Annotated in this window: 55 protein-coding genes and 2 pseudogenes (2 of these 57 cut by a window edge); 27 read left to right on the top strand and 30 right to left on the bottom strand. The window is 70.1% G+C overall.

The window, feature by feature from the left end; genetic code table 11:
- Together ACZ3H8_RS18010 and ACZ3H8_RS18005 are read right to left on the bottom strand one after the other, a co-directional pair.
- Positions 1-678: the 5' end (the start) of a SpoIIE family protein phosphatase gene (locus tag ACZ3H8_RS18010; RefSeq protein WP_467402803.1), read on the bottom strand. It extends 1,824 nt beyond the left edge of the window; 678 of the gene's 2,502 nt are visible here — the first part of the coding sequence; the start codon lies at positions 676-678; its stop codon lies beyond the left edge, outside the window.
- A gap of 214 nt (positions 679-892) precedes the next feature.
- Positions 893-1,140 (bottom strand): annotated as a pseudogene (locus ACZ3H8_RS18005) (gamma-glutamyl-gamma-aminobutyrate hydrolase family protein); the annotation flags it as partial.
- 157 nt (positions 1,141-1,297) lie between these two features.
- On the opposite strand from ACZ3H8_RS18005, the gene ACZ3H8_RS18000 reads away from it, so the two are divergent.
- A complete protein-coding gene (locus tag ACZ3H8_RS18000) occupies positions 1,298-2,749 on the top strand; it encodes an APC family permease (RefSeq protein ID WP_467402801.1) in 1,452 nt (483 codons plus the stop codon).
- 43 nt (positions 2,750-2,792) lie between these two features.
- Here ACZ3H8_RS18000 and ACZ3H8_RS17995 read toward each other — a convergent pair whose 3' ends face one another.
- Together ACZ3H8_RS17995 and ACZ3H8_RS17990 are read right to left on the bottom strand one after the other, a co-directional pair.
- Entirely contained in the window at positions 2,793-3,473 is a 681-nt protein-coding gene (locus ACZ3H8_RS17995; protein ID WP_467402799.1) for an HAD family hydrolase, read from the bottom strand.
- Between the two features lie 25 nt (positions 3,474-3,498).
- Positions 3,499-3,981 carry an Lrp/AsnC family transcriptional regulator gene (locus tag ACZ3H8_RS17990; RefSeq protein ID WP_467402797.1) on the bottom strand — a complete coding sequence of 161 codons (483 nt, stop codon included), beginning with the start codon at positions 3,979-3,981 and terminating at the stop codon, positions 3,499-3,501.
- Positions 3,982-4,167: 186 nt separating this feature from the next.
- Here ACZ3H8_RS17990 and ACZ3H8_RS17985 point away from each other — a divergent pair, with 186 nt between their 5' ends.
- The 5 genes from ACZ3H8_RS17985 to ACZ3H8_RS17965 all read left to right on the top strand — a co-directional run bounded on the left by ACZ3H8_RS17985 (position 4,168) and on the right by ACZ3H8_RS17965 (position 11,723).
- Positions 4,168-5,853 (top strand): helix-turn-helix transcriptional regulator, encoded by a 1,686-nt coding sequence (locus ACZ3H8_RS17985; RefSeq protein ID WP_467402796.1) that lies wholly within the window; start codon positions 4,168-4,170, stop codon positions 5,851-5,853.
- 143 nt (positions 5,854-5,996) lie between these two features.
- Positions 5,997-7,382, top strand: a complete 1,386-nt coding sequence (locus ACZ3H8_RS17980; RefSeq protein WP_467402793.1) for an FAD-binding oxidoreductase — start codon at positions 5,997-5,999, stop codon at positions 7,380-7,382.
- Positions 7,383-7,812: 430 nt separating this feature from the next.
- Complete coding sequence (locus tag ACZ3H8_RS17975; protein WP_467403242.1) at positions 7,813-9,315, top strand: FUSC family protein; 1,503 nt, start codon at positions 7,813-7,815, stop codon at positions 9,313-9,315.
- 131 nt (positions 9,316-9,446) lie between these two features.
- A complete protein-coding gene (locus ACZ3H8_RS17970) occupies positions 9,447-10,598 on the top strand; it encodes a nitric oxide synthase oxygenase (protein WP_467402792.1) in 1,152 nt (383 codons plus the stop codon).
- Between the two features lie 75 nt (positions 10,599-10,673).
- Entirely contained in the window at positions 10,674-11,723 is a 1,050-nt protein-coding gene (locus ACZ3H8_RS17965; protein ID WP_467402789.1) for a lactonase family protein, read from the top strand.
- 86 nt (positions 11,724-11,809) lie between these two features.
- Here the strand turns inward: ACZ3H8_RS17965 and ACZ3H8_RS17960 are convergent, their stop codons facing one another.
- From ACZ3H8_RS17960 to ACZ3H8_RS17925, 8 genes and pseudogenes are all read right to left on the bottom strand, one after another.
- On the bottom strand, positions 11,810-12,730 hold the full coding sequence (locus ACZ3H8_RS17960; protein ID WP_467402787.1) for a sirohydrochlorin chelatase: 921 nt from the start codon (positions 12,728-12,730) through the stop codon (positions 11,810-11,812).
- A gap of 95 nt (positions 12,731-12,825) precedes the next feature.
- Complete coding sequence (locus tag ACZ3H8_RS17955) at positions 12,826-13,818, bottom strand: N-acetylglucosamine kinase (RefSeq protein WP_467402785.1); 993 nt, start codon at positions 13,816-13,818, stop codon at positions 12,826-12,828.
- Positions 13,815-14,492, bottom strand: a complete 678-nt coding sequence (locus ACZ3H8_RS17950; RefSeq protein WP_467402782.1) for a uracil-DNA glycosylase — start codon at positions 14,490-14,492, stop codon at positions 13,815-13,817. Before ACZ3H8_RS17950 ends, ACZ3H8_RS17955 begins: the two co-directional genes overlap by 4 nt.
- 35 nt (positions 14,493-14,527) lie before the next feature.
- Positions 14,528-15,613, bottom strand: a complete 1,086-nt coding sequence (locus ACZ3H8_RS17945) for a WD40/YVTN/BNR-like repeat-containing protein (protein WP_467402781.1) — start codon at positions 15,611-15,613, stop codon at positions 14,528-14,530.
- 163 nt (positions 15,614-15,776) lie between these two features.
- Complete coding sequence (locus ACZ3H8_RS17940) at positions 15,777-16,532, bottom strand: SDR family NAD(P)-dependent oxidoreductase (protein WP_467402779.1); 756 nt, start codon at positions 16,530-16,532, stop codon at positions 15,777-15,779.
- Positions 16,533-16,635: 103 nt separating this feature from the next.
- A pseudogene (locus tag ACZ3H8_RS17935) lies at positions 16,636-17,551 on the bottom strand (NADH:flavin oxidoreductase/NADH oxidase).
- Positions 17,552-17,657: 106 nt separating this feature from the next.
- Positions 17,658-18,470 carry a dimethylargininase gene (gene ddaH, locus ACZ3H8_RS17930; RefSeq protein ID WP_467402777.1) on the bottom strand — a complete coding sequence of 271 codons (813 nt, stop codon included), beginning with the start codon at positions 18,468-18,470 and terminating at the stop codon, positions 17,658-17,660.
- Between the two features lie 127 nt (positions 18,471-18,597).
- Entirely contained in the window at positions 18,598-19,089 is a 492-nt protein-coding gene (locus ACZ3H8_RS17925) for an Lrp/AsnC family transcriptional regulator (protein ID WP_467402775.1), read from the bottom strand.
- A 197-nt stretch (positions 19,090-19,286) separates the two neighbouring features.
- On the opposite strand from ACZ3H8_RS17925, the gene ACZ3H8_RS17920 reads away from it, so the two are divergent.
- Complete coding sequence (locus tag ACZ3H8_RS17920; protein WP_467402772.1) at positions 19,287-19,637, top strand: ArsR/SmtB family transcription factor; 351 nt, start codon at positions 19,287-19,289, stop codon at positions 19,635-19,637.
- 56 nt (positions 19,638-19,693) lie between these two features.
- Here ACZ3H8_RS17920 and ACZ3H8_RS17915 read toward each other — a convergent pair whose 3' ends face one another.
- Positions 19,694-21,049, bottom strand: a complete 1,356-nt coding sequence (locus ACZ3H8_RS17915) for an FAD-dependent oxidoreductase (RefSeq protein WP_467402770.1) — start codon at positions 21,047-21,049, stop codon at positions 19,694-19,696.
- Positions 21,050-21,189: 140 nt separating this feature from the next.
- Here ACZ3H8_RS17915 and ACZ3H8_RS17910 point away from each other — a divergent pair, with 140 nt between their 5' ends.
- On the top strand, positions 21,190-21,864 hold the full coding sequence (locus tag ACZ3H8_RS17910; RefSeq protein ID WP_467402768.1) for a DUF6214 family protein: 675 nt from the start codon (positions 21,190-21,192) through the stop codon (positions 21,862-21,864).
- Here the strand turns inward: ACZ3H8_RS17910 and ACZ3H8_RS17905 are convergent.
- Positions 21,842-22,507 carry a DUF305 domain-containing protein gene (locus tag ACZ3H8_RS17905; RefSeq protein ID WP_467402767.1) on the bottom strand — a complete coding sequence of 222 codons (666 nt, stop codon included), beginning with the start codon at positions 22,505-22,507 and terminating at the stop codon, positions 21,842-21,844. The genes ACZ3H8_RS17910 and ACZ3H8_RS17905 overlap by 23 nt on opposite strands.
- 176 nt (positions 22,508-22,683) lie before the next feature.
- Between ACZ3H8_RS17905 and ACZ3H8_RS17900 the strand changes: the two genes are divergently transcribed.
- The gene (locus tag ACZ3H8_RS17900) at positions 22,684-24,189 is read left to right on the top strand and encodes an LVIVD repeat-containing protein (RefSeq protein ID WP_467402764.1); all 1,506 of its coding nucleotides are present in this window, start codon (positions 22,684-22,686) and stop codon (positions 24,187-24,189) included.
- On the opposite strand, the gene ACZ3H8_RS17895 is transcribed toward ACZ3H8_RS17900, so the two are convergent.
- The 6 genes from ACZ3H8_RS17895 to ACZ3H8_RS17870 all read right to left on the bottom strand — a co-directional run bounded on the left by ACZ3H8_RS17895 (position 24,171) and on the right by ACZ3H8_RS17870 (position 28,526).
- The gene (locus ACZ3H8_RS17895) at positions 24,171-24,818 is read right to left on the bottom strand and encodes a TetR/AcrR family transcriptional regulator (RefSeq protein WP_398985929.1); all 648 of its coding nucleotides are present in this window, start codon (positions 24,816-24,818) and stop codon (positions 24,171-24,173) included. The two genes, ACZ3H8_RS17900 and ACZ3H8_RS17895, sit on opposite strands and share 19 nt — an antisense overlap.
- Positions 24,819-24,990: 172 nt before the next feature.
- Positions 24,991-25,686 (bottom strand): HAD family hydrolase, encoded by a 696-nt coding sequence (locus ACZ3H8_RS17890; RefSeq protein WP_467402761.1) that lies wholly within the window; start codon positions 25,684-25,686, stop codon positions 24,991-24,993.
- 19 nt (positions 25,687-25,705) lie between these two features.
- Positions 25,706-26,392 carry a phosphatase PAP2 family protein gene (locus ACZ3H8_RS17885; RefSeq protein ID WP_467402758.1) on the bottom strand — a complete coding sequence of 229 codons (687 nt, stop codon included), beginning with the start codon at positions 26,390-26,392 and terminating at the stop codon, positions 25,706-25,708.
- Between the two features lie 33 nt (positions 26,393-26,425).
- Positions 26,426-27,361, bottom strand: a complete 936-nt coding sequence (locus tag ACZ3H8_RS17880; protein ID WP_467402757.1) for a M56 family metallopeptidase — start codon at positions 27,359-27,361, stop codon at positions 26,426-26,428.
- 95 nt (positions 27,362-27,456) lie between these two features.
- Positions 27,457-28,002: a DUF5134 domain-containing protein gene (locus ACZ3H8_RS17875; RefSeq protein ID WP_467402755.1), complete on the bottom strand. Its 546-nt coding sequence runs from the start codon at positions 28,000-28,002 to the stop codon at positions 27,457-27,459.
- A gap of 137 nt (positions 28,003-28,139) precedes the next feature.
- A complete protein-coding gene (locus ACZ3H8_RS17870; RefSeq protein WP_467402754.1) occupies positions 28,140-28,526 on the bottom strand; it encodes a VOC family protein in 387 nt (128 codons plus the stop codon).
- Between the two features lie 74 nt (positions 28,527-28,600).
- Between ACZ3H8_RS17870 and ACZ3H8_RS17865 the strand changes: the two genes are divergently transcribed.
- Entirely contained in the window at positions 28,601-29,152 is a 552-nt protein-coding gene (locus ACZ3H8_RS17865) for a GNAT family N-acetyltransferase (protein WP_467402752.1), read from the top strand.
- Positions 29,153-29,214: 62 nt separating this feature from the next.
- Here the strand turns inward: ACZ3H8_RS17865 and ACZ3H8_RS17860 are convergent, their stop codons facing one another.
- Complete coding sequence (locus tag ACZ3H8_RS17860) at positions 29,215-29,865, bottom strand: glycerophosphodiester phosphodiesterase (RefSeq protein WP_467403239.1); 651 nt, start codon at positions 29,863-29,865, stop codon at positions 29,215-29,217.
- Positions 29,866-29,968: 103 nt separating this feature from the next.
- Positions 29,969-30,094 carry a hypothetical protein gene (locus ACZ3H8_RS17855; RefSeq protein WP_307664934.1) on the bottom strand — a complete coding sequence of 42 codons (126 nt, stop codon included), beginning with the start codon at positions 30,092-30,094 and terminating at the stop codon, positions 29,969-29,971.
- 291 nt (positions 30,095-30,385) lie between these two features.
- Between ACZ3H8_RS17855 and ACZ3H8_RS17850 the strand changes: the two genes are divergently transcribed.
- The 5 genes from ACZ3H8_RS17850 to ACZ3H8_RS17830 all read left to right on the top strand — a co-directional run bounded on the left by ACZ3H8_RS17850 (position 30,386) and on the right by ACZ3H8_RS17830 (position 34,995).
- Entirely contained in the window at positions 30,386-31,783 is a 1,398-nt protein-coding gene (locus tag ACZ3H8_RS17850; RefSeq protein WP_467402750.1) for a DUF6421 family protein, read from the top strand.
- A gap of 26 nt (positions 31,784-31,809) precedes the next feature.
- A complete protein-coding gene (locus ACZ3H8_RS17845) occupies positions 31,810-32,565 on the top strand; it encodes an SDR family NAD(P)-dependent oxidoreductase (RefSeq protein WP_467402747.1) in 756 nt (251 codons plus the stop codon).
- Entirely contained in the window at positions 32,544-33,623 is a 1,080-nt protein-coding gene (locus ACZ3H8_RS17840; RefSeq protein ID WP_467402745.1) for a threonine aldolase family protein, read from the top strand. The genes ACZ3H8_RS17845 and ACZ3H8_RS17840 overlap by 22 nt, the downstream gene beginning before the upstream one ends.
- A 78-nt stretch (positions 33,624-33,701) precedes the next feature.
- Positions 33,702-34,280, top strand: a complete 579-nt coding sequence (locus ACZ3H8_RS17835) for a transglutaminase-like domain-containing protein (protein ID WP_467402743.1) — start codon at positions 33,702-33,704, stop codon at positions 34,278-34,280.
- A 13-nt stretch (positions 34,281-34,293) separates the two neighbouring features.
- Positions 34,294-34,995: a B3/B4 domain-containing protein gene (locus tag ACZ3H8_RS17830; RefSeq protein WP_467402740.1), complete on the top strand. Its 702-nt coding sequence runs from the start codon at positions 34,294-34,296 to the stop codon at positions 34,993-34,995.
- Positions 34,996-34,999: 4 nt separating this feature from the next.
- On the opposite strand, the gene ACZ3H8_RS17825 is transcribed toward ACZ3H8_RS17830, so the two are convergent.
- Together ACZ3H8_RS17825 and ACZ3H8_RS17820 are read right to left on the bottom strand one after the other, a co-directional pair.
- Complete coding sequence (locus ACZ3H8_RS17825; protein ID WP_307664939.1) at positions 35,000-35,722, bottom strand: lysophospholipid acyltransferase family protein; 723 nt, start codon at positions 35,720-35,722, stop codon at positions 35,000-35,002.
- A gap of 160 nt (positions 35,723-35,882) precedes the next feature.
- On the bottom strand, positions 35,883-36,299 hold the full coding sequence (locus ACZ3H8_RS17820; protein ID WP_467402737.1) for a DUF4395 domain-containing protein: 417 nt from the start codon (positions 36,297-36,299) through the stop codon (positions 35,883-35,885).
- A gap of 75 nt (positions 36,300-36,374) precedes the next feature.
- Here ACZ3H8_RS17820 and ACZ3H8_RS17815 point away from each other — a divergent pair, with 75 nt between their 5' ends.
- The 6 genes from ACZ3H8_RS17815 (at position 36,375) to ACZ3H8_RS17790 (ending at position 42,769) form a co-directional block, all read left to right on the top strand.
- Entirely contained in the window at positions 36,375-36,788 is a 414-nt protein-coding gene (locus ACZ3H8_RS17815; protein WP_467402736.1) for a TlpA family protein disulfide reductase, read from the top strand.
- Between the two features lie 199 nt (positions 36,789-36,987).
- Complete coding sequence (locus ACZ3H8_RS17810; RefSeq protein ID WP_467402734.1) at positions 36,988-37,494, top strand: flavin reductase family protein; 507 nt, start codon at positions 36,988-36,990, stop codon at positions 37,492-37,494.
- A gap of 206 nt (positions 37,495-37,700) precedes the next feature.
- Positions 37,701-38,486, top strand: coding sequence for an electron transfer flavoprotein subunit beta/FixA family protein (locus ACZ3H8_RS17805; protein ID WP_467402732.1), 786 nt, complete (start codon positions 37,701-37,703; stop codon positions 38,484-38,486).
- A 57-nt stretch (positions 38,487-38,543) separates the two neighbouring features.
- Positions 38,544-39,506: an electron transfer flavoprotein subunit alpha/FixB family protein gene (locus ACZ3H8_RS17800; protein WP_467402729.1), complete on the top strand. Its 963-nt coding sequence runs from the start codon at positions 38,544-38,546 to the stop codon at positions 39,504-39,506.
- A gap of 152 nt (positions 39,507-39,658) precedes the next feature.
- Entirely contained in the window at positions 39,659-40,957 is a 1,299-nt protein-coding gene (locus tag ACZ3H8_RS17795; protein WP_467402727.1) for a DUF6986 family protein, read from the top strand.
- Positions 40,958-41,029: 72 nt separating this feature from the next.
- Complete coding sequence (locus ACZ3H8_RS17790; RefSeq protein ID WP_467402724.1) at positions 41,030-42,769, top strand: serine/threonine-protein kinase; 1,740 nt, start codon at positions 41,030-41,032, stop codon at positions 42,767-42,769.
- On the opposite strand, the gene ACZ3H8_RS17785 is transcribed toward ACZ3H8_RS17790, so the two are convergent.
- Positions 42,755-43,741, bottom strand: a complete 987-nt coding sequence (locus tag ACZ3H8_RS17785; RefSeq protein ID WP_467402723.1) for a LacI family DNA-binding transcriptional regulator — start codon at positions 43,739-43,741, stop codon at positions 42,755-42,757. The genes ACZ3H8_RS17790 and ACZ3H8_RS17785 overlap by 15 nt on opposite strands.
- Positions 43,742-43,953: 212 nt before the next feature.
- Between ACZ3H8_RS17785 and ACZ3H8_RS17780 the strand changes: the two genes are divergently transcribed.
- Positions 43,954-44,919, top strand: a complete 966-nt coding sequence (locus tag ACZ3H8_RS17780) for an ROK family protein (protein WP_467402721.1) — start codon at positions 43,954-43,956, stop codon at positions 44,917-44,919.
- Here the strand turns inward: ACZ3H8_RS17780 and ACZ3H8_RS17775 are convergent.
- Positions 44,903-46,954, bottom strand: a complete 2,052-nt coding sequence (locus tag ACZ3H8_RS17775; RefSeq protein WP_467402718.1) for an NPCBM/NEW2 domain-containing protein — start codon at positions 46,952-46,954, stop codon at positions 44,903-44,905. The two genes, ACZ3H8_RS17780 and ACZ3H8_RS17775, sit on opposite strands and share 17 nt — an antisense overlap.
- Positions 46,955-47,221: 267 nt before the next feature.
- Here ACZ3H8_RS17775 and ACZ3H8_RS17770 point away from each other — a divergent pair, with 267 nt between their 5' ends.
- The 3 genes from ACZ3H8_RS17770 to ACZ3H8_RS17760 are packed head-to-tail and all read left to right on the top strand — an operon-like array spanning position 47,222 to position 50,511.
- A complete protein-coding gene (locus tag ACZ3H8_RS17770; RefSeq protein ID WP_467402716.1) occupies positions 47,222-48,517 on the top strand; it encodes an ABC transporter substrate-binding protein in 1,296 nt (431 codons plus the stop codon).
- A 45-nt stretch (positions 48,518-48,562) separates the two neighbouring features.
- Positions 48,563-49,594, top strand: coding sequence for a carbohydrate ABC transporter permease (locus tag ACZ3H8_RS17765; protein ID WP_467403237.1), 1,032 nt, complete (start codon positions 48,563-48,565; stop codon positions 49,592-49,594).
- A complete protein-coding gene (locus ACZ3H8_RS17760) occupies positions 49,591-50,511 on the top strand; it encodes a carbohydrate ABC transporter permease (protein ID WP_398985883.1) in 921 nt (306 codons plus the stop codon). The genes ACZ3H8_RS17765 and ACZ3H8_RS17760 overlap by 4 nt, the downstream gene beginning before the upstream one ends.
- Positions 50,512-50,557: 46 nt before the next feature.
- Here ACZ3H8_RS17760 and ACZ3H8_RS17755 read toward each other — a convergent pair whose 3' ends face one another.
- Entirely contained in the window at positions 50,558-50,734 is a 177-nt protein-coding gene (locus ACZ3H8_RS17755) for a hypothetical protein (RefSeq protein ID WP_467402713.1), read from the bottom strand.
- Positions 50,735-50,977: 243 nt separating this feature from the next.
- Between ACZ3H8_RS17755 and ACZ3H8_RS17750 the strand changes: the two genes are divergently transcribed.
- Positions 50,978-52,012 (top strand): NUDIX hydrolase, encoded by a 1,035-nt coding sequence (locus ACZ3H8_RS17750; RefSeq protein ID WP_467402711.1) that lies wholly within the window; start codon positions 50,978-50,980, stop codon positions 52,010-52,012.
- Here the strand turns inward: ACZ3H8_RS17750 and ACZ3H8_RS17745 are convergent.
- Both ACZ3H8_RS17745 and ACZ3H8_RS17740 read right to left on the bottom strand, forming a co-directional pair.
- A complete protein-coding gene (locus tag ACZ3H8_RS17745; RefSeq protein WP_467402709.1) occupies positions 51,986-52,681 on the bottom strand; it encodes an MBL fold metallo-hydrolase in 696 nt (231 codons plus the stop codon). The two genes, ACZ3H8_RS17750 and ACZ3H8_RS17745, sit on opposite strands and share 27 nt — an antisense overlap.
- A gap of 105 nt (positions 52,682-52,786) precedes the next feature.
- The gene (locus tag ACZ3H8_RS17740) at positions 52,787-54,151 is read right to left on the bottom strand and encodes a M20/M25/M40 family metallo-hydrolase (RefSeq protein WP_467402706.1); all 1,365 of its coding nucleotides are present in this window, start codon (positions 54,149-54,151) and stop codon (positions 52,787-52,789) included.
- Between the two features lie 142 nt (positions 54,152-54,293).
- Between ACZ3H8_RS17740 and ACZ3H8_RS17735 the strand changes: the two genes are divergently transcribed.
- Positions 54,294-55,511, top strand: coding sequence for a geranylgeranyl reductase family protein (locus ACZ3H8_RS17735; RefSeq protein ID WP_467402704.1), 1,218 nt, complete (start codon positions 54,294-54,296; stop codon positions 55,509-55,511).
- Between the two features lie 30 nt (positions 55,512-55,541).
- On the opposite strand, the gene ACZ3H8_RS17730 is transcribed toward ACZ3H8_RS17735, so the two are convergent.
- Positions 55,542-55,731, bottom strand: the end of a protein-coding gene (locus ACZ3H8_RS17730) for a nitroreductase family deazaflavin-dependent oxidoreductase (RefSeq protein WP_467402701.1). It continues 260 nt past the right edge of the window; 190 of the gene's 450 nt are visible here — the last part of the coding sequence; its start codon lies beyond the right edge, outside the window; it ends in the stop codon at positions 55,542-55,544.

The raw sequence follows: 55,731 nt of genomic DNA, 5'->3' as shown, positions 1-55,731 counted from the left end.
GAGCGGAAGGATGGACTCGGACCAGACGTGCTCACGGTCGGGGTCGTCGGGTGTGCGGCCACGCACCTCCGTCTGGATCTGAGCCTCACCGCTCTCCAGAACCTGCCGCTGCCGTGCCTCGAGAGCCGCCATGTCCAACAGCCCGGGAGGCGCCACCTCGGACATCGTGTGTCCGGTGAACTCCGTGGCCACGAATCCCCCGGCGCGACGCTGCGCATCGTTCTGCGCCACGAAGCGCAACTGCCTGTCGAAGACATCGATGAGGAAGGGCGATTCGGTGAACAGTCCCCTCAGGAGCGCGTCGCCGAGTTCGTGCCGTCTCGTTGCCTCGGCATCCGTCACCCTGATCAGCCACTGCCGGTCACCGGGTGTGGACTCCAGGGGACGTGCCTGCAACGCGACCTCGACTCCGTGCCCGCTCCGGTGCCGCAGGACCGCCTGCCCCAGCTGAATGACTTCATCCATCCCACACCGCGTTACGAGTCCGGCAGCGTCCGAGCGGTTGTGCAGCAGATCAGTCCCACGCCACCCCTGGACCTCCTGGGCCGTGTAGCCGAGCAGGCGCTCCGCCCCCGGGCTCCAGCTCATCAGCACACCATGCACATCCAGGACGGCATAGGCCTCGTCGTCTGGTTCCGACAGCACGCCGGAAGCGTCGTGGAATACGGGGTCGTGCATTGCTCCGCCCCACTTCTTGATCTGTGGCAGGCGCTCACTGCTCCGGGTCCTCACGTAATTATCTCTTTGGTCAACTTCTGGTGCAGCCTGCTCGAAACGGGCGGGCCCGTAGCTAGCGGCGGCGTGCTTCCCCGATGAGGGCCTCGAAGCGCGCTCAGCTCGTCGCGTCGGTGGCGGCGGTGTCGTCGGGATGCCACTGGACGGCGACGAGCCAGCCGGGCCGCTCCACCGCCTCGACGGTGCCACCCGGCAGCAGAAGCGCGTCGCAGCGCTCCAGGCCTCCGGCGATCTCGGCGGGGTCGGCCCGGCCGCCAGGGGCGTGGGGGTCCATGGTGAAGGGCTCGCCGCCGGCCTGGTAAACGGCCTCGACCAGGGCGCGGGCGTTGACCTCGGCGGCGTAGCGCAGGCGCCGGCGGACGACGAGAAACGGGCCGGGAGGGCGATCAGCGGGCGGCGCGTCACACGTCTACATCGCCGAAGGCCGACGAACCCGCCACGCGGGAGGCTTGACCCGCCATATTCCGGTTGTCCTGCTGGTAAGGGTGTGACCAGGTCACTCCCTCTGTCATCGCAGTTCCGTCACCGCCCGGCCGCGGGGCCACTCCCCATGGAGCGATTGATGTCGCGCCGCATCGCACGATCATCACCCGGTACCGAAGCCCAGCCCGGCAGACCGCCCGGCTCGCTGTCGCTCGTCGACGTGGTCGCTCAGTCCATCGGCTTCATGGGCCCCGCCTTCGCGGTGTCCTTTCTGCTGCCGATGCTCGTCGGCATCACCACCGCCACCGGCAAGGGCGCCGGCGGTGCGGCGCCGCTCGCCGTACTCCTGGGCACCGTCGGGATGCTCGGCGTCGGCTGGATCGTCTCCGCCTACGCGCGCCGGACCCGGACAGCCGGCTCGCTGTACGACTACGTCACCTCAGGCCTCGACACCCGCATCGGCGCCGCCGCGGGCTATGTCTACTACCTGGGCGTCCTCGTCCTGGGGGCGGCCATCGCCGTCCTCATCGGCGGCACGCTGCACGATGTCCTCAAGGCCGAGTTCGGCGTCGCCGCCCTGCCCGTCTGGGCATGGCAGCTGCTCCTGCTCGCCGTTCTCCTCACCATCGTGCACGTCGGCATCCAGGTCTCGGTCAGGGCCCAGCTGGTGCTCGCACTCGTCTCCATCGGCGTGCTCGCCATCTTCTTCATCTACGTGATCGTCAAGGTCGGTGGCGACAACAGCCTGTCCGCGTTCAAACCCTCCAGCTCGGCGCAGGGCTGGGGCGGCATCGCCTTCTCCGTCATCTACGGTGTGCTGCTCTTCACCGGCTTCGAGGCCGCGGCCAACCTCGCAGAGGAGACCGCCGAGCCCGAGCGGTTCATCCCCAAAGCCGTGCTGATCTCCCTGCTCGCCGCCGCGGTCTTCTTCCTGCTCGGCTGCTACGCGCAGATCGCCGGCTTCCACTTCAGCGTCGACGCCGTGGCCGACAACGCCGGTGCCCCGATCGTCGCCCTGGCCTCGCCCGGAGCGTTCGGCGCCCCATGGGTCGCACGGCTTGTCGAACTCGTCATCGTGCTCGACATGCTCGCCGTGTACATCGGCGTCTCGGTCTCGGTCACCCGCGGTGTGCTGACGATGTCCCGCGACGGCTGGCTGCCGCAGCGGCTCGGCAAGCTGAGTGCACGCCGGGGCACCCCGGCCGGCGGCACGGTCGTGGTCGGCGTCGCCTATCTCGCCACCATCCTGGTCAGCCAGGTCTTCGGGGGTGCGGTCGCCGTACCGGGACTCCCGGACCATGTCAGCTGGTTCGCCTGGCTGTCCGCCTTCGGCGTCTTCAGCCTGGCCGCCATCTACTTCGCCATGTGCCTCGGCGCACCGCGCGGGCTGCGCGACCATGTGAACAGGCCTCTGGTGTGGGTGAGTTCCCTCGTCGGCATGGCGATCACCGGCGGTGCGCTGTTCGGCGCCGTCTACGAGGTTCCAGCGCCCACCATCTGGGCCGCGTGGACCGCGATCTGCGCCATCGTGGTGGCGTTGTCGGCAGGCTTCCTGAGGGCACCGCGGGCGCCGGCGAGCCCCGAGCCGTAGCCCGCTCCCGCCAAGGTCCGCAGGTGTGGGCACCGGCCGCCCGCTACGCGACGAGCCAGTCGTACGCGGCCCGCGCCGTGAACGCGCCCTGCCCGCCCGCGAAGAGCAGCCCCGCCGCCCGGAACGCCGGGTCGTCGGCCGTCGCGGGCACGTAGGGAATGGCGATGCAGCGCATGCCGGCCGCGTGTGCGGCCGCCGCGCCCGGAGGCGCGTCCTCCAGCACCACGCAGTCGCCGGGAGAGGCCCCCAGCCGGCGCGCGGCCTCAAGGAAGATGTCGGGCTCCGGCTTGCCCTGCGCGACCTCCTCGGCGGAGACGACCTTCGGAATGAACGCGTCAAGGCCGGTGCCCGCCAGCACCGCCTCGATGGCGGCGCGGGACGAGCCGGATGCCACCGCCATCGGCACTCCTTCCGTGTGCAGCAGTTCCACGAACTTCCGCATCTCGGGGAAGACCTCCGTCGAGGCGCGGGCCAGCTCCAGGTAGTTCCGGTTCTTCCCGGCCAGCAACTCGTCGATCGGCGTCTCGATCCCGTACTCCCCGCGCAGAATCTCCAGCGTCTCCCGCGTGCTGATGCCGATGAAGCGCGTGTGGTGCTCCCAGGTGAAGTCCGGCACGCCGTGCTGGGCCAGGAGCCTGCGCCCCGCCTCGTAGTAGTTCGGCTCGCTGTCCACGAGTGTGCCGTCGAGATCGAAGATGACCGAAGGGGTGCGCGAATTGCTCATGCGGTCCAGCATGCCAAGGCGCGGCTCAGCGTGCGGTGCCGGCCGTCCGGCCCACCGATTCGACCAGCGGCAGCAGCCGGTGCGGCACCCGCTCGCGGAGCGCCATCTCGGTGCGCGTGCGCACCACGCCCGGCAGTTGGATAAGCCGCTGGATGACGTCTTCGAGATGTCCGTTGTCGCGCGCGGCGACCCGGGTCAGCAGATCCCCGCCGCCGGTGATCGAGAACGCCTCGATGATTTCCGGTACGGCCGCGAGCGCGTCGCCGACCTCGTCCAGATGCCCCTGGGTGACCTCGATATGGACGAAGGCGAGGACCGGGTGTCCGAGGGCCGCGGGGGAGAGGTGCGGTCCCATGCCCGTGATCACGCCGTCCCGCTCAAGCCGGTCGATCCTGGCCTGCAGGGTGCCGCGGGCGATGCCCAGGATCCGGGCGTACTCGCGCACGCTGGTGCGCGGCTGCTCGATCATCAGCCGCAGGATGCGGGTGTCGAGCGCGTCCACCGCCATGATCCGTTGGCCTCCGTCTGGTCCGGTACTCCAGTGCATGACTGTACCAATGGCAAGCCTGCGTCGATCGAGTTGAGCCATTGTGCAGAAGGATGCGCGAAGAGGACGTCCGTCGCCCGTCGGAGCTGCCCGCTCCTATCCTGGTGAGGGGTGGTCCGGCTCGCGGAGAGCGGGAAGGGAGCCGCGGTGGCTGAGCAGATCACCGGCACCGAACGGGCGATCGAGCAGGCGAGGGACGCTGTCGCCCGCGAGGCATGGGCCGATGCCTACGCCGCCCTGCACGACCTCGACCTCGACCGGATGACCTCCGACGACCTTGCCGCACTCGCCGATGCCGCCTGGTGGACCAGCCGCGTCGAGGAATCGATCGCAGCGCGGACAAAGGCCTACTCCGGCTACGTGGCGGCGGGCGCCGCCCGGCAGGCCGGATTCAGCGCCTGGATGCTCTTCTACGAATATCAGCTGGCGGGACGTACGGCCGCGGCCGCCGGCTGGCTGCGCCGGTCCCGGCAGCACCTCAGCAGCGAGCCCGAGTGTGTCGAGCAGTGCTATCTCGCCTGGGTCGAAGCAGAAGAGGCACAGCAGCGTGGCGCGTTCGACGAGGCCATGAGCTGCGCCCACCGCATGGCCGGCATCGCGCGGCGCTGCGGCAGCCCGGATCTCCTCGCCATGAGCACCCAGGCGCAGGCGAGCGTGCTGCTGGCCCAGGGGCGGGTCGCCGGCGGGCTCGCACTGCTCGACGACGCCATGTGCTCGGCCATGGCGGGCGAGCTCAGCTCGTTCTTCACCGGGTGGATCTATTGCCTGGGACTCCAGCAGTGCATGGCCTCCGCCGACCTGGAACGAGCCGTCGAGTGGACCGACGCCGCCATGACCTGGTGCGCGTCGATGCCCGAGGAGAACAACTTCCGGGGTCTGTGCCGGGTACACCGGGTGGAGGTGCTGGAACTGTGCGGTGACTGGCCCCGGGCCGAGACGGAAGCCGCCCTCACCTGCAGGGAGCTGCTGCCGTACGAGGCGAGGATCGCCGCGGAGGCGTTCTATCTGACCGGGGGTATCCAGCGGCGGCGCGGCGAGTTGGCCGAGGCCGAGGCATCGTACGGCCGCGCGCACGAACTCGGCCGCGACCCGCAGCCGGGCCTCGCGCTGCTGTGCCTGGCTCAGGGCAAGGCCGACTCATCCGCTGCCGCCCTGCGGGTCGCACTGGCGGCCGAGGGCAGTGGGGACGGTGGCGGTGGTCCTGGCCGCCTCGGGCGCTGCCGGCTGCTGGCGGCCCAGGTCGAGGTCTCGCTCGCCCTCCGACAGCTCGACCAGGCACGTACGGCAGTGGACGAACTGGAGTCGACCGCTCGCGAGTGGCAGCAGCGGCGCGAGTCCGAGAGCACGGTGCTGCATGCGACCGCCGCGGCGGCGGGCGGCGCCGTGGCATTCGCCGACCGTGACCTCGAACGTGCGCTGCCCCTGCTGCACCGTGCGCTGTCGCTGTGGCTGGAACTGGGAGTCCCGTACGAGGCGGCGCAGGTCCGTATGACCCTTGCCGCTGCCGACCGCGCCGCGGGGGACGACGAAGGCGCACGGCTGGAACTCCAGGCCGCGCAGGCGGTCTTCGAGCGGCTGGGCGCAGTGCCCGACGCGCGGCGGGCGGCGGCCCTGCTCAGCGCCGTGCACCATCGGCTCCCCGGCGAACTCACCGAGCGCGAGGTCCAAGTGCTCCGTCTCGTGGCCGCAGGCAGGACCAACCGGTCCATCGCCTCCGAGCTGGTGATCAGCGAGCACACCGTCGCCCGGCACCTCAACAACATCTTCGCGAAGCTCGATGTGTCATCGAGGGCTGCTGCCACGGCGTACGCGTACACGCACGGCCTTGCGTGATCCCGCACGCGATGCGGAGCATGGGCTGTTCTGCCCATGCCCGCTTCGGCGATATGGGCGGTTCCGGCGATGAGCGTCGGCCGGCCCCGCGCCTACAACAGTGCTGTGCCCATGTCCGAAGACGCGGAAAGCCGGTGGCGGCCATGACCACCTACACACCAGCCCTCGACGACACGCTGCTGGAGCGGCTGCAGGGGTCCGTACGCGGCGACATCATCCAGCCCGGCGACCCCGACTACGACGAGGCCCGCAAGGTCTACAACGCGATGCACGACAAGCGGCCGGCGATCATCGTCCGGGCCGTCGACGTGGGCGACATCGTCGCCACCGTGGACTTCGCCCGGGAGCAGAATCTGCTGCTGGCGGTGCGCGGCGGCAGCCACAGCGTCCCCGGTCACGGCACCTGCGACGGCGGCGTCGTGCTCGACCTCGGGCGCATGCGCGGGATTCGGGTCGACCCCGAGGCGCGTACGGCCAGGGCCGAGGGCGGCTGCACCTGGGCCGATGTCAACCACGCCACGCACGCCTTCGGCCTGGCCACCACGGGCGGGGTCGTGTCCAGTACCGGTATCGGCGGGCTCACCACGGGAGGCGGCATGGGCTATCTGGCCCGTCGCTGCGGGCTGGCCTGCGACAACCTGATCTCGGCCGACCTGGTCACGGCCGACGGGTCCTTCCTGACCTGTACCCAGGAGCACAACGCCGACCTGCTGTGGGCACTGCGCGGCGGGGGCGGGAACTTCGGGGTCGTCGCGTCCTTCGAGTACCGGCTGCACCCCGTGGCCGACATTCTCGGCGGGCCGACGTTCTACCCGCTCGACGGGGACGTGATGCGGAGATACCGGGAGCTGATCGCCGACTCGGACGAGAAGTTCAGCGCCCTGCTCGTCGTCGCGCTCGGCCCGCCTCTCCCGTTCCTGCCCGAGCGGTGGCACGGACGGCCGCTCTGCGGAGTGGTCACCTGCTGGACCGGTCCCGAGGCCCAGGACGACCAGGTCCGTGCCCGTCTCGACGAGCTCGGCCCGGTCGTGGGGCAGCACGTCGGGCGCATGCCGTATCCGGTGATCAACACCCTCTTCGACGAACTGCTGCCCGCGGGCCTCTTCCACTACTGGAAGGGCACCTTCAGCCAGGGCCTGCCGGATGGGGTCATCGACGCGTACGTCGAGTACGGCGCCACGACGCCCAGCATCCAGAGCGCGACGGTGGTGTTCCCCATCGACGGCGCCTGCCACAGGGTGGGGCCCGAGGAGACCGCATTCACCTACCGGGAGGCCGACTTCGCGACCGCACTCAGCCCGACACTCCCTACCCGCGCCGACTGTGAGGCCAACGTCGGCTGGGTGCGCGCCTTCGCCGCGGCACTCGAGCCCTCCTCCCTGGAGGGCGGCTACGTGAACTTCATGGACCACGACGACCAGGACCGGGTCCGGGCCAACTACCGTCAGAACTACGAACGACTGACGGCGATCAAGCGACGCCACGACCCCGGCAACTTGTTCCGCCTGAACCACAACATCGCGCCCTGAGGAACATCCCGGGCCTGGTCCGGCCGTACAAGCGGCTCCGGGGCCGGACAAGGACTCCGGATGACCGGGGCCGGACGGAGCTGCCGGGACACGTGCCGGTGCCGCCACGGCCTACCGCGGCGTTCAGGCTCCCCCGGGTGGCCTCCGGCGCTGGACCTTGCCCTCCTGGTCCGTTGGCCCCCTCGTGGCTGAAGTTCTTGCTTTGTGGTGCGCCAATGGCACAGCCCATCGAGCATGTGTTGAGCCGCTGCCCCTACAGATGCTTATCTGTGTCGCATCCATGCACAATCGGCGCCGCGCAGCGCCGGACGGCAACGAGGCCGGATCCGGACCGCGGCGCCTTCGCCGTGCCTGCGGACGCCCCACTCCCGGCGGCCCGCGGCCGGCGGTGAGGCAAGACAAAGAGGGGCGGCCGACCGCCGTGAAGAGGATGTTCGTGGCTCCCGATCCGGGGCGTCTACGTCTGAGGAACTCGCTGCGCGCCGTCATCGGCGTGAGCCTCGCCGTCGCGGCGGCCGAACTGGCCGGGCTCTCGCTGACCGCCTCCATCACCGGGGGCCTGGCGGCTCTGCTGGCCCTCTTCACCGTCACTGACGTGTCCGTGCGTGCCCAGGCGCTGACCACCGCCCTGCTCCCGGCTGCCGGATTCCCGGTCCTGGCCCTGGCAACCACCCTGCACAGCGAACCGCTGCCGCGCGCCGCCGCCTGGCTCGTCGTGGTCTTCAGCGGCGTCTACGCCCGGCGCTGGGGCCCGCGCGGACACGCGCTGGGGATCTTCGCCTTCATGATGTTCTTCGTCACCCAGTTCCTGCACGCGGTCCCGGCCCAGCTGCCGGAGCTGTACGCGTCGGTGGCGCTGGCCCTCGCCGCCTGTTCGGCGGTCCGCTTCGGTCTGTGGTGCATCGAACGGCGCACGCCGACGCCCGCGGCTCCCACGCCGCTCCCCGGACGCGGACTCGCCCGCCCCACCACGCGGCAGGCCTTCCAGGCGACCTTCGCCTGCGGCCTCGCGCTCGCGGCCGGGCAGCTGATCTCGCCGGACCGCTGGTACTGGGCCGTCGGCACCGCCTGGTGGATCTTCGTCAATACTGCATCGCGCGGCGAGGCCCTCGTGCGCGGCTTCCGCCGCGTCGTCGGCACCGTCACCGGCATCGCCGCCGGTCTGCTGATCGCCATCCCGATCGCGGGCGCGCCCGTGCCTACCGCAGCCCTGGTCGCCGTCTGCGTCTTCGGCATCTTCTACACGGCCGCCCCCTCGTACAGCTGGATGATGTTCTTCGTCACCGTCATGGCCGGCCTGCTGTACGGGCTGCTTGGCGTGCTGCACCCCGGGCTGCTGCTGCTCCGGTTCGAGGAGACGGCGGTCGGCGCGCTCGGTGCGGCGCTCGGCGTGGCCCTGATCCTGCCCGTCACCACGCATGCGGCGACCGACGCCTGGATCCGGCGCGCCCTGCACTGCGTTCACGGCTGCACCACCGCTGCGGCGCGCAGGCTTGCCGGGGACGAGCAGGCCGACCCGGCGCCGCTCGCCGCCGAACTGGAGCTGCTGCTCGGCCGGGTGCGGCTCTCCCTCGCCCCGCTCGTCCACCCGCTCAGCCCGCTGCGGGCCCGCAAGGCGCGCGCCCGCCAGGTGATCGTGCTGCTGGACGAATGCGCACGCGAGGTCCGTGGCCTCGCCGCCGTCGCCGCCGACCCGGATGCTTCGCACGACGCGCGGCTCGCCGCCGCCTGCCACCGTGTCGAAGCCGCGGTGCACGCCCTGGTGCCGCCCGCCACCCGGCAGGCGAAGGCTCACAGCGACTCCGTACCGGTGCCTCAGCACCACCCCGGTGCCGAGGTGGCCCTCACGCATCTCCAGGCACTGGAGCGGGCGCTAGCGGAGCTGGACGCGCCCCTGCGTACCTCTCCGCGCGCTCCTCTCGTGCCTGCCTGACCTGGGGAATGACCGCAAAGCCCTTGAATGAGGCAAATTCCCCCGGCACACACAGGGTGGATCAGGGTGTTCAAGGGGTAACCACAGCGGCATCCATGCACGTCCCTCCACGAGCCCGGGGGTTGCGCACCATGCCCAAGTCTCTGTTCAGACCGTTGTGCCTGACCGGCGCACAGGTGGACCGCCAGGAGGCCGAGGACTTCATACGCCTCCACCACCTGGAGGAGCGAGCGGCGGGCGACCCGGCAGCCCGGATCGCCGCCGTCCTCGCGGAGATCGACGAGACCGGCACATACCGCCACACCCGCGCGGAACTCGTCTACGGCGCACGCGTCGCCTGGCGCAACAGCAACCGCTGCATCGGCCGCCTCTACTGGCGCTCCCTGCGGATACGCGACCGAAGACACATCGACGACGCCGACTCCGTGGCACGCGAGTCGGCGGAACACCTGCGCCAGGCCACCAACGGCGGCCGCATCCGCCCGATGATCACCGTCTTCGCCCCGGACGCGCCCGGCCGCCCCGGCCCGCGCATCTGGAACGAGCAGCTCGTACGGTACGCGGGCTACGGCTCCGCCCACGGGCCCACCGTGGGCGACCCCCGCAACGCCGCACTCACCGACGTCGCCTTGGGGCTCGGCTGGCAGGGCGGCCCCGGCACACCCTTCGACCTGCTGCCGCTCGTCATCGAGGACGGCGACGGCAAGCCTCGATGGTTCGAGCTGCCGCGCGAAGCCGTGCTCGAAGTGGAGCTGCACCATCCGGAGGAGAGCTGGTACGCGGAGCTGGGCCTGCGCTGGCACGCCGTACCCGCCGTCGCGAACATGTGCCTGGAGATCGGCGGTATCTGCTACCCCGCAGCACCCTTCAACGGCTGGTACATGGGCACCGAGATCGGCGCCCGCAACCTCGCCGACACCGACCGCTACGCCCTGCTGCCGCGCATCGCCGAACGGCTGGGCCTCGACACGACGAACGACCGCTCGCTGTGGAAGGACCGCGCGCTGGTCGAGCTGAACCGCGCCGTGCTGCACTCCTTCGACCGCGCGGGCGTCACCGTCACCGACCACCACACCGAATCCCGCCGCTTCCTCACGCATCTGGACCGGGAGGCGAGCCGGGGCCGCTGCGTCGGCGCCGACTGGTCGTGGATCGTGCCGCCGATCTCGGGCTCCGCGACGCCGGTCTTCCACCGTACGTACGACCCCACCCAGCGGCGGCCCGCCTATGTCCACCACCCCGAGGCGCAGGCGCGCGCTCTCGGTGAACGGGGCGGGGAGTAGATGGACTTGGTCTAGACCGCGCCTGGTACCGTCGGCCGGGCAACAAGCGATCAGTCGGCGGAGAGGGGAAACGCTGTGGGTGACAAGGGCGCCGGGCGAGCATTCATCGGGTCGTTCACCTCGGCCGGAGGCCGCGGGATCATCGCCGCCGCCGTGGACGGGGAGACCGGTGCGCTCGCCGAGACGGGGGCGAGTGACGCAATCGCCGACCCGTCGTATCTCGCCATCGCGATCGGATCCGGCGGCCCGGTCCTCTACGCCGTCTCGGAGACCGCCGAGGGTGCGGTGGCGGCCTTCGACGTCAATGGGCCATCGCCGAAGCCGATCGGCGCCCGGATCCCGGTGTGCGGCGAAGGCCCCACCCATCTCGCGCTCGCGGCAGGCCATCTGGTGACCGCCAACTACGGCTCGGGCAGCGTCACCGTGCTCCCCGTCGGGGCCGGTGGAGAGCCGGGCGCCGCCAGTGGCGTACTGCAGCACGAGGGCGCGGGACCGGACCCGGAACGGCAGCGCGGTCCGCACGCTCACCAGGTGCTGCCCGATCCGACCGGGCGCTGGGTGCTCGGCGTCGACCTCGGCACCGACTCCATACGGATCTGCGAACTGGACCCCGATGCGGGTGAGCTGGCCCTGCACGGCGAGACCGCGCTGCGCCCCGGAACAGGCCCGCGCCATCTCGCCTTCCACCCCGCGGGCAGTCATGCCTATGTGCTGAACGAGCTCAAGCCGACCCTCACCGTCTGCCGCTGGGACGCGGACGCGGGTGTGCTCGAACCGGTCGGTGAGACACCGGTGCTGCCAGACGGCGTCGATGGGCCCGTCTACCCGTCCGAGGTGGTCGTCTCGCACGACGGCAGGCATCTGTGGACCGCCAACCGCGGCCACGACAGCATCGCCGTACTCGCGCTCGACGAGACGCGCGAGAAGGCGGAGCTGGTCACCACAGTGCCGTGCGGCGGGCACTGGCCGCGCGACCTCGCTCTGGACCCGACAGGACGCAGGCTGTACGCCGCCAACGAGCGCTCCGGGGACGTCACCTGGTTCGACATCGACGCGGAGACCGGCGTGCCGCGCAGGGCGGGCTCCCTTGACGCCCCCGCGGCCTCCTGCGTGATCTTCGTCTGATCACCGGGCCGTAGCGTTAGGGCCCGCACCGTTCAAGTGGTGCGGGCCCTTCTGCGTATCTGCTCTGCGTACCTACGACCGTGCCGTCAGTGCGAGGGCGAGCCCTGCGGCTGCGGGGCGATGCCCAGCGCGGTCGTGTACTGCGACAGCACCAGCTTGCCGATCGCCGGGTAGGCGCCGAGCGCCTCGGCGGCGGCACAGCCCGCCTCCTTGACGGCGGCCTCCAGCAGGCCCTCGGGCAGCTCCGGGCCGACCAGATACGGGGCCAGGGCGAGCTGCGCCGAGCCGGAGCCGCGCAGCTGCTCGGCGATCGCGGCCACCGCGCCCTCCTGGTCGAGCGCCGCGGCCATCACCGGCACCGCGAGGCGCGCGGCCAGCAGCATGCCGGTGATCCCGGCGGCCTGGACGGCCTCCTCGCCGCCGACCGTGGCCAGGATGATGCCGTCGGCCGCTGTGGCCACGGTGAACAGCCGGGCGCGGTCGGCGCGCGCCAGGCCGGCCTCCGAGAGCCGGACGTGGAGGGCTTCGGCGAGCAGCGGGTGCGGGCCGAGGACATCGGTCAGCTCGGCCCTCGCGCGGCTGTCCATGACGGCCTGGCGGATACGCCGCATCAGGGCGTTGTCCGGGCCCGCGAGGAGCGGCACCACGACGGCGGCGGGCCCCTCGGGAGCGGCCACTTCACGGCCGGCGGCCTTCGCGATCTCGTACCGCTCGGTGCGCCGGGCGGCGGTGTGCGCGAGGACGCTCTCGAGCGTGGGGTACTCGGCGTCGTCGCCGTCGAGATACCCGATGGCCACGTCGAGGCCGGGCAGCTCGGAACGGGCGATGCTTATGACCTCTTCGGCCAGGCTGCGCGTGGCGTGCGCGGGAGCGCCGGGAACGGCGAGCACGAGCGCGGGCGCGCCCTCAGGAGCCGCCACGGGTTCCGGGCGGCGGTGCCGCCCGGACTGGCGGGGTCGCGGCATTCGTACAGGCAGGCCGGATGCGGGCCCAGTGGGGGAGCTCATGGCGCCGCATGCTACTGGTTTTGGGGGTGCGGCTGTTCGGGGAGGGGGCACTCAAGTGTTATCTGTCCGTATTTATCCGGTGAATGTCGTACGCCTCAACTGCCCTGCTCTGTCGGTACGTGCAGCAGCGTCGGATGGCGTGGCAGTCGCAGTGAATCGGTGGCGAGCGCCGCCGCGAGAAGCACCGCGCCGGTGAGCGGATCGCCGGTCGCGGACACCGGCCGGGCGTGCGGCAGTTGTCCGGCCAGCTCACTCCTCAGCGGTACGAGCAGTGGGTCGCCCATCTTGAACAGCCCGCCGGTCAGGGCGACTTCACAACCACCGGGTGCACTGGCGGCCGGTGGACACACGGCCGCGGCCGCTTCCGCGATATGCCGGGCGGCCCCGGCAAGGATGGTCGCGGACACCGCGTCGCCCTCCGCCGCGCACCGCCCGACCTCGGGCGCGAAGGAGGCGAGCACCGCGGGCCGGTCCGGGCGCGGATACAGCATTCCCGGCAGCTCCTGCGCCGGACCGAACACCGACTCCATCCTGGCCAGCAGCGCGGCGGAACCGCCGCGCCGCCCGTCGTGGGCGCGCAGCGCGGCCTCCAGACCGGCCCGGCCGATCCAGGCGCCCCCGCCGCAGTCGCCCAGCAGATGGCCCCAGCCGTCGGCCCGGTGCCAGGCGGACAGATCCGTACCCATCGCGATCATGCCGGTGCCTGCCGCGACCACGGCCCCGGGACGCTGGCCGAGCGCCCCGGCGTATGCGGTGACCGCGTCCGCGGCGAGCGCGAGACGGTGTACGCCCAGTGCCTCGGCCAGTGCGGCGGGGAGTTCGGCGCGCAGCCGGCCGCCGAGCGTCGCCATCCCGGCAGCTCCGATCACGACTGCGGACACGGTGCCGCCACCGGCCCGGTCCAGCAGCGTGCGCGCCATCGGCAGCAGCAGGTCCAGCAGATGCTCCGCGTCGATGCCCCCGTCGCCGGTGCGCACCGGCTCGCGCGACTCGACACTGTCGACGCGTGCCGGGTCGGAGGCGTCGGCGAGCGCCGTACGCAGACCGGAGCCGCCGGAGTCCACTGCGAGGACCCGGCTCACGGTCACGGAAGCCGCCAGTCGACCGGCTGCGCCCCCTGGCGTTCGAGGAGTTCGTTGGTCCGGCTGAACGGGCGGGAGCCGAAGAAGCCGCGGTCCGCGGACATGGGGGAGGGGTGCGAGGACTCGATCGCCGGGAGGTCGCCGAGCAGCGGACGCAGATTGCGGGCATCACGCCCCCACAGCACGGACACCAGGGGCTTGCCGCGCGCGGCGAGGGCCCGGATGGCCTGCTCGGTCACCTCCTCCCAGCCCTTGCCGCGGTGCGCGGCGGGCTTGCGGGGCGCGGTGGTCAGCGCCCTGTTGAGCAGCAGCACGCCCTGCCGGGTCCATGGCGTGAGATCGCCGTTGGCCGGTCGGGGGTGCCCCAGGTCGGCGTGCATCTCCCGGAAGATGTTGTCCAGGCTGCCGGGCACCGGCCGCACTTCGGGCGCCACCGAGAAGCTCAGCCCCACGGCGTGCCCGGGCGTGGGGTACGGATCCTGACCGACGATCAGGACGCGCACGTCCTCGAAGGGCTGCTGAAAGGCGCGCAGCACATTCGATCCGGCCGGCAGATAGGTGCGTCCCGCGGCGATCTCCGCCCGCAGGAAGTCCCCCATCGCGGCGATGCGTTCGGCCACTGGAGCGAGGGCGTCCGCCCACCCAGGCTCGATGATTTCTTTCAAGGGTCGTGCTGCCACGGGGCGTCACTCTACTGGTGCGGCGGCCATGCCTCTCAACCCATGGCCGCTGCCCGTACGCAGAGCACATCCGGCAGATGGGACGCGAGCAGCTGCCAGCTGTCTCCGTCGTCCGCGCTCGCATACACCTCGCCGTTGCGATTGCCGAAGTACACACCGGCCGGATCCGCGTCGTCCGTGCGCAGCGCGTCCCGCAGCACGGTGCCGAAGTGGTCGCCCTCGGGCAGCCCGGCCGACAGCGCCTCCCAGCTGCCGCCCGCGTCGCTCGTACGGTAGACGCGACAGCGACGTCCGGCAGGCACTCGGTCCGCGTCCGCCGTGATCGGGAAGACATAGGCCGTGTCGGGGCGGTGCGGATGTGCGGCGACCGCGAAACCGAAGTCGGACGGCAGCCCCTCGCCGATGTCGGTCCACTTGGCGCCCGCGTCGTCGCTGCGGTACACACCCCAGTGGTTCTGCAGATACAGCCGGTCCAGATCGCCCGCGTCCTGCGCGATCTTGTGGACGCACTGCCCGAACTCCGGGTTGGGGTCGGGCAGGAAGACCGCCGACACCCCCTGGTTGGAGGGTGCCCAGCTTGCGCCGCCGTCCTTGGAGCGGAACACCCCGGCCGCCGACACCGCGACCGTCACGGCCTGAGGGTCCCGGCGGTCGGTCACCACGGTGTGCACCGCCTCACCGCCGCCGCCCGGTTCCCACTTCGAGCGGGTGGGATGCTCCCACAGGGGCCGTACGAGCTCGAAGGTCTCGCCGCGGTCGTCCGAGCGGAACAGCGCGGCAGGCTCCGTCCCCGCGTACACCACGTCCGGCGCGGCGGGACCGGCCGGATGCAGCTGCCAGACGCGCTCCAGTGACGCCCCGGTGTCCTTGGGGAACTTCACGGCCGGTTGCTCCGGCTCGATCCAGGTCCTGCCGAGGTCGTCGGAGTGGAACACCGAAGGGCCCCAGTGCGCGCTGTCGCCGCCCACCAGCAGGCGGGGCACGGACCGGCGCGTGTCGATCCCGATCGAGTACACGGCCTGCGCATTGAAATGCGGGCCGTCGAACTCCCATGTGCCGCCATGCCTGCGGCCGATGAAGAGCCCTTTTCGAGTGCCTACGGTCAGAAGAACATCGGTCATGGCCTTTTACCTCCAGGACGCCGCTGTCTCGGATACGGGCCAGTCTGCACCCGCCCACTGACAGCGGCCCGTGGGGCGGGTCTTTTCGCAGCTCAGCCCGGGTGTGAACGGTCTTGGGGGACGGTCTTCGGGGGCGATCTGTGCGGACGGTTGGGCGGACGGTTCAGTCGACGACCGACCCGCCGGTGATATTGAGAGCTGTCGCGGTCATCGAACGAGCCAGGTCCGAGGCGGCGAAGACCGCCACATTGCCGACGTCGGCGAGCGAGGCCGCCCGGCCCAGCATGGTGTTCCCCGCGATCTCCTCGGTGATGGCCTTGCCCCACTCGAATCCCTCGGGGATCGTCTCGGGCACGCCGCCGGTCTGGAGTGTGAGGACGCGGATACCGTGCGGGCCCAGCTCGCAGGCCAGATTCCGGCGGAGGGACTCCACGGCGCCGAACGCCACCTGGAATCCGCCCATGTAGTGGTTGCGCGGCGGGTCGCCGTAGCCGCCGAAGGCGAGGATCACGCCGGACTTCTGCCTCATCATGTGCCTCGCGGCGGCCCTGGAGGTCAGGAACATCGTGCGTACGGCGTTGTGGACCGGCCGCTCGAAGTCCGCAAGCGCCATCTCGGCGAGCGGCGTCCCCTGGACTTCGGCGTACGAGATGAGATTGAACGAGATGTCGAGGCTGCCGGCCCGCTCGGCCACGGCGTCGGCGTGCCGGTCGACCGCCTCCTCGTCGAGCGCGTCGACCTGATCGGTCTCGGCCGTGCCACCCGCGGCGCGGATGGCATCGGCGACCTCTTCAAGGCTCTTGCGGGTGCGTCCGGCGAGATGGACCCGCGCACCTTCGCGGGCGAAGGCGCGGGCGACCGCCCCGCCGATGGCGCCTCCACCTCCGTAGATGACGGCGTTCTTGTTTTCGAGCAGCACGAGGTGCCTCCTGAGTACGTACGTACTCAGTGCAGACCGGCCCGGGCCCCGGAACTCATCGGTCGCCAGGGTGCGGGGATCTCACGGGGACCCCACGGGGATCTCAGACGGAGCGGTGGTACTGCTCCGGGATGTGGATCTCGCCGCCCAGCTCACCGGCCGCGTGCCGGGCCCACGACGGGTTACGCAGCAGCTCACGGCCGAGCAGCACCGCGTCGGCCTCGCCGTTGCCCAGGATCTTCTCCGCCTGCCCGGCCTCGGTGATCATGCCGACCGCGGCGACCGGGAGCCCGGTCTCCGCCTTCACCCGCGCGGCGAACGGCACCTGGTAGCCGGGTCCGGCGGGGATGCGCACCCGCGGTGCGTTGCCGCCGGTGGAGACGTCGAGGAGGTCGATGCCGTGCTCCTTGAGCAGGGCGGCGAAGCGGACCGTGTCGTCGGCCGTCCAGCCGGCCTCGTCCAGCCAGTCGGTGGCGGAGATACGGAAGAAGAGCGGCAGCTCGTCGGGCCACACCGCGCGCACAGCGTCGACAACCTCGAGTGCGAAGCGGGTGCGGTTCTCGAAGGACCCGCCGTACTCGTCGTCCCGCTGGTTGCTGTGCGGCGACAGGAACTCGCCGATCAGATAGCCGTGTGCACCGTGGATCTCGGCGACCTCGAATCCGGCGTCCAGCGCGCGGCGGGCAGCGGCCGCGAACTGGCCGGTGATCTCCTGTATCTGAGCGACCGTCACCTCGGTGGGGACGGGGTGCCCCTCGTCGAAGGGGAGCGGGCTGGTCGTTCCAGATCCCGAGGTCGGCGGGGCTGATCCGGCCCTCCGGGCTGACCGCGGTCGCCTCGGTGAGGATCAGGCCCGTGCCGCCGGTGGCGCGGGCGGCGTAGTGGGCGAAGTGCCAGTCGTTCGCGACGCCGGCGTTCGGGCCGAACACCTCCGCGCTGTACTGGCACATGGGTGCCATCCAGACGCGGTTGGGAACGGTAAGCGACCGCAGGGTGCAGGGCTGGAACAGCGCGCTCACGGCGGACTCCAATCGAGGCGGGGCCGGTGTACGGCTCGTACGATACCTATCGTAGTACGGGGAATGTCAAACTACGAGAGTTCTCGTACATTGCACCGGCGACGCCCTACTCGCGGAGCTCCTGCGTGCAGCACTTCGCTCCGCCGCCCGCCTTGCGGAACTCCGAGAGGTCCACGGGGACGGGGACGTAGCCGAGCGCTGCCACGTCCTCCATGAGGCCCGTCGCGTCCTGCGCCATCACCACATTGCGTCCGTCGGAGACGGAGTTGAGCCCGAAGGCCAGCGCATCCTCCCTGGTGGCAACGGCGGCGTGCGGGAAAAGAGTCCGCAGGACCTGCTGACTGCCTTTGGAGAAGGCGCCCGGGTAGTAGGCGATATTGCTGTCGTCGAGAGCGAAGAGCGCTGTGTCCAGGTGATAGAAATGCGGGTCGATCAAGTGAAGGCTCACTGTCGGCGTGCCGAAGAATTCCTGGACTTCGTGATGGGCTGCCGGAAGCGTGCGGAACCCGGTGCCGGCGAGGATGTATCCGCCGACCGGTGTGAAGTCGCCTTCTCCTTCGCAGGTATGGGACGGGATCCGAGTCTCGAATCCGGCGCTCTGGAACCAGGCCCGGTAATGGGCGGCTTCCGGTTGCCGCTCCGGTGCATGGAATTGCGCGCCGAACGCCTTGCCGTCGAGCACCAGTGCCGAATTGGCCGCGAACACCATGTCAGGGAGATCCTCGACCGGATCCACAACCTCCACGGTGTGACCCAGCTCGCGATACAGGGATACGAGCCCGTCCCACTGCTTCCGAGCCAGGCCGATGTCGACCGGCTCCCCCGAGGTCATCCAGGGGTTGATGGCGTACCGGACGTCGAAGTGCTCCGGTGGGCAGACGAGATACCGGCGGTGCCTCGCGGTTCGGATGGACGGCATCCGCGTTTTCCTCTCGTCGGACCGGGGGTACCCACCACGCTAGAGATGGTGACGGAAAGCGACAAGACGAATGAATTGCGTCTACTCGCAACAATGTTGCGTGTAAGGGATGTGGAGCCACTACTTGTTAGGTCAGCTCCGGCGTGATGCTTCCCGATCCGGCCTCGGGGCTGCTCGGCAGGAGGTGCGAGAGCACGATGAAGCTGTTGGTGGCCTTCACGAAAGACTCGGACCGGATCCGTTCGAGGACGTCCTCGAAGTGCGCGACGTCCAGCGCCCTGATGTGCAGGATCGCGTCGGCCCGTCCGGTGACCGTCACGGCCGACTGGACCTCGGGGTGATTTCGGACCACCTCCGCCAGCCTCCTCGGCGGAGCGGCTCCGTCGCAGAACACCTCCACATACGCTTCGGTGTGCCAGCCGAGCGCCGCGGGCTTCACCACCGTGGTGAAACCGGTGATCACCTCCTGCTCCCTGAGCCGGTCCACCCGGCGCTTGACGGCGGGCGCCGACAGGCCGATCGACAGGCCGATCTCCCGCAGGCTCGCCCGCGCGTCGGCCATCAGGGCCGAGATGATCTTGCGGTCGAGTTCGTCGAGGTCAGCTCCGCGCCGGGACATGGAGTCAGCTCCTTTCGCGCACTGCACCGCGCCTCACGGCTGTACGAGGAGCACGGTTCGCGGCGATCATGCCATCCGTCGTCCCGCATTGCCTGTGCGGCTCGGCTCTTCGGCTCGTACGGCATTCACCGTATTACGGCGAGTGTCAAACTACGAGAGTCCTCGTACAATGGAGACCCCGATGAAGTGGAGCCGCCGTGACCACCGCGACAAGCCCCCGCGTGCTTGCCCACCCCACGCGCGAAGAGATCCGTCTGGAGAATGTGCTCCACGCGCTCTCCGACCCGATGCGGCTACGTGTGGTGCGTGAGCTCGCGACGGCCGAGGACAACCTGTCCTGTTCGCACTTCGACCTGCCCGTCACCAAGTCGACGACCACCCACCACTTCCGTGTCCTGCGTGAGAACGGCGTGATCCAGCAGATCTACCAGGGCACCGCCAAGATGAACGGACTGCGGCGGGACGACCTGGACGCGCTTTTCCCCGGGCTGCTCGACAGCATCCTCGCCGCCGCCGCGGGCCAGGCGGAACGCCTCGGCGAGGGCTGAGGTGCAGGCTCCCGAAGTGCAGGCGCGCGAGGCGCAGGCGCGCCCGCGCCCGTCGCTCAGTCGCCCGCCGCGCTCAACAGCCCTGGCCAGTCAGGGATTTTGACGGTACGCCGGCCGAGCGTGCGGCCCAGCACCGACTCCGCCGTCTCGATCGACAGCCAGCCCGGCCACTGCACGGGGCGGTGTCCCGACTTACGCAGTTCGGCCAGCGGATCCTCGGCGACGGGCCGAAGTGCGAGCGTCGCGGCATCGTCGAGAAGCGAGGCCACCGTTTCCTTGGCGCACGGCCGGTTGGTGCCGATCACCCCGGTCGGGCCGCGCTTGATCCACCCCGCCACGTACTCCCCGGGCGACGGTACGCCGTCCCGCAGTATCCGCCCGGCCGCGTGTGGCACCGTGCCGCGACCCTCGTCGAACGGCAGCCCGGGCAGCGGGACACCGCGGTAGCCCACCGCCCGCAGCACCAGCTGAGCCTCGATCTCCTCGTACGCTCCGGTGCCCCGAACGCCTCCGTCGCCGTCCGGAACGGTGCGCTCGAACCGTACGCCGGCCACCTGCCCACCCTGCTCCAGCAGCTCCACCGGGCGCAGGAAGAACCGCAGATGGATCTGGCGGTCCCGGCTCTGCGCAGGCTGCGCCGCCCAGCCGCGTACGACATCGAGGTTGCGCCGGTTGACCGCGGGCAGCGCGGACACGGCGGAAGCAGATGGATCCGCGTACGCGGGGTCGAGCGCGAGGTCCGCGGGGTCGACCAGCACCTGGGCCGCAGGCAGCGAGCCGAGCTCCCGCAGCTCCTTGGTGGTGAACTTCGCCTGCGAGGGGCCGCGTCTGCCCACCATGTGCACCTCGCGCACCTGGCTGAGCGACAGCGCCCCGAGTGCCGTCTGCGGCACATCGGTGGGCCGCAACTCGTCCGCGCCCCGCGCGAGGATGCGGGCCACGTCGACGGCCACATTGCCGACGCCGATGACCACGGCCGAACGGGCCGCGAGAGCGAAGCCGTTGCCCGCCGAGTCGGGGTGCGCGCTGTACCAGGAGACGAAATCGGTGGCCGAGCGGCTGCCGGGCAGATCCTCGCCGGGAATGCCGAGCCTGCGGTCCTTGGCGGCCCCGACGCAGTAGACGACGGCGTGGTAGAGCTCCAGGAGCCGCTCGGGACCGAGCCCGTGCCTGCCCACCTCCACATTGCCGATGAAGTCGATCCGCTCGTGCTCCAGCACCGTGCGCAGATTGTTCTGCAGGGACTTGATCTTCTCGTGGTCGGGCGCGACCCCGTAGCGCACGAGTCCGTAGGGGCAGGGGAGCCGGTCCAGTACGTGCACCCGCACATCCGGAACCCGGCTCTGCTGGACGAGGTCCTGCGCGGCGTAGACCCCGCTGGGTCCCGATCCGACGACAGCGACGCGAAGCACAGCTGCGCTCCTTCCCGCAGGGGATTCCAGCATCGCACCGGTATGCGCAGATCGGGGAGATGCTCTAACGGGGTGTCTTGTGTCGTCACGATGTGCGTGCCGCCGCGGAAGGTCCGGATTTGGCTGGTTACGTGCTAATTGTGCAAGAAACTACGTTTCTTAACGCTAATGATCAGTATGACCTGGGTGGGGCGCTGCCCTACCCACCCGTCTGGGAGCTACAAGGTGCCGGCACGGTCACCTCGGAGCCCAGCGGACCCGAGATCACCGGACCCGAGATCCCCGTACCCGACGTCCCCCCGCCCTGGTTCAACGTCCGGCTGACCTTCGCCGACGGTGCCCGCATCGACGTCCTCGCCGTAGTCGACGACGGCGAGATCGCCATTGAGGATCTGCACGCCGACCCGCCGCTGCCGCTCGGGGGCTTCGCGGTGCTCGCAGAGCGGATCGAGGACCCGCTCGAGGACGCCTGCCGGGTGGCCACGCCGCCACCTGCCCCCGATGAACCGGAGCCCGCCCCACCCTGCGTCGGCGGGCACGCGGACGCGCCGGGTCCAGGCCGCCGCCGGGCCCGCCCAGCAGTGCCGCGCGGCAGCGCCGGGCGGCGGATGGCGGCCGACGCCTACCGGGCCGCGCAGCAGGACGGGCGCGACCCGGTGCTCGCCGTAATGGCCGCGACCGGGCGGAGTCGCCGCAAGTCGCTCCGGCTCATTGCGGGCGCCCGCGACGAGGGCTATCTCGCGCCACGCCACAACCGCCGCCGGCCCGAGCCCGGCGCCGTCCAGCGGAAGGTCACAACGCGCGCATCCGGTTGATCTCACTCGTCTGCTGAGCGATCACATCGCTCGCCATCTCCTCGATCAGGATGTTGTTGCCCTTCGACAGGGCGTCGGTGGCCATGGTGATGGCCCCCTGGTGGTGAGTGATCATCAGCTTCAGGAAGAGTTCGTCGAACGCCTTGCCCTTCGCCCCGCGCAGCTGGGCGAGTTGGGCCGTGGTGGCCATTCCGGGCATCGCGGCCTGCCCGTGGTCGTGACCGCCCTTCCCCTTCGCCCCGCTGTTCGTTTTCAGCCACCCCTGCATCGCGCCGATCTCCGGCTTCTGCGAGGCGGCTACCCGCTCCGCCAGCCGCTTGACCTGCGTGGATCCCGCGCGGTCCGGTGCCAGGGCGGTCATCTGCAGCGCCTGGCCGTGGTGCGCGATCATCATCTGCGCGTAGGAGAAGTCCGCCACGTTGGGGGAGTCGTCGGGGGCGGCCTTCGCGGCTTCCTCGGGGGAGAGGGTCCTGGCCGTCTCACCCGGTTTGCCCGGTGCCACCACGGAGGGTCCGGCATCGCCCTTGGCCTTGGCGGGAGTGCTGGAGTCCGACTCGCAGGCACCCATGGCGAGTACGGCGGCCGAGACCGCGGCCAGGGCGACCGACCTGCGGACACACGCGGCCCTGCGGCGGTTCAACACGGTGACCTCCTGTGGCACTTGGGGTGTTTGGGGACGTTCCTAGCACGCTTCCGCACGCCGTTGATCAAAAACTTTCATTACGTCTGTGTTGCCATCTGTTGAGATGTACATGGAAGGGAAGATACTGCCGAGGTCCGTGAACCGTTCAACTGCGAACGGATACAAGGGAGGACGCAGTGACCCTGTTGCACCCCACCCGAGTGCGGCGCAGACGTCTGGGCGTGGCGGCAGCCGCGGCCGGGCTCCTCGCCACACTGCTGACGGCCGGACCAGCGGTCGCCACACCCGACCCCGGGGACACCCCCGCCCAGGGAAAGGTCTCATCGGGGCAGGCCGCCGACACCAAGGCGGCTATCAAGAGCGGCGAGATACCTCCGGTGGACGCGGTCGTCCACAGCGACAACGTCGAACACCTCGTCAACATCCCCAAGGAAGCCCTCAAGGGCACCAATTCGGACCTGGCCTTCCAGGGCAAGTACGCCTACGCGGGCAACTACGACGGTTTCCGGATCTTCGACATCAGCAATCCGCGAGCCCCGAAGACCGTCGCACAGGTCCTGTGTCCCGGCTCGCAGAACGACATCTCCGTCTCCGGTGACCTGCTCTTCCTGTCCACCGACTCCTCGCGCAGCGACAACTCCTGCAACAGCACCACGCAGCCCGCGACGGAGAAGTCGTCCTGGGAGGGCATGAAGATCTTCGACATCAGCGACAAGCGCAACCCGAAGTACGTCGCCGCCGTCGAGACCTTCTGCGGCTCCCACACGCACACGCTGGTGCCGGAGCGCCGCAACGTCTACATCTACGTCTCCTCGTACTCGCCGAGCGCGACCTTCCCGGACTGCCAGCCGCCGCACGACGGAATCTCTGTCATCAAGGTGCCGCGCAAGGCCCCCGAGAAGGCGGCGGTCGTGAACTTCCCGGTGCTCTTCCCGGGCGAGGGCCCGGACGGCGGCGGCAACCCGGGCTCGCCCACCAACCCGGGCGTCTCCAAGACCACCGGCTGCCACGACATCACCGTGCTCCCGTCCAAGGACCTGGCCGCCGGCGCCTGCATGGGTGACGGCATCCTGTTCGACATCAAGGACCCCGAGCGCCCGAAGGTCATCGACCAGGTCCAGGACAATGTGAACTTCGCGTTCTGGCACTCGGCGACCTTCAACCAGAAGGCGAACAAGGTCGTCTTCACCGACGAGCTCGGCGGCGGCGGCGCGGCCACCTGCAATGCCGCGATCGGCCCGGACCGCGGCGCTGACGGCATCTACGACATCGTTGGCAGGGGCGACCATCGCAAGCTGGTCTTCCGCAGCTACTACAAGATCCCCCGCCATCAGGCGGACACCGAGAACTGCGTGGCCCACAACGGCTCGATCATCCCGGTCAAGGGCCGCGACCTGATGGTCCAGGCCTGGTACCAGGGCGGCGTCTCGGTCTGGGACTTCACCAACTCCTCGAAGCCCAAGGAGATCGCCTACTTCGAGCGCGGCCCGCTGAGCGCGGACACGCTGATCGGAGGCGGTGCCTGGTCGGCGTACTACTACAACGGCTACATCTACGCGAACGACATCGCCAAGGGCTTCGACGTGCTGAAGATCAAGGACAGGCGCACGGATCCGGCGAAGCGGGTGCGGCTGCACGAGCTCAATGTGCAGACCCAGCCCGACTACTTCGACCGCGACTGATCCCCTGCCTCAACACGCGTTCCGCCGGGCGGTCTCTCGCCCGGCGGGACGCCGAGCTCCCAGTCGAGCTCGTACCGCTGGAACAGTTCCGCGCGCAGCCGAGCCAGCGGCATCGGCACCCCCGGCAGCAGGATCGCGAAAACCGCGCCCATCAGCAGGGCGCGCAGCAGTGGATAGTCGGCGTCGACATCCTGTGATCCGTAGCGCTCCACCGTGTCGCGCAGCAGGGCCGCAAGACGCTGCTGTTCCGGGCACTGCCAGAACCCCTCGGCCTGCAGGACCCCCGACATGTGCGTCCGCATCAGCATGGGCCGGTCGACCGCGAGCCCGAGGATGGCGTCGATCGCCCGCGCGAGCCGCTCGCGCCCGTCATCGGTTCTGGGCTCGCGCTCCAGCGCCGCTTCCAGTGTGCGATGCATCAAACGGTGCACGGCCGACTGCAGCAGCTGCCGTTTGCCCGGGTAGTAGTACGAGACAAGCCCGCGTGCCGAGCCGGCTCTGTCGGCGATGTCGGCAAGTGTCGTCGCCTCGTACCCGCGCTCCCCGACCAGCTCTACGGTGGCCTGCAAAAGCCGCTCCCGGGAACGCCGACGAAGCTCTTCATTGACCGATGCGCTCCGCGGGGACATGCTTGACTCCTGCGTTGACTGGCTCCGAGCCAATATACTCAGGGTGCCCCGGTGTGAGGCTTTCAGGGCCTGGTCAGCGGGGGTGCTGCCCGAACCGGGCGACGCGGGGGATCGTCCGGTTTGGGTAGCTTTGCCCTGCCTTAAGTGTGCCTCTGTGAGCCTCCGGTCAGTTTCAGTCGATGAGTCCGAGCACCGGGCGCAGCCCCGCCGGACGCTCCTCCACCGGCAGATGGTCCACGAAATGGACCACACATCCCAGATTCGCGGCCCCGCCGTCCGCATGTTTGTCGTCCCCGACCATCAGGACCTCGCCCGGGTCCTTGCCCAGCGCCTCACAGGCCGAGCGGAAAAGGCGTACGTCGGGCTTCTGCACGCCGTGCTCGAACGACAGGGCATACGCGTCCACCCAGGCATCCAGGCCGTGGGCGCGGAAGACCGGCCGCAGGTCCCAGCCGATGTTGCTGACCACGGCGATACCAACTCCCCACTCCCGCAGCGTGCGCAGCACGTCGGCGGCGTCGGGGTACGGGCGCCAGGCGGCGGGCGTCATATGGCGTTCGTAGAGCGCGTCGTACAGCCCCGGGTCCGGAAGCTCCACCTGGCGGGCGAGACCGGTGTACGCGGCACGGTGCCGTTCCGCGCTCTCGTCGCGGGTCTCCCACAGCTCGGCGAGACCTGGTGGCATCCGCTGTGGCGACGAGCCGCCAGGGAGCGCCCCTGCCGCCGCCAACTGTTCGGCGTACCGGGCCAGTTCGGCCTCGGGGAGACTGCTGCCCCGTGCGTCGAGGACCGCGCGAAGCCAGTCCCGCGCGGGCTCGATGCGAAACAACGTTCCGGAGAAGTCGAAGAGCACACCCTTGATCGCCATGACCGCGATCCTTCCGGGGTCAGCGCTGCCGGGACAAGACCACACGCTCGTACGCGGCGATCGAAAGCGCCACCCAGCAGGCGCCGAGCAGCCAGCCGCCCACCACGTCCGAGGGCCAGTGCACGCCAAGGTAGAGCCGGGTGAGGCCGACCCCGACGACGGAGACTACGGCGGCCGCGATGCTCCAGTGCCACAGCCGCCCCTCTCCTCCGTGCCGCCTGAGCAGCCACAGCAGCAGAGTGCAGCTGACCATGGCCGTCATCGCATGGCCGGAGGGGAAGGCCGCGTAGTGCGCGGAGTCGACGGGATCCGGCCATTGCGGCCGGTCCCGGCCCACGGCGGACTTCAGCCCCTGCTGTACGAGGGTGCCCACCGCGCTCGTCACCACGACCCACACCGCCAGCAGCCACTCCCGCAGCCACCACAGCCAAAGGACGGCCGCCGCGACCAGTGCGCGCATCGTCCACGGGTCCCACACCCAGTCGGTGAGCACCCGGATCACCCGGGTGAGCCCCGGCTCGGTCACCGCCCAGCCGTGCAGGCCGTCCGCGACCGTGCGGTCGAAGGAGACGAGGGGGGTCCAGGAGACCGCGACCAGGGCCAGCAGCACCGCCGAGAGGGCGGCGAGCAGCGCGCTCGTACGGGCGGCTGCGCCGACCCGGGTGTGCGCCGGCGGAGTGGGAGGCGCTGAGCGCTGGAAGTGCATGGGGAGATCTTCGCCGCTCACCGGCTCATACAGCTATCCCAGCGCGCGCAGCGCGGGCACGAATGCCACCAGCAGGGGGATCACAGGCACCAGGGCGGCGGCCGCGGTCAGCCGCAGCCGGCGGCCCGCGGTGAGCCGCGGCACGGGTGTCAGCAGCCGGTTCACTCGCTGCGGCAGTTGGGCGTCCGGCGTGGGGCAGGGCCCGAACACGCCACGGTCCTCGTTGAGTTCGACCAGTGCCAGGGCGATCGTCAGCCGGCCGAAGCGCCTGGACGCGACATCGTCGGCCGCCAGCTCGACCAGCCGGTGCATCTCGTCGCGGAACGCCGCGAACACCGGGATCTGCGGAAAGCCGTTGGCGAGCGCGGCGGAACAGTGCAGCAGCCAGTCGTGCCGTGCCTGCGCGTGCCCCTGCTCGTGCGCCAGTACGGCATCGAGCTGACGGTCTTTCAGGCGGCGCAACGCGGCCGTGGTGACGACCAGTTGGGGTGCCGCGCCCGGCAGCCACCAGACGTCGGGCCGCACGCCCTCCAGGACGACCAAAGGTTCGCTGCCCGGCTCCTCGCCCGGCATCAGAGGGGCACGCACCAGAAGCTCTGTGCGCCGCCGCGTGCGCCGGACATGGGCCCCATGGATCTCGCGGGTGAGCATCGCGCCGGTCCACAGGCCCCCGCAGGCCAGGACGACGGCGAGGACGGCGGACCACGGTTCGCTCGCGCCGAGGGCGTACGCCTCCACCACCCCGTGCGGCGCGGGCGCGAAGACATGACCCCGGACAAGCTGCCAGGCCGCCGCCGCGCTGAACGTCATGGAGAGCGCGAAGCACAGCAGTACGGCCGCGACCACGCACTGCCAGACCCACAGTGCCACCACGGGCTCGCGCTCCGGCCAGTCGGCACGCGACACAAGTCGCGGGGCCACGACGGCGGCCAGTGCGCCGAGAAGCAGCAGCACGAGGGAGACCAACATGGTGTCAGCCTATGAGCGCCGGGCTACTTGCGGGTATGGCCTCGCGCTCCAAGTGACGTACGACACGGTTTCGGTGCGCCCCGCCCGCAGACGGCTCAGAGAGCGAGCAGCATCGCCAGCATGGCGAGGCCCATGGCGAGACGGCAGGCCGGCGCCAGCTCGGGCCGCGCGCTCCAGGAGACCGTCGCCGCACCGCCCGCGGGGGAGGGCGCAGGCATCAAGCGGACGCCGGAGCGCAGCACGTACACGGCGTAGTACACCAGCAGCCCGCCGGTGAGCAGGGGGATTCCGGCGGCCGCATGCCCGGGGTGGCCGCCGCCGGACGTCATCGCCACCGCCATGTAGACCATCGCGAGGGAACCCACGAGGTGATGCAGATGGTGAGCGCCGCGGCGGGTCGGCCACAGGGCGCGCAGCGCCGCCGCCCCGAAGACCACCGCGTACACCACCCACCCCCAACTGGGCGGCGCGAACACGGCGGCGGGCACCGCCATCGCCGCCATCCCCCACCCCATCAGGGCTTCGCCGCCGGCCGCCTCGCGTGCCTCGCCGGAGCAACTGCGCATCCGCACCAGGCAGTACGCGCCGGTCCCGCCGCACAGCGCGACGAGCAGCCAGCCGGACATGGCCGGTCCGTGCACGGCGCACCTCCCCCTTCGACGGTGTCGAAGAGTCGATGCCCGGCGGCTCGGGGGCCTACGCGAGCGCACGGAGGTGCACGGAGGTGCATGGGAAGCACGCGCGGCAATCCGGCCCGCCCCCGACGCCCTGTGGCGGCTCAGGGGCGGTACCGCAGCGGATGATCGGCCGGCACTTCGACGATCGCGATCCGATGGCCGTCCGGGTCGGCGATCCACATCTCGATCAGGCCCCACGGCTCACGCCTGGGCGGCCGCAGCACCTCGACGTCCCGCGCCGACAGCTCGGCGTGGACCGCGGCCGCGTCCTCGACCTGGAGCCACAACTCGGGACCGGTCGCGGCCGGGGCCGTTGAGCGCCCTGACACTTCCAGAAACCCGCCGCCCAGGAAGTAGACCGTGCCCCGCTCGGGACCAGTGCCGAATTCGCGGTAGACGGGGAGTCCGAGTGTCTGCCCGTAGAACCGCCGCGACCGCTCGGGGTCGGTCGGGCGCAGCAGGATCCGGCTGCTCAGCACATGCACCATGGGCAAACCCTAGGGCGGAGAGGTCCGGGTTAGTCTCGGGACACCTGTACACCGTCGAGATGGGAGTGCCCTCAATGGACACCGCACCGGCCCGGGAATCCGGCGAGCTCACCTACCGTGACGCGGTCGAGGCCGATGTGCCCGCGCTCGTTCCGCTGATCGAGTCCGCGTACCGAGGCGATACGAGCCGCACCGGCTGGACCACCGAGGCGGACATTCTCGACGGACAGCGCACCGACCCGGAAGGCGTCCTGGAGGTCATCACTGCCGCCGGCAGCACCCTCCTCATAGTGGAGCGCGGCGGTGAGCCGATCGCCTGCTGCCAGCTCGAGCACCGCGGTGAGGCCGTGTACTTCGGCATGTTCGCCGTCCGCCCCGAGCTGCAGGGCGAGGGCCTCGGCCGCCGGATCATCACGGAGGCGGAGCGCACCGCGCGCGAGCGCTGGGGTGCGCGCGAGATGCACATGACCGTGATCTCGGTACGGGACGAGCTGATCGCCTGGTACGAGCGCCGCGGCTACCGCCGTACGGGAAAGCTGAGCCCCTTCCCGTACGGCGACGAGCGCTTCGGCATCCCGCAGCGCGACGATCTCGCCTTCGAGCTGCTGGTGAAGGAACTGTCCTAGGAGGGCGGACCCGAGAACTCCGAGAACACGGTCCCGAGAACACGGTCCCGAGAACAGGGTCCTCAGGCCGTGAACCGGCCGGTGCGCCGGATCTCGGGGAAGTCGGTGGTCGCGCCGTCGAGTTCGAGGGCGCGCACCAGCCGCAGATGCTCCTGGGTGTTCACCACCCAGCCGATCACCTGAAGGCCTTCGCCGTGCGCGTGCTCGACGGTCTCCAGGGTCAGCCTGCGGATGTTCAGCGCGAGGGAGGCAGCGCCCACCGCCTTGGCACGGTCCACCACGTCGGCGCCCCATCGGCTGGCGATGAGCACCGTCCGTACACCGGGCACCAGACCCGCGATCTCGGCGACCGCGTCGTCGTGGAATGACGACACCTCGACGCGGTGCACGAGATCGCGGCTGAGCATCACCTCGGCCAGTGCCCGGGCCGCGGCCACGTCCTTGATCTCCGCCTGGAGCGGTGCCCGCACGGCGTCGAGCACCTCCTCGAAGACCGGCACCCGCTCGCCACTGCCCGCGTCGAGCTCCCGCAGCTCGGCGAGGGTCTTGTCGGCGATCGGGCCCTTTCCGTCGGTCGTACGGTCCACGTCGGCGTCGTGCATGACGGCGAGCGCGCCGTCCTTGGTGAGATGCAGATCCAGTTCGATGGCGTCCATTCCGGCCTGTTCGGCGCGGACGAAGGAGCGCAGGGTGTTCTCCGGCTCGACGCCCATGACCCCGCGATGACCGATGGTGAGGAAAGTCAAGATTCTCTCGCTTCCGTCGACGGCGGCTCCCGCGAGGCGCATCCCGGCAGCCGCGCGGCAATCACGCAGCCTAACGGCCCGCCTCCGCGATGGGACCGGTCTCGCGAGGGGGAGTGGAGTGGTCCGCTCTGGCCCCCGCGATCCCCAGGACGAAACCGGTGATGAGGGCTGCGACAAGGACGGCACGGGTGCTCACGCGATAAGGCTCCGGGAGAGGCGGGCGAGGGGCGGACTCTTCTGTCCTACCCATGGCGGGCCCCCCGCAGCCGGCCGCGTCACCCGCTCGTGGGCGCGTCCTGCGCGGCTTGACGCGAGGTCGCGCTCAGCTGACGGCTTAGTCGAAGCAATCGCCTGAACGACCCCCGACCGCAAAAACTTCGGTGATCATGGGGGTTGGGCAGGATAATTTCCCAAGGTCCTACTTGTACGGAAGAACCACACACAGATACGGTGTCTTGACGCGAGGTTCTCCTGTGAAGGAAGTGACATGACGGAAATTCTTGTGCAGACCGCTGCCCCAGAGGGCATATCCCAAACCGCCCGGGTGATCGACCACCCGGCATGGCCGACGCTCAAGAATGCCGTCGAGGAGATCCGCCCCTGGCAGTCCAAGGACGGCTCCATCGACTTCGACGCCGAGGGCGCCCCCGCCCGCGTCACCGCCGAAGCCGCGCTCGACCGCGTGATCGACGCCGTGGAGGAGCTCGCCGCGCTGCTCCCGCACGACGCCGCGTACCACCGCGCGCTCGTTGCCGATCTGCACAAGTGGGCCGACAACGCCTTCGACGTCCCCGACTTCCTGGACTCGCTGCTTGCCTTCCAGCCCGCCGCCACCCGCGCCGACGGACTGCAGCACCTGGTCCTCTTCCCCATGTACACGCAGAACGGCAACCCGGACCGCAACCTTGAGGCGGTCGTGCTGCGCATGGTCTGGCCCGAGTGGCTCGCCGAGCTGGAGCGCACCCGCTACGACAACCCCCTCTTCTGCGGCATCACCTTCGAGGACTTCACCGCGGGCTACGACACCAACTCCGCGGTCCTTTTCCCGGAGACCATCGCCGTGCGCGAAGCCCCCGAGCGATTCACCTGGGGCGGCATCTTCTGCGACCGCGAGGCTGCCCGTTTTCGCGCCGTCACCACGGAGGCCGTACGCATCCTCGGCCTCGAAGTCCCTGACGACATCCTGGAGATGATCGGTGACCAGTCGCGCTGCGAGCAGGCCTTCGTGCTCTGGGACATGGTCCACGACCGCACCCACAGCCACGGCGACCTGCCCTTCGACCCGTTCATGATCAAGCAGCGCCAGCCGTTCTGGATGTACGGCCTGGAGGAGCTGCGCTGCGACCTCACCGCCTTCAAGGAGGCCGTGAAGCTGGAGGCCGAGGGCAACCAGCACGGCCGTGATGTGCAGTACGCGGTGCTGTTCGACCGGATGTTCCGCTTCCCGGTCACGGGTGACCGGGTGCGCAACTACGACGGGCTCGGCGGCCAGCTGCTCTTCGCGTACCTCCACAAGCACGATGTGGTGCGCTGGACCGACAACACCCTGAAGATCGACTGGGAGCGCGCGCCGCAGGTCACCAACGAGCTCTGCGCCGAGATCGAGAAGCTCTACCGCGACGGTATCGACCGCCCCAAGCTGGTCCACTGGTTCGCCGCGTACGACCTGGTCTCGACGTACCTTGCACCGCACCCCGGCTCGCGCTGGGCCAAGGGCCCGGACGCCCTCGATCTGTCACAGCCTCCGCGCAAGCTCGTCGACGACGTGCTTCCTGACGAGTTTCCGCTCAGCATGTTCTATGAGGCGCTCTCCAAGAAGCTGAAGTCCGTGATCGCCTCCACCAAGGGGATCACCGCGGAGACTGCTGAGCAGGTGGCTGCGTGAGCTCTCGTACGGAGGAGACTGGGACCATGAACGGAAACGGGAACAGTCGGCTGGAGGGCGCCGTGGTCGCGGTCGCCGGAGCTGCGGGCCCGGCGGGCCGGGCCGCCTTGCTGCGGCTGGCCGAGGCCGGTGCGACAGTCGTGGCCTCCGACGCGGATCCCGGGCGGCTGGCCGAGGCCGTCGACGCCGCTCGGTACGCGCACGGCGGCGCGACCGTCACCGGGGACACTGTCGACCTGCTCGATCCGAACGCCACCCGGGAGTGGGCGGACAAGACCGAGAAGGAGTTCGGCAGGATCGACGGTCTGGTCCATCTCGTCGGCGGCTGGCGCGGCAGCGCCACCTTCGCCGAGACCGCCCTCGCCGACTGGCAGCTCCTCGAGAAGCTGCTGATCCGCACGGTGCAGCACACATCGCTCGCCTTCCACGACGGGCTGCTGCGCAGCGACCGTGGCCGCTTTGTGCTGATCAGCGCGGCCGGCGCCAGCAAGCCGACCGCGGGCAACGCGGCGTATTCCGCGTCCAAGGCGGCGGCCGAGGCGTGGACGCTCGCGCTTGCCGACTCCTTCCGCAAGGCGGGGGGCGAGGAGGGGCCGAAGGCCGCGGCTGCGATCCTGGTCGTCAAGGCACTGGTGCACGACGCCATGCGCGCCGAGCGCCCGAATGCGAAGTTCGCGGGCTTCACGGACGTGACGGAACTGGCCGAGGCCATCGCCGGAGTCTGGGACCGGCCCGCCCGGGAAGTGAATGGACAGCGCCTGTGGCTGACCCCCAAACCGTGAAGACCGACGCCCGACGCCATCACGACCCCGAGGTACGCGGCTTCGCCAGCGACAACTACGCGGGCGCGCACCCCGAGATCCTCGCGGCGCTCGCCGTCGCCAACGGCGGTCACCAGATCGCCTATGGCGAGGACGTGTACACCGAGCACCTCCAGCGGGTCATGCACAGCCACTTCGGGCCGACGGCCGAGGCCTTCCCGGTCTTCAACGGCACCGGCTCCAACGTCACGGCGCTCCAGGCGCTCACCGACCGCTGGGGCGCGGTGATCTGCGCCGAGACCGCGCACATCAACGTCGACGAGGGCGGCGCGCCGGAGCGGATGGGCGGGCTGAAGCTGCTGACCGTACCGACCCCGGACGGCAAGCTCACGCCAGAGCTCATCGACCGGCAGGCGTACGGCTGGGACGACGAGCACCGGGCGATGCCGCAGGTCGTGTCGATCACCCAGAACACCGAGCTGGGCACGGTTTACACCCCCGCCGAGATCCGGGCGATCTGCGAGCACGCCCACGAGCGGGGCATGAAGGTCCATCTGGACGGGGCTCGGATAGCGAACGCCGCGGCGTCGCTGAACGTCCCCATGCGGACCTTCACCAATGCCGTCGGCGTCGACGTGCTCTCCTTCGGGGGCACGAAGAACGGCATGGTGTTCGGCGAGGCCGTCGTCGTCCTCAACCCGGACGCGGTGAGTCATATGAAGCATCTGCGGAAGATGTCGATGCAGCTCGCCTCCAAGATGCGCTTCGTATCGGTCCAGTTGGAGGCCCTGCTGGCGCGCGATCTGTGGCTGCGCAACGCCCGGCACGCCAACACCATGGCCCAGCGGCTGGCCGCGGGCGTCCGCGGCGTCGACGGTGTGGAGATCCTCCACCCCGTCCAGGCCAACGCCGTCTTCGCGCGCCTCCCGCACGATGTGAGCGAGCGGCTGCAGAAGCGTTTCCGCTTCTACTTCTGGAACGAGGCGGCCGGCGACGTCCGCTGGATGTGCTCCTTCGACACCACCGAGGACGATGTGGACGCCTTCGTGCAGGCGCTGAAGGAAGAGATGGCCAAGTAGCCTCGGGTATTGCATAGATATGTGGCCGATCGGAAAATGATTGACTTCCGGTCGGCCACTTCTTTAGGGTCGGCGGCCATGGAGCTGATCCAGCAGAACCCTGAACTGGCCGCTTATCTCGCCGTCGACGAGGCGATCGACCATGAACACCCGCTGGTACGCGAGACGGCCGGCCGCCTGCGTACCGATGGTGCTGATGCATACGCATACGCCAAGGCGGCCTTCGAGTTCGTACGCGACACCATCCCGCACTCGCACGATGCGGGGGACATGCGCGTCACCTGGCGCGCCTCGGACGTGCTGGAGCAGCGGACCGGCATCTGCTACGCCAAAGCCCATGCGCTGACCGCACTGCTGCGCGCGCAAGGCATCCCTACCGCCCTCTGCTACCAGCGACTGGGTGTTGTCCACGGGCTCGTGGCTGTGCAACTGCCGGGGCGGGCGCGGTGGTCGCGGCAGGATCCGCGCGGGAACAAGCCCGGAGTCGACGCGCAGTTCTCCCCCGATGTGGAGCGGCTGGCCTTTTCGGTGCAACCGGGGTCCAATGATGTGGACTATCCGGTACTCTATGCTGCACCGCACCCGGCTGTGCTCCAAGCGCTCCAGACCGCGTCGGACCGTGAGTCGCTATGGCTCCAACTCCCCACCGAACTGTGAGGCATCCCCGACCATGACGCTCACACTCACCGTCTCCGACGAGGTCAGGGACCTCGCGCCCGGCTTCATCCATCTCGCGGTCGAGGCGCGCGGCCTGGTCAACGGGCCCAGCAACGCCGACAGTTCGGCCCTGCTCGACGACGCCGCACGCCGACTCGCCGCGCGTCTGGACGGTCGCGCCCCGCACGAGGACCCCCACATGGCCGCCTGGCGCGCCGCGTACTCCGCCTTCGGCGCCAAGCCGTCCCGTACCCGCAACTCCGCCGAGGCGCTGGCCAAGCGGGCGCTCGCCGACGGCGGGCTGCCGCGCATCAATGTGCTGGTCGACCTCTACAACGCGATCAGCGTGGCCCATCTCGTTCCGGTCGGCGGCGAGGACACCGACCACATCAAGGGCGGGATGCGGCTCGTACGCGCCACCGGCCAGGAGCCGTTCGTCACCGTCGCGGGCGGCGAGGAGACCGTGGAGCACCCGGACGCCGGCGAGGTCGTCTGGTGCGACGACGAAGGCGTCACCTGCCGGCGCTGGAACTGGCGTCAGGGAGTACGCACCCGGCTCACCGAGGAGTCGGTGAACGCGCTCTTCCTGCTGGAGGGTATGGCCCCCATGACGACCGGCGAGCTCGAGGCCGCAGCCGCCGAACTCGCCGAGTCGCTCGAGAAGTTGAGCCCCGGAGCGCGGATCACCGTCCGGCCGCCGCAGGCAGGGGTGTGACGCTTCAGCCGGCCTCGCGGACCTCGGCCGGAGTCGGCGCCGTACCCCCGAGGTGCGCGGGCACCCACCAGGTGTCGCTCGCGTCCTTGGGGCGTACGGGATAGGCACGCTGCGCGGCTTCGAGAAGCTCCTGCACCCGCTCGCGCAGCCGTCGCGTGATCGCGCCCGCGTACTGGTCGGCAGGTGCCTCCACGGGCTCGCCCACCCGGATCGTCACCGGGATGTGGCTGCGCCTGAAGTTGCGCGGGCGGCCCTTCGTCCAGATCCGCTGGGTACCCCACAGCGCCATCGGGATCAGCGGAACGCCGGCCTCCTGGGCCAGCCGGGCCGCACCCGACTTGAAGGACTTGAGGGTGAACGACTGGGAGATCGTCGCCTCGGGGAAGACACCGATGATCTCGCCCGAGCGCAGCGAGTCCAGCGCGTGCGAGTAGGCCGCCTCACCCTGCTTGCGGTCCACCGGAATGTGCTTCATGCCGCGCATCAGCGGGCCGGAGATCCTGTGCCGGAAGACGGAGTCCTTCGCCATGAAGCGCACCAGGCGCCTCTGGGGCAGCGCCGCGAGGCCGGTGAAGATGAAGTCCAGATAGCTGATGTGATTGCTGACCAGCACAGCACCGCCAGAGCGCGGGATGTTCTCCGATCCCTGAGTGTCGATCTTCAGGTCCAGCGCCTTGAACAGCGTGAGAGCGGCGCCGACGACCGGCCGATAGACGAGCTCTGCCATCTGGAGAGGGCCCTTCTGTTGTGCCCGGGGAGGGTTCTCCCGGCGGAAGTTACGCAGCCGTAGGTTTTCGGCATTGGGCAGATCGTGCCGCATACGCGGCGTGCTGACCAGTCCTGGCGCCTTGGGCGGGCGAGATTCTTCTCACGCCGTTCTTGTCACATCATGACCGGACAGCAGTCGCCCGGCGCAGCACCAGATACATCTCGCACCCCAGGCAGTACCCGAATACGGCGTTGAGGAACGCGGCGGCAAGCGCGCATCCGGTCGCGACGAGAGCGAGCCACGACGGTCCCCAGAAATACCCGACCAGCCCGATCAGGGCGAAGGCCAGCCCCACACCCTGCGCGAACCGCGGCGGCGCGGGCGACTCCAGCTCCGCCGGCGGCCCGAGCCTCGGCCGTACCGCGGTGCGGAAGAGCCATCCGTACGGAGAACGCTGCACGCCGAATGCCGCACCCGCGGCGAAGCAGAGCGCCTGCCAGCCGAGCAGGGCGCCGCTGCCCGTGACGAGAACGGCGGCGAGTACGACCGTGGTGACGGCGGCCCCGAAACGCGGCCCCCTGACGTCGATGTCCATGCCCTCAGCATCGCGCAGCGGATCCGTGGTGCGGGCGCGGGAATCTTTACGGTCCTGTGAACGCTGCACCCGGGGATGACTGGACTTGTGGTGTGTGCGGTGGTGCTCGCGGCGGCGAGCGCCTTCGGGCTGTGGCAGCGGCGAAACGGCGGGAGGCTGAAGGTGCGGGGTCGGGACGCTCACAGACGGCTCGGCGTGGCCGAACTCGGCGCGGACCTGGGGCAGCGGGCGACGCTCGTCCAGTTCTCCAGCGCGTTCTGCCAGCCGTGCCGGGCGACGAGGCGCACCCTCGCCGAAATCGCGGACATGGTCGACGGAGTCACCCATGTCGAGATCGACGCGGAGGAGCGGCTCGCCCTGGTGCGGGAGCTGGGCATCCTCAAGACGCCCACCGTGCTGGTGCTCGACGCGGGCGGCAACATCGTCACCCGGGCCTCCGGCCAGCCGCGCAAGGCGGATGTGATCGCCGCGCTCGGTCAGGCGGTGTGACACCTCGTGACCCGTGTCGCACATGCTGGAACGCACTTGACTGCACGCGCCATGCATCGTCACGCTGACGCTGTGCTTCCAGAACTCCTTCTCTACGGGCGGGCTCACATCGACCTCGCGCGGAACGCGAGTGCGCGCTGTCCGGCTGTCTGAGCAGCCACGGCCGCCCCGTTCGCATCCCTTGCAGAAGGACAACTCCATGACGGCTTCGCCCGAACTAGGCACACCTCAGCTGGCCTCGCCCGACCTGCTCCGCTCCGTCTTCCGGCAGCACGCCGCGGGCGTCGCGGTGATCACCGCCCAGGGTGACCACCCCGTCGGATTCACCGCCACCTCTCTCAACTCGGTAGCCGCCGAGCCGCCGTTGATCTCCTTCGGCGTGGGTACGTCGTCCTCCAGCTGGCCGGTGATCGCCCGGGCCGAGCACATCGGCGTACACATACTCGGCGACCACCAGCAGGATCTGGCCGCCACCTTCGCCCGCAGCGGCGCCGACCGCTTCGCGCCGCCCACCGGCTGGCGCAGCGGCCCCGAGGGCGTTCCGGTGCTCGACGGCGTACTGGCGTGGCTGGTGTGCCGGATCATCAACCGCGTCCCGGCCGGGGATCATCGCATCGTGATCGCCGAGGCCGTCGTCGGCGACCCCGCCGGAGGCGGCCGGCCGCTGCTCTACCACCAGGGACGCTTCAACGGGCTGAAGGACTGAGAGTTTCTGGGAGCCGCCGGTTACGGAGCGTTGGCAAGGTCACAGTACAAAGCGCTTGCTTACTGACGATGAACTGGATGTACTGAGAGTACTGGCGAGTAATATTTCGTTCGGAGCGCGGCCCGCCCCGACCGGGATCCGCCCCGTCAGACGCCTATGCTGCGTGCAAGGCAGCCCAGTAGAGACGATGCAGTAGGAGAGCCGGCGTGAGCTTGAGGATCGTTGTCTGTGTGAAGTACGTGCCCGACGCCACCGGCGACCGGCACTTCGCCGATGACCTGACCGTCGACCGCGACGACGTCGACGGCCTGCTGTCGGAGCTGGATGAGTACGCGGTCGAGCAGGCGCTGCAGATCGCCGACGAGGCGGACGACGCGGAGATCACCGTGCTCACCGTCGGTCCCGAGGACGCCAAGGACGCGCTGCGCAAGGCTCTGTCCATGGGTGCCGACAAGGCCGTCCACGTCGAGGACGACGACCTGCACGGCAGCGACGTCATGGGCACCTCGCTGGTGCTCGCCAAGGCGATCGAGAAGACCGGTTACGACCTGGTCATCGCCGGTATGGCCTCGACGGACGGCACCATGGGCGTGCTGCCGGCGATTCTCGCCGAGCGCCTGGGCGTTCCGCAGGTCACGCTGCTCTCCGAGGTCTCCGTCGCGGACGGCGTCGTGAAGGGCCGCCGTGACGGCGACACCGCGAGCGAGCAGCTCGAGGCGTCCCTGCCGGCCGTCGTGTCCGTGACGGACCAGTCGGGCGAGGCTCGCTACCCGTCCTTCAAGGGCATCATGGCCGCCAAGAAGAAGCCGGTGGAGTCCCTGGACCTGGAGGACCTCGAGATCGACGCCGACGAGGTCGGCCTCGAGGGCGCCTGGACCGCTGTGGACTCGGCCGCCGAGCGTCCGGCCCGCACCGCCGGCACGATCGTCAAGGACGAGGGCGAGGGCGGCAAGCAGCTCGCGGAGTTCCTCGCGAGCCAGAAGTTCATCTGAGCTTCGGTCATATCCCAACCGCCCCCAGATACTTCGCATTCGCAGGAGAGCAATCCCATGGCTGAAGTTCTCGTCTTTGTCGACCACGTGGACGGCGCCGTCCGCAAGCCCACCCTCGAGCTGCTGACCCTCGCCCGCCGCATCGGCGAGCCGGTCGCCGTCGCCCTCGGCTCCGGCGCCGAGGCCACCGCCCCCGCGCTTGCCGAGCACGGCGCGGTCAAGGTCCTGACCGCCGACGCCCCCGAGTTCGCCGACTACCTCGTCGTACCGAAGGTGGACGCGCTGCAGGCCGCGTACGAGGCCGTCTCGCCGGCCGCCGTGCTCGTCCCGTCCTCCGCAGAGGGCAAGGAGATCGCGGCCCGCCTCGCGGTCCGCATCGGCTCCGGCATCATCACCGACGCCGTCGACCTCGAGGCCGGCGACGAGGGCCCGGTGGCCACGCAGTCCGCGTTCGCCGCCTCCTTCACCACCAAGTCCCGTGTCTCCAAGGGCACCCCGGTCATCACGGTCAAGCCGAACTCGGCCGCCGTGGAGGCCGCTCCGGCCGCGGGCGCCGTCGAGGCGCTCGCCGTCTCCTTCTCCGAGAAGGCCACCGGCACCAAGGTCGTCTCCCGCACCCCGCGCGAGTCCACCGGCCGCCCCGAGCTGACCGAGGCCGCGATCGTGGTCTCCGGCGGCCGCGGTGTCAACGGCGCCGAGAACTTCCACATCATCGAGGCGCTGGCCGACTCGCTCGGCGCGGCTGTCGGCGCCTCGCGCGCCGCGGTGGACGCCGGCTGGTACCCGCACTCCAACCAGGTCGGCCAGACCGGCAAGTCGGTCTCCCCGCAGCTGTACATCGCCTCGGGCATCTCCGGCGCGATCCAGCACCGGGCAGGCATGCAGACCTCGAAGACCATCGTGGCCATCAACAAGGACGCCGAGGCCCCGATCTTCGACCTGGTCGACTACGGCGTGGTCGGCGACCTCTTCGAGGTCGTCCCGCAGCTGACCGAAGAGGTCCAGACGCGCAAGGGCTGACCTCCGCTTTCTGTACGGCCTGGGGCCGCGCGGTGATCTTCACCGCGCGGCCCCAGTCTGTTACGGGGGACCATTGACGCAGGTCGTAACCGCCGACTAACTTCGCCATACGGATTGTTGATTCCGTGGTGCGGAAAATAGGAGGGTGCAGGATGGGTCAGCAGGAGAAGGTGGCAACGAGCCTCGCCGGAGCGGTCAGCGAGGAAATCAGCGCCTCCCTCGCGCCGGTGGACGCGGAGCTCGCCCGCCGCTACCCGGGAGACCCCGGCACTCGCCAGCCCGTTCACACGGTCTACGTACCCGGTGATGTCTTCGCCTCCGACACCATCCGTTCCTGGGGCGACCAGGCGCTCGCCGCGCTCGACGAGCACGCCCCGGACGCCGCGTCCCTCGCCGCCGTCCTCGGCCTCTCCGACGAACTCGCGGTCCCGGTGTACGACCGCGTACGGGCCAAGCTGGAGCGCGAGCCCGTCGAGGACCTGCGCATCGACTTCGAGGACGGCTACGGCGGCCGCGGCGACGCCGAGGAGGACGCGCACGCCGCCCGCGCCGCCCGCCTGATCACCGAGGCGTATGCGCAGGGCACCGCCGCCCCGTACATGGGCATCCGTATGAAGTGCATGGAGGCCGCCGTACGCGACCGGGGCATCCGCACCCTCGACATCTTCCTCACCGGCCTCATCGAGGCCGACGGGCTGCCCGACGGCCTCGTCCTGACCCTCCCCAAGGTCACCTACACCGAGCAGGTCACCGCGATGGTGCGGCTGCTGGAGGAGTTCGAGAAGGCGCGCGGTCTGGACGCGGGCCGGATCGGCTTCGAGATCCAGATCGAGACCAGCCAGTCCATCCTCGCCGCCGACGGCACCGCCGCCGTGGCGCGGATGATCGACGCCGCCGAGGGCCGGGTCACCGGACTGCACTACGGCACCTTCGACTACAGCGCCTGCCTCGGCGTCAGCGCCGCCTACCAGGCCGGCGACCACCCGGCCGCCGACCACGCCAAGGCCGTCATGCAGGTCGCGGCCGCGGGCACCGGCGTTCGCGTCTCGGACGGCTCCACAAACGTCCTTCCGGTCGGCACCACCGAGAAGGTCCACGACGCCTGGCGGCTGCACTACGGCCTGACCCGCCGAGCCCTGGCCCGCGCCTACTACCAGGGCTGGGACATGCACCCCGGCCATCTGCCGACCCGCTACGCCGCCGTGTTCGCCTTCTACCGCGAGGGCTTCGAGCAGGCCGCCGCGCGGCTGTCCGCGTACGCCAACCACGCGGGCGGCGACGTCATGGACGAGCCCGCCACCGCCAAGGCGCTGAGCAGCTATCTGCTGCGCGGCATCGACTGCGGCGCCCTCGACACCGCCGAAGTCGCCCGGCTCACCGGACTCACGCGCGCTGATCTCGACGGCTTCGCCGCACCGCGCCGCGGGGACCTCACGGCCACAGCCAAGTAACAGTCGGCGCTGCTGTCACCGCTGCCCCCTAGTCTGTACGCGACCACAGTCGCAACAAGGATCGGGGCAGCGGTGTCTTCGGGGGAGAACGAGCGGCTCGCCGGCCGTTACCGGGTGATCGAACAGCTGGGCCGCGGCGGCATGGGCGTCGTCTGGCGCGCCGTCGACGAGGTACTCGGCCGCGAAGTCGCCGTCAAGGAACTACGCACCTACAGCGACTCGTCGGGCCCCGAACTGGCCGACCTCAGAGTGCGGATGCAGCGCGAGGCCCGCGCGGCGGCCCGCGTACGCCACCCCGCGGTCATCGCCGTCCACGACGTCACCGAACACGAGGGTCGTCCGGTCATCGTGATGGAGCTCATCGACGGCCCCTCGCTGGACGATGTGCTCAGCGAGCGCGGCGTCATGGACGCGCGCGAGGTGGCCGCCATCGGAGCCAAGGTGATGGAGGCGCTGGGCGCCGCCCACCGCGCCGGGGTGCTGCATCGCGACGTGAAGCCCGGCAATGTGCTGCTGGACCGCGGGGGCCGGGTGGTGCTCACGGACTTCGGCATCGCGGCGATGGACGACCCGGGCGACGGCGCGACCACCCATCTGACGCGCAGCGGCGAACTGGTCGGCTCGCTCGACTACTTGGCGCCCGAGCGCGCCCAGGGCCAGGACCCCGGTCCCGCGTCCGACATCTGGGCGCTCGGCGCCACGCTGTACGCAGCAGTGGAGGGCGCGGCCCCGTTCCGCCGCACCTCCACCTGGTCGACGCTGAACGCGATCGTCGTGGAGCCGCTGCCCGAGCCGCTGCGGGCCGGCGCGCTCGGACCCGTACTGCGGGAGCTGATGCACAAGGACCCGGCGCGGCGCCCCGACGCGGACACCGCGGCGCGGCTGCTCTCTGCCGTGGCGGCGGGCCAGGACACCGGCACCTCGACCGTGTCGCTGGGGACAGCGCCGCCGGCCGCACCGGATCCGGCGACCCGGGTGCCGACCGTGCTCAACGCGGCGCCGCACCGGCCCGACGGCTTCGGCCCCGCGGCGCCGCAGGCCCCGGCCCCGCATGCTCCTCCCGCGCCGATACCCGCACCCGCACCGGCCGCGCCCCCCGCGTCCGGCGGTCGCGGTCGCGGTCGGGCGAGGGTCCTGGTGACGGCCGGAGTCGTGGCCGTCCTGCTGGCCGGGGGAGGCGTGACGTACGCCCTCGTCGACCGTGACGGATCGGGCGGCCAGGTCGCGGGCGGCCGGGCCGAGAGTCCGGCGGCGAGTTCGAGCGCACCCGGGGGCCCGCTCGCGAGCGCCTCCGGCGGCAAGCAGAGCCCGAGCACCAAGCCCACCGAGCAGGGCGCCACCAAGTCGCCCAGCCAGTCCGCCAAGCCGCCCGCGCCCGGCAAGGCAACCGGAGGATCGGACTCCGGCGGCTCTACCGGCGGCTCGACCAGCGGCGGGTCCTCGGGCACGACCGGCGGCTCGACCACCACGGGCGGCGGCACCTCCACCAACGGCGGCTCGACAACCGGAGGTTCGGACCCGGCCCCGGCGCCCGTCTGCCACTCGATCGGCGGCGGCAAGTACAACTGCCAGGTCTGGAAGCAGGCGAAGTCGTACACCGCGTCCGGCACGGAGAAGGGGGTGCTCAATGCGGGCACCAACTACTTCTACTGCCAGCAGAATCTGGGCCGCCGCGAGACCTCCGGCCAGTGGACGAACGTCTGGTGGGCCAAGACCGACGACGACAGCGGCAACACCAATGTCTTCGTCAGCGACGTCTACATCGAGGGCGGCGACAACGACCAGCCGGTGCCGGGCCTACCCGTCTGCTGACGGCGGGATCTCGCCCGAGCCGCGCGGGATGAGTACCGTCTCCAGCGCCACCTGCGAAGGCGCGTCGTCCACGCCGTCGAGGCGGCGGAACAGCCGTTCCGCGGCGGTACGCCCCAGGGCTGCCGCGTCCTGGGCTATGACCGTGATGCCCAGCAGGTCGGCGAGTTCGATGTCGTCGAAGCCGACCAGGGCGACCGGCCGGTGGTGCTCGGCCAGGACCCGTACCGCTGTGACCGTCACCCGGTTGTTGCCCGCGAAGACCGCGGTGACCGGGTCGGGCCCCGCCAGCATCGCGGTGACGGCGGCCCGCACCCGCTCCGGCGCGGTGGAGCCCAGCGAGACCCAGGACTCGTCCACATCGAGCCCGGCGTCCTCCATGGCGGTGCGGTAGCCGCGCAGCCGCTCGACGGCCGTGTGGATACGCGGCTGGTCGCCGATGAAGCCGATACGGCGGTGGCCGTGGGCGATCAGATGGGCCACGCCGGCGCGGGCGCCGCCGAAGCTGTCGGAGAGCACCACGTCCGCGTCGATCTGCCCGGCCGGGCGGTCCACGAACACCGTCGCGATGCCCGCCTTGATCTCGGGCTCCAGATAGCGGTGGTCGTGGCCGGCCGGGATCACGATCAGACCGTCGACCCGGCGGGCGCACAGGGCCAGCACCAGCTCCTGCTCGCGGTCCGGGTCCTCGGCGCTGGAGCCGTTGATGAGCAGCGCGCCATGGGCCCGGGCGACCTCCTCGACCGCGCGGCTCAGCGGACCGTAGAAGGGGTCTGCGAGGTCCTCCAGGACGAGGCCGACGGAGGCGGTACGGCCCTTGCGCAGCACGCGCGCGCTGTCGTTGCGGCGGAAGCCGAGGGACTCGATGGCCTCCTGCACCCGGCGCTCGGTGTCGGGTGTGACACCCGGCTCCCCATTGACCACCCGCGAGACCGTTTTGAGGCCGACGCCCGCGCGGGCGGCGACGTCTTTCATGGTCGGCCGATTGCCGTAGCGGGGCTCGGGCCCTCGGGGGCGCCCCGGCGAAGGCAGGGGATGGTCGGTCTCTGCCACAGCGCGCTGTCCTGTCGTCGTCCGGGTGTGTAAGGGTGTGGCGTCGAGCATAGGCCCTGGACAACGTTGTCAGGGGAATGGAGACTGTTACTGAATCCGCAGGTCCGACCAGCTCCCCGGGGGATCCGACACCGATGCATACCGACCTCGTCGCCGCGCTCGACATCGGCGGCACCAAGATCGCCGGCGCGTTGGTGGACGGCAGCGGGAGGATCCTCGTGCGGGCCCAGCGCCCGACACCTGCCCAGGAGGACGGCGAGACGGTGATGCGCGCCGTCGAGGGAGTCCTCGCCGAGCTGGCCGTTTCCCCGCTCTGGGCGCGCGCGTCGGCCGTGGGCATCGGCAGCGCCGGTCCGGTGGATGCGTCCGCCGGCACGGTCAGCCCGGTCAATGTCCCGGGCTGGCGTGACTTTCCGCTGGTCGCGCGGGTGCGAAGGGCCGTCGGCGGTCTGCCCGTCGAGCTGGTGGGCGACGGTGTCGCGATGACGGCGGCGGAGCACTGGCAGGGTGCGGCCCGCGGCTACGACAACGCGCTGTGCATGGTGGTCTCCACGGGCGTCGGCGGCGGACTCGTCCTCGGCGGGAAGCTTCACCCCGGGCCCACCGGCAACGCCGGACACATCGGCCACATCAGCGTCGACCTCGACGGCGATCTGTGCCCCTGCGGCGCGCGCGGCTGCGTCGAGCGCATCGCCAGCGGCCCGAACATCGCGCGCCGGGCGCTGGAGGGCGGCTGGCAGCCGGGCCCCGACGGCGACACCTCGGCGGCCGCGGTGGCCGCCGCGGCCCGGGCCCAAGACCCGGTCGCCGTCGCCTCCTTCGAGCGCGCGGCTCAGGCACTCGCCGCCGGGATCGCCGCCACCGCGACCCTCGTGGAGATCGAAATCGCGGTGATCGGCGGGGGCGTGGCGAACGCGGGCGAGGTGCTCTTCGCCCCGCTGCGCCGTTCGCTGCGCGACTACGCCACGCTCTCCTTCGTACAGCGGCTGACCGTGGCTCCGGCCCTGACGGGCACGGACGCGGGTCTGGTGGGTGCGGCAGCTGCCGCCTCGCTCGGCCGTCACGGCGAGGCGGCAGCGGTGGTCAGCAGCCGATCCTGAGATCGGCCCAGTCGGCGTGGTCGGAATCGATACCGTCCCCGCCGTCGGTGACCACCAGACGTACGACCTTCGCGCCACTGACGTCCGCCGAAATCGGCTGTGCGGGCATGGCGTTGGTCAGGATGCCCGTCGACGCGGCCTTCGTTCCGTCCGCCCAGATCTCGAAGGCGACCGTGCCGCGCGTCCCCTTCTCGTCGTCCACGCCGACCTGCGCGCTCACCGTGGTGCACCGGCCACCGGCGTAGTACTCCACCGCGCTCGCGGCATGCACGCCCAGACCCTTGGCGAAGACCTGGCCGCCGATGGTGATCGGCCTTCCGTCGCCCGCCTTGCTCTCGCCGTTACTGGTGTCCTTCTCCACCGGACCCCAGCCGTTCGCCGCGCTCAGCGCGCCGAGATCGCTGAGATACGACTGACCGGCGGGCGGCGCCACGACCACATGCACACTCCCGGGCACGGCGGCGGTCAGCCGCTGTCCGGTCGGGGAGCGGTACTTCGCCGTCAGGGTCAGTGCGTACGAACCGGGCGCGGCGCCCGGCGGCACAGCGATCTCCCAGCCCGTCGTCAGCTTCCTTCCGCTGGTGAGCACCGCGGTGGCGGCCTTGGACGTCGCCTTGACGCGCCAGCCCTCGGGCCCGGTCAGTGCGACGGAGACGGCAAGCGCGGGCGTACGGCCCAGATCGGTGACGGCCGAGGTGAGCTTCCCGGTCTGGCCCGCCTCGGCCATCAGGCCTTCGTCGGCGCTCACTTCGACGGCCGGCGGCAGCAGCGCCCACTTGCGGTCCGTCGAGACGCGCACCAGTACCGTGCCGTGCGCGGGCACGGTCGCGGAAATCGTCCCCGCGGTGTTGGCGTCGGTGTGCTGCCACAGATCGCGCAGCCGGTAGCCGGGGGCGTCCGGCAGTCCGACTGCCTTCGCCGTGGTGGCGATCCGCTGCGGGCTGCCGCTCTCGTTGAAGAGCGCGACCGCACGGCTGCCGTCCTGCATCTCCTTGGCCACCACCCAGCGGCCGCCCTCGGAGCTGATCACCGTGCCCTGCTTGCCGAGCGGGTCCTGGTCGACGGCGACGACCTCGCGGTTGCCGAGGATCTCAAACGCGGAGGCGGGCGCCTTGCGCAGATCGGAGCCGATCAGCAGCGGCGCGGCCATGATCGACCACATGGAGAAGTGGGAGCGGTACTCCGTGTCGGTCATGCCGCCATTGCCGACCTCCAGCATGTCGGGGTCGTTCCAGTGGCCAGGGCCCGCATACTGTGCGAGCGGCAGATTCTTCTTCATGATCGACAACATGGAGCCCCAGTTGTCGCTGATGTCTCCGGTGGTGCGCCAGAGCTGTCCGACGTCCGCGGCCCACTCCCAGGGCTTGTTCTGGCCCCACTCGCAGATGCTGTAGACGATGGGGCGACCTGTTGTCTCAGAGGCGGCCTTCAGGGCCTCGCGCATCGTGGTGTAGCGGAGTTTGGCGTCCACGCCCTGGTTGTTGCAGTTGTCGTACTTGAGGTAGTCGACGCCCCAGTCGGCGAACTGCTGCGCGTCGCTGTACTCATGGCCGAGCCCGCCGGGGAAACCGGCGGTGTTGCAGGTCTTGGTCCCGGCGCTGGTGTAGATGCCGAACTTCAGTCCCCTGGCGTGGACGTAGTCGGCGACGGCCTTGATGCCGTTCGGGAAGCGCGCCGGGTCGGGGGCGAGCTTGCCGTTCGCGTCGCGCTGCGGCAGCGCCCAGCAGTCGTCCAGATTGACGTACTCGTACCCGGCCTCCTTGAGCCCTTTCTCGACGAAGATGTCGGCGATTCCCTTGACCATCGACTCGTTGAACTCCGCCCGGCAGTGGGTGGTGTTCCAGTTGTTGAACCCCATCGGAGGGGTCAGGGCGAGCCCTTCGTCGAGCTGCGCGCCGGCCGGTGCGGGTTCGGCCGGCGCGGCCGGGGCGCCCGAGGCGATCGCCGGAGTGCCCAGTCCTGCCGCGCTCAGCAGTGCGGCGGCCAGCGCTCCGACGACTCTATGGCGGGTAGTGCGGGTGGGAAGGTGACGCATCGTAACGTTCCTCCGTACTCGCGCATATTGGGATGACGGCATGTGTCTGTCAGTGGCGAGCGTTTACGGTAGGCCGTGTTGGAGTCTGTTGGAAGAGATGCGGTAACGGTTGTTCGATGTCTCGCCAAAACCCTTGACGACACCACTTCTTGGGAGTGGGATCCAATCCTCGCGTTGGGTTGTGTTGAGTTGCACCCCGGAGGAGGGGACATGGCGCAGTCATCGTTCAACGGTTCTGCCGCGCCCGGGAGGGTGGCAGGACATCGGATGTCCCGGCGGAATCTGCTGCGGGGTGCGGCGGCGGGTGCAGGTGCGATCGCGCTGCCCTCGCTGCTCGCTGCCTGCGGCAGTGGCCCCGGCGGGGACGGCAAGACCATCACCATGGGGTCCAACTCGTCCGACCCGGTGCCGAAGAAGGCGTTCGCCGACGCCTTCGCCGCATACGCGAAGCAGTCCAAGGACGGCCGGAAGGTCAAGGTCAACACCGTTGACCACAACACCTTCCAGGAGAACATCAACCGCTATCTGCAGGGCAAGCCGGACGATGTCTTCATGTGGTTCGCAGGCTACCGCATGCAGTTCTTCGCCAAGAAGGGGCTGCTGCACGACATCAGCGACAACTGGCAGAGCTACCAGGGCTTCTCGCCGGCCCTCAAGGCCCAGTCGACGGGCGAGGACGGCAAGCAGTACCTCACGCCCTACTACTACTACCCGTGGGCCGTCTTCCACCGCAAAAGCGTCTTCCAGCAGTACGGCTACCAGGCGCCCAAGACGCTCGACGAGTACATAGCGCTCGCCAAGCAGATGCAGAAGGACAAGCTCGTCCCCATCGCGTTCTGCGACAAGGACGGCTGGCCCGCGATGGGCACCTTCGACTACATCAACATGCGCACCAACGGATACGAGTTCCACAAGAGCCTCATGGCGGGCAAGGAGGCGTGGACCGACAAGCGCGTCAAGGACGTCTTCGACACCTGGCGCAGCATCCTCCCGTACTGCCAGCCCGGCGCCAACGGCCGTACCTGGCAGGAGGCCGCCACCAGCCTGCAGAAGAAGCAGACGGGCATGGCGGTCTTCGGACTCCCGCACCCCGGCGCGCAGTTCCCCAAGGCCGAACAGGCCGACATCGACTTCTTCCCGTTCCCGGTGATCAACCCGGAGCACGGCCAGGACGCCGTCGAGGCGCCCATCGACGGCTTCCTGCTCGCGAAGAAGTCCAAGAACCTCAAGAACGCGAAGAACATGGAGAGCGCCCAGGACCTGCTGAAGTGGCTGGCCACCGGCAAGGCGGAGGACATCTACCTCGCCAGTGACCCCAACAACATCGCCGTGAGCGACGAGGCCGACCTCTCGAAGTACACCCCGCTGCAGAAGAAGGCCGTCGAACTCGTCTCCGGCGCCAAGCAGATCTCGCAGTTCCTCGACCGCGACACCAGGCCCGACTTCTCGTCGACCGTGATGATCCCGGCCATTCAGACCTTCATCAACAAGCCGAAGGACGTGGACGGGTTGGTCAACAGCATCGAGAGGCAGAAGAAGACCATCTTCGCCTCCGAAGACTGACCGACGCCGGCCGAGACCGACTTGGAGTCACCACCCGTGCCGCTGATGCAATCTCCCGGGGGACAACCCCTGGACCCTCCCCCTCGGCCCTCCGGGCCCGGGGGGACCCCCAGGCCGGAACCGCAGGCCGCCCGGGGCGCCCCGAAGGGCACCGGGGGGCGAACGAAGGTGAGCGTCTCGCGGCGCACCGCACGAGGAGGGCCGCGGCGGTTCACCCGCCGCGACCTCGCCGTCCTCGGCGTGCTGCTGGGCATACCGATCCTGCTCGACGTGGCCATCGTGTGGGGGCCGACTCTCGCTTCCGTCGTGCTCTCCTTCACCAGTTGGGACGGCATCGGGGACATCTCCTGGGTCGGCACGCAGAACTACGAGACCCTCTTCACCAACTATCCGCAGTTCTGGCCGGCCGCCCGCCACAACCTGCTCTGGCTGGCCTTCCTCGGACTGATCGCCACCCCGTTCGGACTGCTGCTCGCCGTCCTCATCGACAAGGGCGTACGGTTCAGCCGCTTCTATCAGTCGACGCTGTACATGCCGGTCGTGCTCTCGCTCGCCGTCGTCGGCTTCATCGCCCAACTGGTCTTCTCCCGCGACCAGGGCGCGCTCAACGCGATCCTCGCCGACACCGAGTCGCCCACCGACTGGCTCGGCGACCCCGACCTCAATCTCTGGATGATCCTGCTGGCCGCCGCCTGGCGGCACACCGGCTATGTGATGATCCTCTACCTGGCCGGGCTGAAAGCGGTCGATCCCTCGCTGAAGGAAGCCGCCGCCATCGACGGGGCGAGCGAGACGCAGACCTTCTTCCGCGTCGTCTTCCCGACCCTGCGGCCCGTCAATGTCATCGTCGGCGTCATCACCGTCATCGAAGCGCTGCGCGCCTTCGACATCGTCTACGCCGTCAACAAGGGCAGAAACGGCCTGGAGCTGCTCTCGGTCCTCGTCACCGACAACATCATCGGCGAGGCCAGCCGGATCGGATTCGGCTCGGCCATCGCCGTCGTGCTGCTGCTCGTCTCCATGGGATTCGTCGTGACGTATCTGTTCCAGGAGATCCGTGGGGAGAAGAACCGATGACGCTCGACACCGCCCCGCCGCCCGCCGCGACCCCGGCAGTTCCCGCGGCACCCCGCAAGCGCCTGGTCCGCCCCGGCCGGCTCGGCCTGCACGCCTTCCTGCTGACCGTCTCGCTGGCGTTCCTCGCGCCGCTGCTTCTCGCGGTCTACGCCTCACTCAGGCCGTACGACGAGACCTCCGAGCACGGGTACTTCTCACTGCCGAAGAAGCTCTCCTTCGACTACTACCAGCAGGCCTTCAGCGACTCGGGGATGATGAAGTACTTCGTCAACACCCTCATCATCGCTGTGCCCGGAGTGCTGCTGGCGCTCTTCTTCGCCTCGTTCGTGGCCTTCGCCGTGTCGCGACTGAGGATGCGCGGCTCCATGGTGCTGCTGATGCTCTTCACCGCGGGCAATCTGCTGCCCCAGCAGGTGATCGTCACTCCGCTGTACGTGCTGTTCAACCGCATTCCGCTGCCGTACTGGATGTCCGACTCGATGACGATGTTCGACTCGTTCTGGGCCGTGATCTCCGTCCAGGTCGGTTTCCAGATCGGGTTCTGCGTCTTCGTCCTCGCCAACTTCATGCGCACCCTTCCGCAGGAGATCCTGGAAGCGGCGATCGTGGACGGCGCGAGTGTGTGGACGCAGTACTGGCGCATCACGCTCCCGCTGTGCCGCCCGGCCCTCGCGGCGCTCGGCACGCTCCAGTTCACCTGGATGTACAACGACTTCCTGTGGGCGCTCGTCTTCATCTCCGACGGCGACAAGCTCCCCATCACCTCGGCGCTGAACAACCTCCGCGGCCAGTTCTTCACCGACTACAACCTGCTCGCCGCGGGTTCGGTGATCGTGGCGCTGCCGACGCTGCTGGTCTTCCTGCTGCTGCAGCGGCACTTCATCGCCGGGCTCACCCTCGGCTCCACCAAGGGCTGACAGGCGCGGCCCCCGTCCCGTCCGGGACGGGGGCCCTGCCGCGCCACTAAGTGATCGCGTCCGCGGTCTGCCTGGGCAGGACCACCAGGAACGCATCCGCTTCGAGGTCCATCACGACCTCCGCCGCCAGACCCTCGTCCCGGCGGGCCCGGGCGAATTCCTCGGCCGGCCAGCTTCCACGCGGGCCCCCGGCGGGAAACCTCTCCAACACCGTACGGCGCATCCCGCACCCCCTTGTCTCTCCAGCTCCAACGGCGCTTCGCATCCCGGTGTCACGGGTCGGGCGAAGTCATCGGTTCGTATGGTGAGACGCACCAGGGTTCCGGACGGCTGTGGTGAACCGGCAACAGCAAGGGCACAGTTGTGTCCGCGATTGCGTCCGCGATCAACCAGTCGGCTCCCGACACGGGTTTCCGTGGCAGGGTGTTGCGGGCAATCCACTGTGGGCTACGAAAGAGGGGGAACCGTGATCGTCTGGATCAACGGTGCGTTCGGAGCGGGCAAGACCAGTACCGCGCGCGAACTGATCGATCTGATCCCGAACAGCACGCTGTACGACCCCGAACTCATCGGCGGCCACTTGCGCCACCTGCTGCCGCCGAAGCGCCTCGCCGAGGTGAGCGACTACCAGGATCTGCCGATCTGGCGGCGGCTCGTGGTGGACACCGCGGCGGCGCTGCTGGCCGAGCTCGGCGGTGTGCTGGTGGTGCCGATGACCCTGCTGCGTCAGGAGTACCGCGACGAGATCTTCGGCGGGCTCGCCTCCCGCCGGATTCCCGTACGGCATGTGCTGCTTCGACCGGAGGAAACGATCCTGCGCGCGCGGATCGCCGCCCGCGAGGAGCCGGACATCCCGGACGCCGACCAGCGCGTCAGGCAGTGGGCGTACGACCACATCGAGCCCTACCTAGCCGCCCTGGACTGGATCGGCGCCGACGCGCACGTCGTCGACACCAGCCGGCTGGACCCGCACGAGACGGCGGAGCACATAGCCGAGGCGGTACGGAACGGGGACGCCGCGGTCTGCGAGATCGTGCAGACGTCCGAGCCGACCGCCGAAACCCTCGCCGCCGGAGTGCTGCTCTTCGACGAGGAGGACCGGGTGCTCCTCGTCGACCCGACCTACAAACCGGGCTGGGAGTTCCCGGGCGGAGTCGTCGAGCGGGGCGAGGCGCCCGCGCGGGCAGGAATGCGCGAGGTGACCGAAGAGCTCGGCATCGAACTCGCCGAGGTGCCAAGGCTGTTGGTGGTCGACTGGGAGGCGCCGCGGCCGCCCGGGTTCGGCGGGCTGCGGCTGCTCTTCGACGGCGGCCGGCTGCACAGCGTCGAGGCCGGACGGGTGCTGCTGCCCGGATCGGAGCTGCGCGGCTGGCGCTTCGTATGCGAGCAGGAGGCGGCGCAGCTGCTGCCGCCGACGCGCTACGAGCGGCTCCGCTGGGCGCTGCGGGCGCGCGAGCGCGGGACCGTGCTCAACCTAGAGGCCGGCGTCCCCGTCGGCTGAGGCGCGCAGCACCGCCGCGGCATCCTCGGTGAGGGGATCGCCGTGCCCGAAGCAAACGGTGGACGGCGCGAGCGAGGCAAGGCGGCGCATCGACGCCTCGGCCCGCGTGCGGTCCACATTGAAGACACCCAGCATCACCTGACCCACGGCCGCGACGCAGTCGCCCGTGAACAGCACGCCGTGGCGGGGGAGATGGATGCCGATGGAGCCGTCGGTGTGGCCGGGGGCATGGACCGCCACGGCCCCGTCGCCGAAGCCGAGCTCGTCGCCGTCCTCGAGCTCGTGGTCGACGCGGGTGGGCGGGGCCGGCGGCACCGTGAGCCCGTGCTCGTACAGCGGAACCTCCCAGTCGAGCAGGACGGGCTCGGGGACGGGCCGCTCGCCGCGGACGACGGGGGCGTCGAGGCGGTGGGCCAGTACCTCGGCGCCGTACCGGTCCGCCAGCTCCTCGGCCGCGCCCACATGGTCCCGGTGGCAGTGGGTGAGCACGATGCGGCGGATGGAGCCGGGGCTTTGGCCCGCGCTCCGTATCGCCTTCTCGATGTCCGGTGCGGCGTGCACGTTCCCCGCGTCGATCAGGGTCAGCTCGTCGCCGTCGCGCCACAGGTAGGCCTGGCCGATCGGGAAGCGGAACATGTGCAGTTGAGGCAGTACCTCGATGAAGTCCATGCGGCGAACGTACGCAGCGTCGTACGCCCGCCGCACGGATCTACGCTTGCGGCGATCTACGCTGAGCGCTTAAGCCGGCTCGCCCAAGCCCGCTCGCCCGCTCGCTCAAGCCTTCTTGGACTCGGCGTAGTTGACCAGGAAGAGCGCTTCCGCGACGGAGAGCCGCTCCAGCTCCTCGGGCGAGACGGACTCGTTCACCGCGTGGATCTGCGCCTCCGGCTCGCTCAGGCCGATCAGCAGGATCTCCGTATCGGGGTAGAGCGCGGCGAGCGTATTGCAGAGCGGAATCGAGCCGCCCATGCCGGACGCCTGCATCTCTTCTCCCGGGTACGCGACGCGCATCGCCTCGGCCATCGAGGTGTAGGCGGGGCTGGTGACGTCCGCCTGGAACGCCTGGCCCTGACCCACCTGCTCCATCGACACCCGGGCGTTCCACGGCGTGTGCTTCTCGATGTGCGCGAACAGCAGCTCGGTCGCCTCGGCGGCGTCCTGGCCGGGCGGCACCCGCAGGCTGATCTGCGCCCGGGCGCTCGCCGCAATGGAGGGAGTCGCGCCGGCCACCGGGTGGCAGTCGATGCCGATCACGGTGACGGCGGGACGCGCCCAGATACGGTCGGCGACCGTGCCGTTGCCGGTCAGGCCTACACCGTCGAGAACCTTGGCGTCCTTGCGGAACTCGCCCTCGGGGTACTGCAGTCCCTCCCACTGCGCCTGCGCCGGCAGTCCGTCGATCACCGTCGAGCCGTCCTCGGCACGCAGCGAGTCCAGTACGCGGATGAGCGCGGCCAGCGCGTCGGGCGCGGCGCCACCGAACTGGCCCGAGTGCAGATTGCCCTCAAGGGTGTCGACCTGGACGCGGATCATCGTCATGCCGCGCAGCGTCGCCGTCACGGTGGGCAGACCCACCCGGAAGTTCCCGGTGTCGCCGATCACGATGGCATCGGCCGTCAGCAGCTCCGGGTGCGCCTCGGCGTACTGCTCCAGACCGCCGGTGCCCTGCTCCTCCGAGCCCTCCACGATCACCTTCACGGTGACCGGTATGCCGCCGTTCGTCTTGAGGGCGCGCAGCGCAAGCAGATGCATGATGAAGCCGCCCTTGCAGTCGGCGGCACCACGTCCGTACCAGCGGCCGTCCCGCTCGGTCAGCTCGAAGGGCGGGGTCACCCACGCGGACTCGTCCAGCTTCGGCTGCACGTCGTAGTGCGCGTACAGCAGCACCGTCGGCGCACCCTCAGGGCCGGGCAGCAGCCCGTACACCGACTGCGAACCGTCGGGGGTGTCGAGCAGTGTGACGTCCTGGAATCCCTCGGTGCGCAGCGCATCGGCCACCCAGTTCGCCGCGGCCTCGCACTCACTCCGCGGCGCCACGGCCTCGTCCGCCACCGATTGGAAGGCCACCAGCTCGGTCAGCTCCGCCTTGGCGCGGGGCATCAGTGAGGCGATGGTCTCGGCGATCGGATTCGCGGGCATGGGCACGCTCCTTGTGGGTGCGACGTTGTGCGATGTGTGTAAGGCGACGGTGTGGTTGATCCTCGCACGGGCAGGAAGAGACCGCGCCGTAGGATGCCGTCGAGACCATGGTCACGCATCGGATCGGGAGCAGAAGCAGATCGTGAGCAGCGAGAACGCAGACGCCGTGGGAGAGCACGGCGAGCCGGTGTGGGATGTCGTCGTGGTCGGCGCAGGGCCCGCCGGGGCCTCGGCGGCCTATGCGGCGGCAGTCGCGGGCCGTCAGGTGCTCCTGCTGGAGAAGGCTGAGCTGCCCCGCTACAAAACCTGCGGCGGAGGGATCATCGGCCCCTCGCGCGACAGCCTGCCGCCCGGCTTCGAGCTGCCGCTGCGGGACAGGGTGCACGCCGTCACCTTCTCGCTGAACGGCAGGCTGACGCGTACGCGCCGCTCCAAGCGGATGCTCTTCGGCCTCATCAATCGCCCCGAGTTCGACGCCGGCCTGGTCGAGCAGGCACAGAAGGCCGGCGCCGTGCTGCGTACGGGCGCGACGGTCTCCCGGGTCGAGCAGCACGGACCCGCCGTGCCGGACCGGCGCACGGTCGCCGTGGTGCTGGCGGACGGCGAGACGGTGCTCGCGCGCGCGGTCGTCGGCGCGGACGGCAGTGCCAGCCGGATAGGGGCGCACGTCGGGGTGAAGCTCGACCAGGTGGACCTCGGGCTGGAGGCGGAGATTCCGGTGCCGGCGACGGTGGCCGAGGACTGGGCCGGGCGGGTGCTCATCGACTGGGGACCGATGCCCGGGAGTTACGGCTGGGTGTTCCCCAAGGGGCAGACGCTCACCGTCGGGGTGATCTCGGCCCGCGGCGAGGGCGCGGCGACCAAGCGGTATCTGGAGGACTTCATCGCCCGGCTGGGGCTCGCCGGATTCGAGCCGGCGATCTCCTCGGGGCACCTGACCCGGTGCCGCAGCGACGACTCGCCGCTGTCGCGCGGGCGGGTGCTGGTCTGCGGTGACGCGGCCGGGCTCCTTGAGCCGTGGACCCGGGAGGGCATCTCCTTCGCGCTGCGGTCGGGGCGGCTCGCGGGGGAGTGGGCGGTACGGATCTCGGAGGCCCACGATGCCGTGGACGCCCGCCGGCAGGCGCTGAACTACGCGTTCGCGATCAAGGCGGGACTGGGTGTGGAGATGGGGGTCGGGCGGCGGATGCTCGCCCTCTTCGAGCGCCGCCCGGGGCTGCTGCACGCGGCGATCACCGGCTTCAGACCCGCGTGGAAGGCGTTCGCGGACATCACGCGCGGGTCGACGACGCTGGCCGGGATTGTGCGTACGCATGCGGTGGCGCGGCGGGCGCTGGAAGCGATGGATCGGCGCGCCTAGCGCGCGGGGCGCGGCACTGGGCTGCCCGGCTCACTTGGTCACGGTGATCCGGAAGACGGGGTGCTTGTGCGCCGCGGCGAGCAGCTCCTCGTCCGTGGACTTGGCGTTGATCTCCCCGAAGAACCGGCCGACCTCCCAGCCCCAGCGCTCGAGGTAGGTGCGCAGCAGGACGGGCTTCTCCTCGTCGGGCACCTCCACCGCGGTGAACTGCCGGGTCTTG

This window comes from Streptomyces sp. NPDC002868 (assembly GCF_055563295.1).
Note: the sequence above shows the minus strand (reverse complement) of the source record. Positions and strands in the feature narration are given on the sequence as shown.

Bases quoted from the DNA above. Each gene is read 5' to 3' on its own strand.
- ACZ3H8_RS18000 (WP_467402801.1), top strand. From the start codon at position 1,298: ATGTCGCGCCGCATCGCACGATCATCACCCGGTACCGAAGCCCAGCCC.
- ACZ3H8_RS17995 (WP_467402799.1), bottom strand. From the start codon at position 3,473: ATGAGCAATTCGCGCACCCCTTCGGTCATCTTCGATCTCGACGGCACA.
- ACZ3H8_RS17990 (WP_467402797.1), bottom strand. From the start codon at position 3,981: ATGGCGGTGGACGCGCTCGACACCCGCATCCTGCGGCTGATGATCGAG.
- ACZ3H8_RS17980 (WP_467402793.1), top strand. From the start codon at position 5,997: ATGACCACCTACACACCAGCCCTCGACGACACGCTGCTGGAGCGGCTG.
- ACZ3H8_RS17975 (WP_467403242.1), top strand. From the start codon at position 7,813: ATGTTCGTGGCTCCCGATCCGGGGCGTCTACGTCTGAGGAACTCGCTG.
- ACZ3H8_RS17970 (WP_467402792.1), top strand. From the start codon at position 9,447: ATGCCCAAGTCTCTGTTCAGACCGTTGTGCCTGACCGGCGCACAGGTG.
- ACZ3H8_RS17960 (WP_467402787.1), bottom strand. From the start codon at position 12,730: ATGAGCTCCCCCACTGGGCCCGCATCCGGCCTGCCTGTACGAATGCCG.
- ACZ3H8_RS17945 (WP_467402781.1), bottom strand. From the start codon at position 15,613: ATGACCGATGTTCTTCTGACCGTAGGCACTCGAAAAGGGCTCTTCATC.
- ddaH (WP_467402777.1), bottom strand. From the start codon at position 18,470: ATGCCGTCCATCCGAACCGCGAGGCACCGCCGGTATCTCGTCTGCCCA.
- ACZ3H8_RS17925 (WP_467402775.1), bottom strand. From the start codon at position 19,089: ATGTCCCGGCGCGGAGCTGACCTCGACGAACTCGACCGCAAGATCATC.
- ACZ3H8_RS17895 (WP_398985929.1), bottom strand. From the start codon at position 24,818: ATGTCCCCGCGGAGCGCATCGGTCAATGAAGAGCTTCGTCGGCGTTCC.
- ACZ3H8_RS17890 (WP_467402761.1), bottom strand. From the start codon at position 25,686: ATGGCGATCAAGGGTGTGCTCTTCGACTTCTCCGGAACGTTGTTTCGC.
- ACZ3H8_RS17885 (WP_467402758.1), bottom strand. From the start codon at position 26,392: ATGCACTTCCAGCGCTCAGCGCCTCCCACTCCGCCGGCGCACACCCGG.
- ACZ3H8_RS17880 (WP_467402757.1), bottom strand. From the start codon at position 27,361: ATGTTGGTCTCCCTCGTGCTGCTGCTTCTCGGCGCACTGGCCGCCGTC.
- ACZ3H8_RS17870 (WP_467402754.1), bottom strand. From the start codon at position 28,526: ATGGTGCATGTGCTGAGCAGCCGGATCCTGCTGCGCCCGACCGACCCC.
- ACZ3H8_RS17865 (WP_467402752.1), top strand. From the start codon at position 28,601: ATGGACACCGCACCGGCCCGGGAATCCGGCGAGCTCACCTACCGTGAC.
- ACZ3H8_RS17860 (WP_467403239.1), bottom strand. From the start codon at position 29,865: ATGGGCGTCGAGCCGGAGAACACCCTGCGCTCCTTCGTCCGCGCCGAA.
- ACZ3H8_RS17850 (WP_467402750.1), top strand. From the start codon at position 30,386: ATGACGGAAATTCTTGTGCAGACCGCTGCCCCAGAGGGCATATCCCAA.
- ACZ3H8_RS17845 (WP_467402747.1), top strand. From the start codon at position 31,810: ATGAACGGAAACGGGAACAGTCGGCTGGAGGGCGCCGTGGTCGCGGTC.
- ACZ3H8_RS17835 (WP_467402743.1), top strand. From the start codon at position 33,702: ATGGAGCTGATCCAGCAGAACCCTGAACTGGCCGCTTATCTCGCCGTC.
- ACZ3H8_RS17830 (WP_467402740.1), top strand. From the start codon at position 34,294: ATGACGCTCACACTCACCGTCTCCGACGAGGTCAGGGACCTCGCGCCC.
- ACZ3H8_RS17825 (WP_307664939.1), bottom strand. From the start codon at position 35,722: ATGGCAGAGCTCGTCTATCGGCCGGTCGTCGGCGCCGCTCTCACGCTG.
- ACZ3H8_RS17820 (WP_467402737.1), bottom strand. From the start codon at position 36,299: ATGGACATCGACGTCAGGGGGCCGCGTTTCGGGGCCGCCGTCACCACG.
- ACZ3H8_RS17815 (WP_467402736.1), top strand. From the start codon at position 36,375: ATGACTGGACTTGTGGTGTGTGCGGTGGTGCTCGCGGCGGCGAGCGCC.
- ACZ3H8_RS17810 (WP_467402734.1), top strand. From the start codon at position 36,988: ATGACGGCTTCGCCCGAACTAGGCACACCTCAGCTGGCCTCGCCCGAC.
- ACZ3H8_RS17800 (WP_467402729.1), top strand. From the start codon at position 38,544: ATGGCTGAAGTTCTCGTCTTTGTCGACCACGTGGACGGCGCCGTCCGC.
- ACZ3H8_RS17795 (WP_467402727.1), top strand. From the start codon at position 39,659: ATGGGTCAGCAGGAGAAGGTGGCAACGAGCCTCGCCGGAGCGGTCAGC.
- ACZ3H8_RS17785 (WP_467402723.1), bottom strand. From the start codon at position 43,741: ATGAAAGACGTCGCCGCCCGCGCGGGCGTCGGCCTCAAAACGGTCTCG.
- ACZ3H8_RS17780 (WP_467402721.1), top strand. From the start codon at position 43,954: ATGCATACCGACCTCGTCGCCGCGCTCGACATCGGCGGCACCAAGATC.
- ACZ3H8_RS17775 (WP_467402718.1), bottom strand. From the start codon at position 46,954: ATGCGTCACCTTCCCACCCGCACTACCCGCCATAGAGTCGTCGGAGCG.
- ACZ3H8_RS17770 (WP_467402716.1), top strand. From the start codon at position 47,222: ATGTCCCGGCGGAATCTGCTGCGGGGTGCGGCGGCGGGTGCAGGTGCG.
- ACZ3H8_RS17765 (WP_467403237.1), top strand. From the start codon at position 48,563: ATGCAATCTCCCGGGGGACAACCCCTGGACCCTCCCCCTCGGCCCTCC.
- ACZ3H8_RS17760 (WP_398985883.1), top strand. From the start codon at position 49,591: ATGACGCTCGACACCGCCCCGCCGCCCGCCGCGACCCCGGCAGTTCCC.
- ACZ3H8_RS17755 (WP_467402713.1), bottom strand. From the start codon at position 50,734: ATGCGCCGTACGGTGTTGGAGAGGTTTCCCGCCGGGGGCCCGCGTGGA.
- ACZ3H8_RS17745 (WP_467402709.1), bottom strand. From the start codon at position 52,681: ATGGACTTCATCGAGGTACTGCCTCAACTGCACATGTTCCGCTTCCCG.
- ACZ3H8_RS17740 (WP_467402706.1), bottom strand. From the start codon at position 54,151: ATGCCCGCGAATCCGATCGCCGAGACCATCGCCTCACTGATGCCCCGC.